Annotated in this window: 52 protein-coding genes (2 of these 52 only partly in view); 29 read left to right on the forward strand and 23 right to left on the reverse strand. The window is 56.9% G+C overall.

Annotation, left to right across the window (positions count from 1 at the left end):
- The 5 genes from rpoN to npr form a co-directional block, all read left to right on the forward strand.
- On the forward strand, window positions 1-196 hold the 3' end of the coding sequence (gene rpoN / locus AFK66_RS17415) for an RNA polymerase factor sigma-54 (RefSeq protein ID WP_007798365.1). The gene continues 1,244 nt to the left of window position 1, outside the view; only the last 196 of its 1,440 coding nucleotides appear in the window; its start codon lies off the left edge, out of view; it ends in the stop codon at window positions 194-196.
- Window positions 197-218: 22 nt separating this feature from the next.
- On the forward strand, window positions 219-506 hold the full coding sequence (hpf, locus tag AFK66_RS17420; RefSeq protein ID WP_007780413.1) for a ribosome hibernation promoting factor: 288 nt from the start codon (window positions 219-221) through the stop codon (window positions 504-506).
- Window positions 507-588: 82 nt separating this feature from the next.
- Window positions 589-1,074, forward strand: coding sequence for a PTS IIA-like nitrogen regulatory protein PtsN (gene ptsN, locus AFK66_RS17425; RefSeq protein WP_004385095.1), 486 nt, complete (start codon window positions 589-591; stop codon window positions 1,072-1,074).
- A 64-nt stretch (window positions 1,075-1,138) separates the two neighbouring features.
- Window positions 1,139-1,993 (forward strand): RNase adapter RapZ, encoded by an 855-nt coding sequence (rapZ, locus tag AFK66_RS17430; protein ID WP_004385096.1) that lies wholly within the window; start codon window positions 1,139-1,141, stop codon window positions 1,991-1,993.
- The gene (gene npr, locus AFK66_RS17435) at window positions 1,990-2,262 is read left to right on the forward strand and encodes a PTS phosphocarrier protein NPr (protein ID WP_007704900.1); all 273 of its coding nucleotides are present in this window, start codon (window positions 1,990-1,992) and stop codon (window positions 2,260-2,262) included. Before rapZ ends, npr begins: the two co-directional genes overlap by 4 nt.
- Before the next feature lie 11 nt (window positions 2,263-2,273).
- Here npr and mtgA read toward each other — a convergent pair whose 3' ends face one another.
- The 4 genes from mtgA to mnmL all read right to left on the reverse strand — a co-directional run bounded on the left by mtgA (window position 2,274) and on the right by mnmL (window position 7,272).
- The gene (mtgA, locus tag AFK66_RS17440) at window positions 2,274-2,999 is read right to left on the reverse strand and encodes a monofunctional biosynthetic peptidoglycan transglycosylase (protein ID WP_007780407.1); all 726 of its coding nucleotides are present in this window, start codon (window positions 2,997-2,999) and stop codon (window positions 2,274-2,276) included.
- Entirely contained in the window at window positions 2,996-3,649 is a 654-nt protein-coding gene (elbB, locus tag AFK66_RS17445; RefSeq protein WP_023899576.1) for an isoprenoid biosynthesis glyoxalase ElbB, read from the reverse strand. The genes mtgA and elbB overlap by 4 nt, the downstream gene beginning before the upstream one ends.
- 236 nt (window positions 3,650-3,885) lie before the next feature.
- Window positions 3,886-6,225: an aerobic respiration two-component sensor histidine kinase ArcB gene (arcB, locus tag AFK66_RS17450; protein WP_023899578.1), complete on the reverse strand. Its 2,340-nt coding sequence runs from the start codon at window positions 6,223-6,225 to the stop codon at window positions 3,886-3,888.
- 111 nt (window positions 6,226-6,336) lie between these two features.
- Complete coding sequence (gene mnmL, locus AFK66_RS17455; protein ID WP_007780402.1) at window positions 6,337-7,272, reverse strand: tRNA modification radical SAM protein MnmL/YtqA; 936 nt, start codon at window positions 7,270-7,272, stop codon at window positions 6,337-6,339.
- 182 nt (window positions 7,273-7,454) lie between these two features.
- Between mnmL and AFK66_RS22510 the strand changes: the two genes are divergently transcribed.
- From AFK66_RS22510 to AFK66_RS17475, 4 genes are all read left to right on the forward strand, one after another.
- Complete coding sequence (locus AFK66_RS22510) at window positions 7,455-7,685, forward strand: hypothetical protein (protein ID WP_131824108.1); 231 nt, start codon at window positions 7,455-7,457, stop codon at window positions 7,683-7,685.
- A gap of 269 nt (window positions 7,686-7,954) precedes the next feature.
- A complete protein-coding gene (gltB, locus tag AFK66_RS17465) occupies window positions 7,955-12,415 on the forward strand; it encodes a glutamate synthase large subunit (protein ID WP_085959988.1) in 4,461 nt (1,486 codons plus the stop codon).
- Between the two features lie 13 nt (window positions 12,416-12,428).
- A complete protein-coding gene (locus tag AFK66_RS17470) occupies window positions 12,429-13,847 on the forward strand; it encodes a glutamate synthase small subunit (RefSeq protein WP_023899580.1) in 1,419 nt (472 codons plus the stop codon).
- A gap of 413 nt (window positions 13,848-14,260) precedes the next feature.
- Entirely contained in the window at window positions 14,261-16,771 is a 2,511-nt protein-coding gene (locus AFK66_RS17475; protein ID WP_023899581.1) for an autotransporter family protein, read from the forward strand.
- A 92-nt stretch (window positions 16,772-16,863) separates the two neighbouring features.
- Here AFK66_RS17475 and sspB read toward each other — a convergent pair whose 3' ends face one another.
- The 5 genes from sspB to zapE all read right to left on the reverse strand — a co-directional run bounded on the left by sspB (window position 16,864) and on the right by zapE (window position 20,538).
- Window positions 16,864-17,355: a ClpXP protease specificity-enhancing factor gene (sspB, locus tag AFK66_RS17480; protein ID WP_007780391.1), complete on the reverse strand. Its 492-nt coding sequence runs from the start codon at window positions 17,353-17,355 to the stop codon at window positions 16,864-16,866.
- A gap of 5 nt (window positions 17,356-17,360) precedes the next feature.
- Window positions 17,361-18,002 (reverse strand): stringent starvation protein SspA, encoded by a 642-nt coding sequence (gene sspA, locus AFK66_RS17485; RefSeq protein ID WP_007780387.1) that lies wholly within the window; start codon window positions 18,000-18,002, stop codon window positions 17,361-17,363.
- Window positions 18,003-18,315: 313 nt separating this feature from the next.
- Complete coding sequence (gene rpsI / locus AFK66_RS17490) at window positions 18,316-18,708, reverse strand: 30S ribosomal protein S9 (protein ID WP_000829818.1); 393 nt, start codon at window positions 18,706-18,708, stop codon at window positions 18,316-18,318.
- A 14-nt stretch (window positions 18,709-18,722) separates the two neighbouring features.
- Window positions 18,723-19,151: a 50S ribosomal protein L13 gene (rplM, locus tag AFK66_RS17495; RefSeq protein WP_002437467.1), complete on the reverse strand. Its 429-nt coding sequence runs from the start codon at window positions 19,149-19,151 to the stop codon at window positions 18,723-18,725.
- Between the two features lie 250 nt (window positions 19,152-19,401).
- Window positions 19,402-20,538: a cell division protein ZapE gene (zapE, locus tag AFK66_RS17500; RefSeq protein WP_007780384.1), complete on the reverse strand. Its 1,137-nt coding sequence runs from the start codon at window positions 20,536-20,538 to the stop codon at window positions 19,402-19,404.
- A gap of 203 nt (window positions 20,539-20,741) precedes the next feature.
- Between zapE and zapG the strand changes: the two genes are divergently transcribed.
- From zapG to degS, 3 genes are all read left to right on the forward strand, one after another.
- Entirely contained in the window at window positions 20,742-21,140 is a 399-nt protein-coding gene (gene zapG / locus AFK66_RS17505) for a Z-ring associated protein ZapG (RefSeq protein ID WP_004385113.1), read from the forward strand.
- Window positions 21,141-21,315: 175 nt separating this feature from the next.
- Window positions 21,316-22,683 carry a serine endoprotease DegQ gene (gene degQ / locus AFK66_RS17510; RefSeq protein ID WP_007780372.1) on the forward strand — a complete coding sequence of 456 codons (1,368 nt, stop codon included), beginning with the start codon at window positions 21,316-21,318 and terminating at the stop codon, window positions 22,681-22,683.
- A 90-nt stretch (window positions 22,684-22,773) separates the two neighbouring features.
- Entirely contained in the window at window positions 22,774-23,841 is a 1,068-nt protein-coding gene (gene degS / locus AFK66_RS17515; protein WP_023899583.1) for an outer membrane-stress sensor serine endopeptidase DegS, read from the forward strand.
- A gap of 61 nt (window positions 23,842-23,902) precedes the next feature.
- On the opposite strand, the gene mdh is transcribed toward degS, so the two are convergent.
- Window positions 23,903-24,841: a malate dehydrogenase gene (gene mdh, locus AFK66_RS17520; RefSeq protein ID WP_004385118.1), complete on the reverse strand. Its 939-nt coding sequence runs from the start codon at window positions 24,839-24,841 to the stop codon at window positions 23,903-23,905.
- A gap of 436 nt (window positions 24,842-25,277) precedes the next feature.
- On the opposite strand from mdh, the gene argR reads away from it, so the two are divergent.
- From argR to yhcN (AFK66_RS17535), 3 genes are all read left to right on the forward strand, one after another.
- Complete coding sequence (argR, locus tag AFK66_RS17525) at window positions 25,278-25,748, forward strand: transcriptional regulator ArgR (protein WP_004385120.1); 471 nt, start codon at window positions 25,278-25,280, stop codon at window positions 25,746-25,748.
- Between the two features lie 364 nt (window positions 25,749-26,112).
- A complete protein-coding gene (gene yhcN, locus AFK66_RS17530; RefSeq protein WP_007780363.1) occupies window positions 26,113-26,376 on the forward strand; it encodes a peroxide/acid stress response protein YhcN in 264 nt (87 codons plus the stop codon).
- A 116-nt stretch (window positions 26,377-26,492) separates the two neighbouring features.
- Window positions 26,493-26,759 carry a peroxide/acid stress response protein YhcN gene (gene yhcN / locus AFK66_RS17535; protein WP_007780361.1) on the forward strand — a complete coding sequence of 89 codons (267 nt, stop codon included), beginning with the start codon at window positions 26,493-26,495 and terminating at the stop codon, window positions 26,757-26,759.
- A gap of 70 nt (window positions 26,760-26,829) precedes the next feature.
- Here yhcN (AFK66_RS17535) and AFK66_RS17540 read toward each other — a convergent pair whose 3' ends face one another.
- From AFK66_RS17540 to aaeX, 5 genes are all read right to left on the reverse strand, one after another.
- Window positions 26,830-27,102: a barstar family protein gene (locus AFK66_RS17540; protein ID WP_032968553.1), complete on the reverse strand. Its 273-nt coding sequence runs from the start codon at window positions 27,100-27,102 to the stop codon at window positions 26,830-26,832.
- A 45-nt stretch (window positions 27,103-27,147) separates the two neighbouring features.
- On the reverse strand, window positions 27,148-28,602 hold the full coding sequence (locus AFK66_RS17545) for an NAD-dependent succinate-semialdehyde dehydrogenase (RefSeq protein WP_023899585.1): 1,455 nt from the start codon (window positions 28,600-28,602) through the stop codon (window positions 27,148-27,150).
- An 83-nt stretch (window positions 28,603-28,685) separates the two neighbouring features.
- A complete protein-coding gene (gene aaeB / locus AFK66_RS17550; protein ID WP_032983028.1) occupies window positions 28,686-30,653 on the reverse strand; it encodes a p-hydroxybenzoic acid efflux pump subunit AaeB in 1,968 nt (655 codons plus the stop codon).
- Between the two features lie 5 nt (window positions 30,654-30,658).
- Complete coding sequence (gene aaeA, locus AFK66_RS17555) at window positions 30,659-31,591, reverse strand: p-hydroxybenzoic acid efflux pump subunit AaeA (protein ID WP_023899588.1); 933 nt, start codon at window positions 31,589-31,591, stop codon at window positions 30,659-30,661.
- A gap of 7 nt (window positions 31,592-31,598) precedes the next feature.
- Window positions 31,599-31,802, reverse strand: a complete 204-nt coding sequence (gene aaeX / locus AFK66_RS17560; protein WP_004385128.1) for a p-hydroxybenzoic acid efflux pump operon protein AaeX — start codon at window positions 31,800-31,802, stop codon at window positions 31,599-31,601.
- 174 nt (window positions 31,803-31,976) lie between these two features.
- Here aaeX and aaeR point away from each other — a divergent pair, with 174 nt between their 5' ends.
- A complete protein-coding gene (gene aaeR, locus AFK66_RS17565) occupies window positions 31,977-32,921 on the forward strand; it encodes an HTH-type transcriptional activator AaeR (protein WP_023899589.1) in 945 nt (314 codons plus the stop codon).
- Window positions 32,922-32,961: 40 nt separating this feature from the next.
- Here the strand turns inward: aaeR and tldD are convergent, their stop codons facing one another.
- The 8 genes from tldD to csrD all read right to left on the reverse strand — a co-directional run bounded on the left by tldD (window position 32,962) and on the right by csrD (window position 45,262).
- On the reverse strand, window positions 32,962-34,407 hold the full coding sequence (tldD, locus tag AFK66_RS17570; protein WP_023899591.1) for a metalloprotease TldD: 1,446 nt from the start codon (window positions 34,405-34,407) through the stop codon (window positions 32,962-32,964).
- 85 nt (window positions 34,408-34,492) lie between these two features.
- Window positions 34,493-38,293, reverse strand: coding sequence for an AsmA2 domain-containing protein YhdP (gene yhdP, locus AFK66_RS17575; RefSeq protein WP_007780343.1), 3,801 nt, complete (start codon window positions 38,291-38,293; stop codon window positions 34,493-34,495).
- A 60-nt stretch (window positions 38,294-38,353) separates the two neighbouring features.
- The gene (gene rng, locus AFK66_RS17580) at window positions 38,354-39,823 is read right to left on the reverse strand and encodes a ribonuclease G (protein WP_004385132.1); all 1,470 of its coding nucleotides are present in this window, start codon (window positions 39,821-39,823) and stop codon (window positions 38,354-38,356) included.
- A 5-nt stretch (window positions 39,824-39,828) separates the two neighbouring features.
- On the reverse strand, window positions 39,829-40,404 hold the full coding sequence (locus tag AFK66_RS17585) for a Maf family protein (protein ID WP_007780338.1): 576 nt from the start codon (window positions 40,402-40,404) through the stop codon (window positions 39,829-39,831).
- A gap of 9 nt (window positions 40,405-40,413) precedes the next feature.
- Complete coding sequence (gene mreD, locus AFK66_RS17590; RefSeq protein WP_004385134.1) at window positions 40,414-40,902, reverse strand: rod shape-determining protein MreD; 489 nt, start codon at window positions 40,900-40,902, stop codon at window positions 40,414-40,416.
- Window positions 40,902-41,909: a rod shape-determining protein MreC gene (mreC, locus tag AFK66_RS17595; RefSeq protein WP_007780334.1), complete on the reverse strand. Its 1,008-nt coding sequence runs from the start codon at window positions 41,907-41,909 to the stop codon at window positions 40,902-40,904. Before mreC ends, mreD begins: the two co-directional genes overlap by 1 nt.
- 61 nt (window positions 41,910-41,970) lie before the next feature.
- Window positions 41,971-43,014: a rod shape-determining protein MreB gene (gene mreB, locus AFK66_RS17600; RefSeq protein WP_004385136.1), complete on the reverse strand. Its 1,044-nt coding sequence runs from the start codon at window positions 43,012-43,014 to the stop codon at window positions 41,971-41,973.
- A gap of 307 nt (window positions 43,015-43,321) precedes the next feature.
- Complete coding sequence (gene csrD, locus AFK66_RS17605; RefSeq protein WP_007780328.1) at window positions 43,322-45,262, reverse strand: RNase E specificity factor CsrD; 1,941 nt, start codon at window positions 45,260-45,262, stop codon at window positions 43,322-43,324.
- Between the two features lie 233 nt (window positions 45,263-45,495).
- Between csrD and acuI the strand changes: the two genes are divergently transcribed.
- The 13 genes from acuI to AFK66_RS17675 form a co-directional block, all read left to right on the forward strand.
- Window positions 45,496-46,470 (forward strand): acrylyl-CoA reductase (NADPH), encoded by a 975-nt coding sequence (gene acuI, locus AFK66_RS17615; protein ID WP_032983024.1) that lies wholly within the window; start codon window positions 45,496-45,498, stop codon window positions 46,468-46,470.
- 103 nt (window positions 46,471-46,573) lie between these two features.
- On the forward strand, window positions 46,574-47,578 hold the full coding sequence (gene msrP, locus AFK66_RS17620) for a protein-methionine-sulfoxide reductase catalytic subunit MsrP (protein ID WP_007795362.1): 1,005 nt from the start codon (window positions 46,574-46,576) through the stop codon (window positions 47,576-47,578).
- Entirely contained in the window at window positions 47,579-48,181 is a 603-nt protein-coding gene (msrQ, locus tag AFK66_RS17625) for a protein-methionine-sulfoxide reductase heme-binding subunit MsrQ (protein ID WP_007780315.1), read from the forward strand. It begins immediately after the preceding gene.
- 231 nt (window positions 48,182-48,412) lie between these two features.
- Entirely contained in the window at window positions 48,413-48,865 is a 453-nt protein-coding gene (gene aroQ, locus AFK66_RS17630; protein WP_007780313.1) for a type II 3-dehydroquinate dehydratase, read from the forward strand.
- 21 nt (window positions 48,866-48,886) lie between these two features.
- Entirely contained in the window at window positions 48,887-49,363 is a 477-nt protein-coding gene (accB, locus tag AFK66_RS17635; RefSeq protein WP_004387841.1) for an acetyl-CoA carboxylase biotin carboxyl carrier protein, read from the forward strand.
- 10 nt (window positions 49,364-49,373) lie between these two features.
- Entirely contained in the window at window positions 49,374-50,723 is a 1,350-nt protein-coding gene (gene accC / locus AFK66_RS17640) for an acetyl-CoA carboxylase biotin carboxylase subunit (protein ID WP_007704799.1), read from the forward strand.
- A gap of 105 nt (window positions 50,724-50,828) precedes the next feature.
- Entirely contained in the window at window positions 50,829-51,071 is a 243-nt protein-coding gene (locus AFK66_RS17645; RefSeq protein ID WP_007780311.1) for a YhdT family protein, read from the forward strand.
- Complete coding sequence (gene panF, locus AFK66_RS17650) at window positions 51,061-52,515, forward strand: sodium/pantothenate symporter (protein WP_007780309.1); 1,455 nt, start codon at window positions 51,061-51,063, stop codon at window positions 52,513-52,515. Before AFK66_RS17645 ends, panF begins: the two co-directional genes overlap by 11 nt.
- An 8-nt stretch (window positions 52,516-52,523) precedes the next feature.
- Window positions 52,524-53,405 (forward strand): 50S ribosomal protein L11 methyltransferase, encoded by an 882-nt coding sequence (prmA, locus tag AFK66_RS17655; protein ID WP_007780306.1) that lies wholly within the window; start codon window positions 52,524-52,526, stop codon window positions 53,403-53,405.
- Window positions 53,406-53,585: 180 nt separating this feature from the next.
- The gene (locus tag AFK66_RS17660; RefSeq protein WP_032983025.1) at window positions 53,586-54,326 is read left to right on the forward strand and encodes a carbonic anhydrase; all 741 of its coding nucleotides are present in this window, start codon (window positions 53,586-53,588) and stop codon (window positions 54,324-54,326) included.
- A 373-nt stretch (window positions 54,327-54,699) separates the two neighbouring features.
- A complete protein-coding gene (dusB, locus tag AFK66_RS17665; RefSeq protein ID WP_032807645.1) occupies window positions 54,700-55,665 on the forward strand; it encodes a tRNA dihydrouridine synthase DusB in 966 nt (321 codons plus the stop codon).
- 25 nt (window positions 55,666-55,690) lie between these two features.
- Window positions 55,691-55,987 (forward strand): DNA-binding transcriptional regulator Fis, encoded by a 297-nt coding sequence (gene fis / locus AFK66_RS17670; protein ID WP_000462905.1) that lies wholly within the window; start codon window positions 55,691-55,693, stop codon window positions 55,985-55,987.
- A gap of 328 nt (window positions 55,988-56,315) precedes the next feature.
- Window positions 56,316-57,671, forward strand: the 5' portion of a protein-coding gene (locus AFK66_RS17675; RefSeq protein WP_007780298.1) for a putative bifunctional diguanylate cyclase/phosphodiesterase. The gene runs 747 nt beyond the window's last position; only the first 1,356 of its 2,103 coding nucleotides appear in the window; its start codon is at window positions 56,316-56,318; the stop codon falls past the right edge of the window.

Raw genomic sequence — 57,671 nt, forward strand, 5'->3', positions numbered from 1 at the left:
CGAAGCCTCGTCCACGGCCATCCGCGCGCTGGTGAAAAAGTTGATTGCAGCGGAAAACCCCGCGAAACCCTTAAGCGACAGCAAGCTAACGTCTATGCTGTCAGAACAGGGGATCATGGTGGCCCGCCGTACCGTTGCGAAGTATCGAGAATCTTTATCCATACCGCCGTCAAACCAGCGCAAACAGCTGGTCTGACTCAACCGATAAGGAAGACACTATGCAGCTCAACATCACAGGACATAACGTCGAAATCACTGAAGCGTTGCGCGAGTTCGTTAACACCAAGTTCGCCAAGCTGGAGCAGTATTTCGAAAGGATTAACCAGGTCTATATTGTGCTGAAGGTGGAAAAGGTGACGCAGGTCGCCGACGCCACCCTGCATGTGAACGGCGGGGAGCTGCATGCCAGTTCGGAAGGGCAGGATATGTACGCCGCTATTGACGGTTTGATTGATAAACTGGCGCGGCAGCTCACTAAACATAAAGATAAACTGAAACAACATTAATTGTCCGGGCGTTTCGCTGGGACATCGGCGGCTCGCGGCCCGTGCCGTGAGCCGTCGCACCAGAAAACGCTTAGGTGAAATTATGATGAATAATGATTCGGCTCTGCCATTGAGCAATGTTTTGAACCAGGAATGCACCCGCAGCGGCGTACACTGCCAGAGCAAAAAGCGCGCCCTGGAAATTATCAGCGAGCTGGCGGCAAAGCAGCTCAGCCTGCCGCCTCAGGTCGTTTTTGAAGCGATTCTCACCCGTGAGCGGATGGGCAGCACCGGTATCGGCAACGGCATCGCCATTCCTCACGGCAAGCTCGAAGAAGATACGCTGCGCGCCGTTGGCGTTTTCGTCCAGCTCGAAACGCCTATCCCTTTCGACGCCATTGATAACCAGCCCGTCGATCTACTCTTTGCGCTGCTGGTGCCGGCGGATCAAACCAAAACGCATCTGCATACGCTCTCTCTGGTGGCGAAGCGGCTGGCGGACAAAACGATTTGCCGCCGCCTGCGCGCCGCGCAAAGCGATGAGGAGCTTTACCAGATAATCACTGAAACCAGTGAAGAGAATGAATGACCGTGCCGACAGGCACAATCCAGGAGGCACCGGTTACCCGGTCTGAAGTGTGGAGAAACAGCAGATGGTTCTGATGATCGTCAGTGGACGTTCAGGGTCAGGGAAATCGGTCGCCCTGCGTGCACTGGAAGATATGGGGTTCTACTGCGTCGATAATCTGCCTGTCGTGCTGCTGCCAGAACTGGCGCGCACGCTTTCAGAAAGGCAGATATCCGCCGCGGTGAGCATTGATGTCCGTAATATGCCGGAATCCCCGGAGGTGTTTGAGCAGGCGATGAACAACCTGCCGGACGCGTTCTCTCCGCAACTGCTGTTCCTCGACGCCGATCGCAACACGCTTATCCGCCGCTACAGCGATACGCGTCGTCTGCATCCGCTCTCCAGCAAAAATTTGTCGCTGGAAAGCGCCATCGATGAAGAAAACGATCTGCTGGAGCCGCTGCGCTCGCGTGCGGATCTGATTGTCGATACCTCGGAAATGTCGGTGCATGAGCTGGCAGAGATGCTACGTACGCGCCTTCTTGGCAAGCGCGAGCGCGAACTCACAATGGTGTTTGAGTCGTTCGGTTTTAAACACGGTATTCCTATCGATGCCGATTACGTTTTCGACGTGCGTTTCCTGCCGAACCCGCACTGGGACCCGAAACTGCGCCCGATGACCGGCCTCGATAAGCCCGTCGCGGCATTTCTCGATCGCCATACCGAAGTGCATAACTTCATCTACCAGACCCGCAGCTACCTGGAACTCTGGCTGCCCATGCTGGAAACCAACAACCGCAGCTATCTGACCGTCGCGATTGGCTGCACCGGCGGTAAACACCGCTCTGTCTATATCGCCGAACAGCTGGCGGATTACTTCCGTTCGCGCGGCAAAAACGTTCAGTCCCGCCATCGCACGCTGGAAAAACGCAAATCATGACCGTAAAACAGACTGTTGAAATCACCAACAAGCTCGGGATGCACGCCCGCCCGGCCATGAAACTTTTTGAGCTGGTGCAGAGCTTTGATGCGGAAGTATTGCTGCGTAATGAAGCGGGCACGGAAGCGGAAGCCAGCAGCGTTATCGCCTTGCTGATGCTGGATTCCGCCCAGGGCGGGCATATTGAAATTGAAGCCACCGGCCCGCAGGAAAAAGAAGCGCTGGCGGCCGTCATCGCGCTGTTTAACGCAGGCTTTGACGAAGACTGACCGCCCTGCCCTCAGCGCAGCTTATGCTGCGCCATAAACGATTCTCCACCGAGCTGGCGCATCTGGCGCAAAATCCACTGCTGGCGCGCACGCACGTAGCCTGACGGCGCACTCGCCTTATAGCGTAGCGGATTTGGCAACACCGCCGCCAGCAGCGCCGCTTCGGATGCCGACAGACGGCTGGCGGGCTTGTTGAAATAGCGCTGTGACGCCTCTTCCACGCCAAACACGCCGTCGCCGAACTCCGCGATATTGAGATAGACCGTCAGTATACGGCGCTTGCTCCAGACGGTTTCGATACCGAGCGTTAAGCCCGCCTCCAGCCCTTTACGCAGCCAGCTGCGTCCGTCCCATAAAAACAGGTTTTTAGCCGTTTGCTGCGACAGCGTGGATGCCCCGCGGATGCGGCGGCTGTTCTCGTTATGCGCGACGGCTTGCTGAATCGCCGCCATGTCAAAGCCCCAGTGCTCCGGGAACGTCTGATCTTCCGCCGCGATCACCGCAAGCCCCATCCAGGGCGAAATCTCATCCATGCTCACCCAGTCGGAGTGCGCCACGTAGCCAAAATCGCCGCTAAACCACGCGGAGAACTGCCGTTCGACCATGACCGCCGAAAACGGCACCGGCATCACGCTGAACAGCAGAATGCCCGCGATCCAGACGCCGAGCACCGCCAGAACCGCGCGTAGCGCCAGCCGACGCAGGCGAACAAACAGCGAGCCGCGCGCTTTACTCATTCGCACATCGCCACCAGGCGCGCCACCAGCTTCTCAATGCCTGCCGCCGCTTCGTCGATGCTTTCCGCCAGCATATAAGCGGGCGTGGTCAGCACTTTGTTGTCTTCATCGACCACAATATCGTCCACCGGGCACGGCACATGTTCGCCCCCCATCTCTTCCACCAGTTCGGCGGTATCGATATCGGTGCCGATGGTCAGTCGCAGAGGCGCGGCGATAATTTTCGGCAGCATCGCGGGCGCGATACAGATAAAGCCGAGCGGTTTACCGGCTTCATGCATCGTGCGCGCCAGCGCCAGAAGCGCCGGGTCAACCGAACATTCGCTGCCGCGCGTGGCAAAATCGCACAGGTTTTTGGCCGCGCCAAATCCGCCAGGCACCACCAGCGCATCGAGTTCTTCCGCGCGCGCCTGTTCCAGCGGCGTTATTTTACCGCGGGCGATGCGGGCCGCCTCAACGAGCACATTACGCGTCTCGCCTGTCGGTTCACCCGTGACGTGATTAATCACGTCCGCTTGTGGTTTATCAGGCGCAAAGCAGACCGCCTGCGCGCCATTGCGGGCCAGCGCCAGCAGGGTAATTACCGCTTCATGAATTTCTGAACCGTCATAAACGCCGCAACCGCTTAAAACCACTCCGATTTTTTTCATGATTTATCCTTACGTTAAGCCGTTGAAACTTTGAGTAAAATGTTATTTAAACGTTATGCTTCACACATTTTACTGATTCACATAACAAATCATTTAAGATTTGCTATCTTATGTACGAGCGCCTTGATCACTCAGGCCGCGCCACGTAGTTAAAAAGATCAACATCACTAATCAATGGCGAGGCCACGATTTCCCTGGTGTTGGCGCAGTATTCGCGCACCCCGGTTTAGCCGGGGTCATTTTTTTCCGGCGCCGGCCACCCACGCTTTCAGCGCCCCGACGTCGTGTTGCCACTCCTGCTTCAGCTCTTCAATCCATTCACCTACGTTATCCCACCAGGCTGGCAGATCGGGCGACTGGATTTTTTGCGCCAGCTGCTGCAAATGACGCAGCCCGACCGCGCCGGCGGCGCCTTTGATTTTATGGCCCTCTTCGACAATCCCTTTTTGATCGCGCGCGGTGAGGTTAGATTCCAGCACGCTCAGATAGCCCGGCATCATTTTTTCAAACATCGCCAGACCGTCAGTGATGAGTTTAGGGCCAACCAGCTCTAAGTACTGCTCCAGCATCGGGAGATCGAGCAGCGTCTCCTGCTTGCCGTCATCGCGTGTCGTCACGTTTTGTTCCTCATCGTCAGCCTGCGTATCCCAGAATTTTTTGATGGTCGCGGTCAGCGCCGGCACCGCCAGCGGTTTGCTCAGCACGTCGTCCATGCCCGCCTCCAGATACTCTTTTTTATCTTTCAGCACGTTGGCCGTCAGCGCCACCAGCGGCGGTAGCGTGTCGCGGGTATAGCGGCGATGCAGTTCACGCGAAATATCCAGCCCGGTCATGTCCGGCAACTGAATATCCAGCAGCACCAGGTCAAACTCGCCGGGGCTGAACATCTCCAGCGCCGCTTTGCCGGTCATCGCCACCTCGACGCTGCAACCGAGTTTTTCCAGCACCGATGTCGCTACGATAACGTTGAGCTCAATATCTTCCACCAGCAGCACGTGCAGGGCGGGCAGCGGCATCTCGTCGTCGTTGAGCGTATCTTCCACTTCTTCCGCCACGCGCGGTGCCTGCACCGTCAGAACGAACGTCGAGCCCTGCCCTGGTTTGCTGGATACCGTAATATCGCCGCCCATGCTTTTCGCGAGACGGCGCGACACCGCAAGCCCAATCCCTGTGCCCGTCGCCGGTTTGCCGCCCTGGCTGTCTTTCACCTGGTAATACATGGCGAAAATCTTGTCCTGCTCCTCCTGTGGAATACCGATGCCGGAATCTTCCACTTCAAAGCGTAGCTGCTCGTTTTCGTTATAGCTGACGCGCACCGTCACCTGGCCCTGCTGGGTAAATTTCACCGCGTTGCTGATAAGGTTCCAGAGGATCTGCCGCAGGCGCGTGCCGTCGGTCAGCACTTTATGCGGCACCGGACGCACCGGCTCCATCACGAAGCGCAGCCCTTTCTGCTGCGCCTGCAGGCCGGAGAGGTTTTCGAGGTCCGCCAAGAAGCTGGTGAAATCGACGGGCTGATTATCAAGCTGCACTTTACGGCGCTCAATTTTATCCATGTCGATAATATCGTTAAAGATATTGCCAAGCGTCACGGCGGAGACGTGAATGGTCTTGAGGTATTTTTCCTGCTCGGCGCTGAGATCGGTATCCAGCAGAATGCGGCTCAAACCCACAATGCCGTTCAGCGGCGTGCGCAGCTCATGGCTGATGGTGGAGATAAAGGTCGTCTTATCGCGGCTCGCGCGCTCCAGCGCGTCCTGATAGCGCTTACGCTCGGTAATATCGCGCCCGAAGCCCATCAGTCCGTGCCGTTTGCCCACGCGGTCGTAATACGGCACTTTGCGGATCTCAAAACACGCTTTGCGGCCATCGGGGTAATCGAGCCACTGCTCGTAAGTCAGCGACACATTATGACGGAAGACTTTTTCATCGGTTTCCAGCACTTTTTCCGCCGCCTCGGACGCATAGACCTCGTGCGGCTTCAGCCCAATCAGCTGTTTTTCGCTTTTACCGGTAAGCAGCTCCATTGCCCGGTTGCAGCCGGAAAACTCTTTATCTTCATTGCGGTAGAACACCAGATCCGGCGAGGCGTCGAGAAACGAACGCAGAAAAGAGGATTGCTGCTCCAGCTGAATTTGCGTGACCTCGCGCTCTTTCATCTCCACTTTTAGCTGCTCCAGCATATTCTGGCGCTCGGCTTCCGCTTTTTCGCGGTCGGCGATTTCCTGGTTAAGCTGGGCAATGTTGTCTTTAAGCTGCACGTTGAGCTTAAGATCGCGCTCGCGCATCTCTTCAAGCTTATCCACCAGCTTTGAGAGCCGCTGGCGCGACTCCTCAAGCTGCTCCACCACCACCGACAGAAAGTAGACCGCCCAGGGCGTGATCAACAGGCCAAAGAAAATCGAGCGGATGACGTCGATGCTCTCGACCTGGCCATGCAGCACCATCGTCACGGCCATTTGCACCGCCATCGCCAGCACGACCAGCGCAAGGGCCAGCAGCAGCGAAAAACGCACCAGGCCAAGCTTTACCAGTAAATCAACGTAGTACTGCGCCAGCATGCGGATCTGTTTCATAAAGGATTCCTGTACTGATATTCCGTTCAATAATACCTAAATCCGCCCCTCTGGCGGGAATTCAGGCAAAAAAGTGCGGGGTGAGAAGGCGAGCGATCGAAAAAACAGCGTTTAAAGGGCGTCAGGCGCGCCGCGCCAGGGGCGACCGAGCGCCGATCCCTGCGCACCATACTGGTTAAGATAGCGGTCAATTTCCACCATGCCGGTCCAGCGGTTCTCGCACCACAGCGGCGCGAGTAAGGTCGGACGGCGGGCGCTGGCGGAAATACGATGGTAGATGATGTCCGGCGGCGTATGGCGGATCATCTCACCCGCCGTGACGGCATACTCATCCAGCGCGATGCCGTTAAGCCGCCCGGCCCGCCAGGCTTTCGCCATAATGCTGCCCTCGACGATATGCAGCGGATGCAGCTTAATGCCATCCACACCGGTCTCTACCACGCGCTCAAGCGAGAGCAGCGCGTCGCTACGTGTTTCGCCCGGCAGCCCGACGATAAGATGCGTACAAACCCGAAGCCCGCGAGCCCGCGCCCGACGCGTCGTCTCCTGGTAACAGGCGAAATCGTGCCCGCGGTTTATCCGGTGCAGGGTTTTATCCTTCGCGCTTTGCAGCCCCAGCTCCAGCCAGACTTCATAGCCTTGCTCATGGTAACCCGCGAGCAGATCCAGCACGCTCTCCGGCACGCAGTCGGGACGCGTGCCCACGCACAGCCCGACAATATCCGCCTGGCTTATCGCCTGCTGGTACATGGCGCGTAAAACGTTAACTTCCGCAAAGGTGCTGGTGTAGGCCTGAAAATAGGCAAGGTAACGGCGGGCGCGGTCGACGCGCGCGGCCTGCTGCGCCAGCTGTTGTTGAATGGAGAGATGCTGCTGGGTTTCATCGGCGAACGACGCGACATTACAGAAAGTGCAGCCACCGCGCCCCAGCGTGCCGTCGCGGTTCGGGCAACTGAAGCCGCCATGCAATGACAGCTTATGAACTTTCTGACCGTAGCGACGCGTCAGGTCGCCGCCAAACATATTGACTAATTTTTGTAACTGCATAATCTGAAAAGCCGCCCGGCGAAAGGGCGACAGCCTGCCATTTTTACTTCTTTACGGCGATGACCTGGATCAAGCGCCCCGCCCCGCCTTTATTTGATGAATAATCATTCAACATAAACGGTGTTTTAGTCACCAATACACTAATTACTTTTCCTTATGATCGTGCCGATTATTTAAGGAATATGACGGAGCGTAAAAAACAGAGCGTTTATGCGGCTTGCAGGCGCTTAGCAACAGATCGTGCTGCTTTAAAACCCAATAACAGTGCGGTATCCACTTCCAGCCGCTTTCTTATAGTGAGTCAGATCACACATCACCGGGGCTTATTACCCGGAAAACCTAATGTAAAAAAGGTTAAAAGTGTTTATTTATCAATGAAATGGTTGCGCTTTAGCACACTTTTGAATAAATAAGAATGACATTTGACCTGTGTGCGGATTCCCGATAAGTTGGAAATTCGCTGGAAGCTTTCTCGATGGGCGTTCTGCCCATCATATTTATGCAGTAAATGAGATTCCCTCTTAAGTAAGTCCTCAACGACGATGTACCGATGAAAAAGGATATCAGGAGGGCGACACGCAAGGTGTGCGTTTAACGCCATACCCTGTCGCCACACCCTTTTTGCGCCCGCGCGCCATCGGTTCAGGAGGAAATCCCGCAGAGCCTGGGGAGGTTCACTGATATGTTGTACGATAAATCTCTTGAGAGAGATAACTGTGGTTTCGGCCTGATCGCCCACATAGAAGGCGAACCTAGCCACAAGGTTGTGCGTACCGCGATCCACGCGCTGGCCCGTATGCAGCACCGTGGCGCTATCCTCGCGGATGGTAAAACCGGTGACGGCTGCGGCCTGCTGCTGCAAAAGCCGGATCGCTTTTTCCGCATGGTCGCCGAAGAACACGGCTGGCGCTTAGCCAAAAATTACGCCGTTGGCATGCTGTTCCTGAATCAGGATCCTGAAAAAGCCAGCGCCTCGCGTCGTATCGTTGAAGAAGAGCTGCAGCGGGAAACCCTGTCTATCGTGGGCTGGCGCGTGGTGCCAACCAACGAAGGCGTGCTGGGCGAAATCGCGCTCTCCTCAATGCCGCGCATCGAACAGATTTTTGTGAACGCCCCGGCAGGCTGGCGTCCGCGTGATATGGAGCGCCGCCTGTTTATCGCGCGTCGCCGCATTGAAAAACGTCTGGTTGACGATAAAGAATTCTACGTCTGTAGCCTCTCAAACCTGGTGAACATCTATAAGGGCCTGTGCATGCCGGCGGATCTGCCGCGCTTCTACCTGGACCTGGCGGACCTGCGTCTGGAATCGGCCATCTGCCTGTTCCATCAGCGCTTCTCCACCAACACCGTGCCGCGCTGGCCGCTGGCGCAGCCGTTCCGCTACCTGGCGCACAACGGTGAAATCAACACCATTACCGGCAACCGCCAGTGGGCCCGCGCGCGTACCTATAAATTCCAGACGCCGCTGATCCCCGATCTGCACGACGCCGCGCCGTTTGTTAACGAAACCGGCTCTGACTCCAGCTCTATGGATAACATGCTTGAGCTGCTGCTGGCAGGCGGGATGGATATCGTGCGCGCCATGCGTCTGCTGGTGCCGCCGGCCTGGCAGAACAACCCGGATATGGACCCGGAGCTGCGCGCGTTCTTTGACTTTAACTCTATGCATATGGAGCCGTGGGACGGCCCGGCGGGCATCGTAATGTCAGACGGTCGTTTCGCCGCCTGTAACCTTGACCGTAACGGCCTGCGCCCGGCGCGCTACGTCATCACCAAAGATAAGCTCATCACCTGCGCCTCCGAAGTGGGCATCTGGGATTACCAGCCGGATGAAGTCGTAGAAAAAGGCCGCGTAGGGCCAGGCGAGCTGATGGTTATCGACACCCGCGGCGGGCGCATCCTGCACTCGGCGGAAACCGATAACGATCTCAAGAGCCGCCACCCGTACAAAGAGTGGATGGAGAAAAACGTCCGCCGTCTGGTGCCGTTTGAAGATCTGCCTGACGATCAGGTAGGCACCCGTGAAATGGACGACGCCCTGCTCGAAAGCTACCAGAAGCAGTTCTTCTACAGCAACGAAGAGCTGGATTCCGTTATCCGCGTGCTGGGTGAAAACGGCCAGGAAGCGGTAGGCTCGATGGGCGATGATACGCCATTCGCTGTGCTCTCCAGCCAGCCGCGCATTATTTACGACTACTTCCGCCAGCAGTTCGCCCAAGTGACCAACCCGCCTATCGATCCGCTGCGTGAAGCGCATGTGATGTCGCTTGCGACAAGCATCGGCCGCGAGATGAACGTTTTCTGCGAAGCTGAAGGCCAGGCGCACCGCCTGAGCTTTAAGTCGCCGATTCTGCTCTACTCCGACTTTAAGCAGCTCACTACGCTTGAAGAAGAACACTACCGCGCCGATACGCTCGACATCACCTTCTCGCCCGCGCAGGCGACGCTGGAAGAGACCGTTAAAGCGCTGTGCGACAAAGCCGAACAGATGGTGCGCAACGGCACCGTGCTGCTGGTGCTCTCGGATCGCAACATCGCGAAAGACCGTCTCCCGGTTCCGGCGCCGATGGCCGTCGGGGCTATTCAGACGCGACTGGTGGAACAGAGCCTGCGCTGCGACGCCAACATTATTGTGGAAACCGCCAGTGCCCGCGACCCGCACCACTTTGCCGTGCTGCTGGGCTTCGGCGCCACCGCTATCTACCCGTATCTCGCCTACGAAACGCTGGCGAAACTGGTGGATACCGGCGCTATCGAAAAAGATTACCGCAGCGTGATGCTGAACTACCGCAACGGCATCAACAAAGGGCTTTACAAGATCATGTCCAAAATGGGCATCTCGACTATCGCCTCTTACCGCTGCTCCAAACTGTTTGAAGCCGTCGGCCTGCACCGCGACGTCTCCGAACTCTGCTTCCAGGGCGTGGTCAGCCGCATCGGCGGTGCGGGCTTCGCCGATTTCGAACAGGATCTGCTGAACCTGTCGAAGCGCGCCTGGCTTGCGCGTAAACCGCTCGTGCAGGGCGGCTTGCTGAAGTATGTTCACGGCGGCGAATACCACGCCTACAACCCGGATGTGGTGCGCACCCTCCAGCAGGCGGTACAGAGCGGCGACTACAGCGACTATCAGCAATACGCGAAGCTGGTTAACGAACGTCCGGCGGCGACGCTGCGCGATCTGCTGGCGCTGAACCCGCAGGCAGACGCGGTGCGCGTGGAAGATGTCGAACCGGCAAGCGAGCTGTTCAAACGCTTTGATACCGCGGCGATGTCCATCGGCGCGCTCAGCCCGGAAGCGCATGAGTCGCTGGCGGAGGCGATGAACAGCCTCGGCGGTTTCTCGAACTCCGGCGAAGGCGGCGAAGATCCGGCGCGTTACGGCACCAATAAAGTCTCGCGCATTAAGCAGGTGGCCTCCGGCCGCTTCGGCGTAACGCCTGCGTATCTGGTCAACGCCGATGTGATTCAGATTAAAGTGGCGCAGGGCGCGAAGCCGGGCGAAGGCGGCCAGCTGCCTGGCGATAAAGTCACCCCGTACATCGCGCGTCTGCGTTATTCGGTGCCGGGCGTGACGCTGATCTCGCCGCCGCCGCACCACGACATCTACTCGATTGAAGATCTGGCGCAGCTGATTTTCGACTTAAAACAGGTCAACCCGAAGGCGATGATCTCCGTGAAGCTGGTGTCTGAGCCGGGCGTGGGTACCATTGCCACCGGTGTGGCGAAAGCGTATGCGGATCTCATTACCATCGCAGGCTACGACGGCGGTACGGGCGCAAGCCCCCTCTCCTCCGTGAAATACGCGGGCTGCCCGTGGGAGCTGGGTCTGGTGGAGACGCAGCAGGCGCTGGTCGCCAACGGTCTGCGCCATAAGATCCGCCTGCAGGTGGACGGCGGCCTGAAAACCGGCCTTGATATTATCAAAGCGGCCATTCTTGGCGCGGAAAGCTTTGGCTTCGGCACCGGCCCGATGGTGGCGCTGGGCTGTAAATACCTGCGTATTTGCCATCTGAATAACTGCGCCACTGGCGTGGCGACCCAGGATGACAAACTGCGTAAAAACCACTACCACGGCCTGCCGTTCAAAGTGACCAACTACTTTGAGTTTATCGCCCGTGAAACGCGTGAAATCATGGCTCAGCTGGGCGTGACGCGTCTGGTGGATCTGATTGGCCGTACGGATCTTCTGAAAGAGCTGGAAGGCTTTACGGCGAAGCAGCAGAAACTGGACCTGGCGAAACTGCTGGAAACCGCCGAGCCGCATCCTGGCAAAGCGGTCTACTGCACCGAAAGCAACCCGCCGTTCGATAAAGGCGATCTGAACGCGCAGCTGCTGGCTCAGGCGAAACCGTATGTCGATAGCCGCCAGAGCAAAACCTTCTGGTTTGATATCCGCAACACTGACCGCTCGGTTGGGGCGCTGCTGTCAGGCTATATTGCGCAGTCGCATGGCGATCAGGGCCTGGCTTCTGATCCCATCAAAGCGTATTTCACCGGGACTGCCGGGCAGAGCTTCGGCGTCTGGAACGCGGGCGGCGTGGAACTACACCTGACGGGCGATGCCAACGACTATGTTGGTAAAGGCATGGCGGGCGGCTTGCTGGCGATTCGTCCACCGGTAGGGTCGTCGTTCAAGAGCTATGAAGCGAGCATTATCGGCAATACCTGCCTGTATGGCGCAACGGGCGGCCGTCTCTACGCCGCAGGCCGCGCGGGCGAGCGTTTCGCGGTGCGTAACTCGGGTGCCATCACCGTCGTGGAAGGCATCGGCGATAACGGCTGTGAATATATGACCGGCGGCATCGTCTGTATTCTCGGTAAAACCGGCGTGAACTTCGGTGCGGGCATGACGGGCGGCTTCGCCTACGTGCTGGACGAAGACGGCGAGTTCCGCAAACGCGTGAACCCGGAGCTGGTGGAAGTGCTGAATGTCGACGAGTTAGCGATTCACGAAGAACATCTGCGCGGGCTTATCACCGAGCATGTTCAACAGACTGGTTCACACCGCGGCGAAGAGATCCTGGCGAACTGGCCGGCGTTCTCGGCGAAATTCGCGCTGGTTAAACCGAAGTCCAGTGATGTAAAAGCATTGTTGGGTCACCGTAGTCGTTCCGCAGCCGAGCTGCGGGTGCAGGCGCAGTAAGAGGTCACGATTGATGAGTCAGAACGTTTACCAATTTATCGACTTACAGCGCGTTGATCCGCCGAAAAAGCCGCTTAAGATCCGTAAAATCGAGTTTGTGGAAATTTATGAGCCCTTCTCAGAAGGCCAGGCCAAAGCGCAGGCAGACCGCTGCCTGTCGTGCGGCAACCCTTACTGTGAATGGAAATGTCCGGTCCATAACTACATCCCTAACTGGCTGAAACTGGCCAACGAAGGGCGCATTTTCGAAGCCGCAGAGCTTTCTCACCAGACCAACACGCTGCCGGAAGTCTGCGGCCGCGTCTGCCCGCAGGATCGCCTGTGCGAAGGCTCCTGCACGCTGAATGATGAATTCGGCGCGGTGACTATCGGCAATATCGAGCGCTATATCAACGATAAAGCGTTCGAAATGGGCTGGCGCCCCGATCTTTCCGGCGTGAAGCCGACCGGCAAACGCGTCGCGATTGTCGGCGCGGGCCCGGCGGGCCTCGCGTGCGCCGACGTGCTGACGCGCAACGGCGTAAAAGCCGTTGTGTTTGACCGTAACCCGGAAATCGGCGGCCTGCTGACCTTCGGCATTCCGGCCTTTAAGCTCGAAAAAGAAGTGATGACGCGCCGTCGTGAAATCTTCACCGGCATGGGTATTGAGTTCCGTCTTAATACCGAAGTGGGCCGCGATGTCCAGATGAGCGATCTGCTGGGCGATTATGACGCCGTCTTTTTGGGCGTCGGCACCTATCAGTCGATGCGCGGCGGGTTGGAAAACGAAGACGCGCCGGGCGTGTATGAAGCGCTGCCGTTTCTTATCGCCAATACCCGTCAGATCATGGGCTTTGAAGAAGATGCGCAGCAGCCGTACATCAGTATGGAAGGCAAACGCGTGGTGGTGCTGGGCGGCGGCGATACCGCGATGGACTGTGTGCGTACCTCGGTGCGCCAGGGTGCGACTCACGTCATCTGCGCTTACCGTCGTGACGAAGAGAACATGCCGGGCTCCCGCCGCGAAGTGAAAAACGCGCGGGAAGAAGGCGTTGAGTTCCAGTTCAACGTGCAGCCGCTTGGCGTTGAAATTAACGCCAACGGCAAAGTGTGCGGCGTGAAAATGGCGCGCACGCAAATGGGCGAGCCGGATGAAAAAGGCCGTCGTCGCGCGGAGATCGTGCCGGGCTCCGAGCATGTGCTGCCTGCCGATGCCGTGGTAATGGCATTCGGCTTCCGTCCGCACAGCATGGAGTGGCTGGCGCAGCACAGCGTGGAGCTGGATTCGCAAGGCCGCGTGATCGCACCGGAAGGTAATGAAAACGCCTTCCAGACCAGCAACCCGAAAATCTTCGCGGGCGGCGATATCGTGCGTGGCTCCGATCTGGTGGTAACCGCAATTGCCGAAGGCCGTAAAGCGGCGGACGGCATCATGAACTACCTCGAAGTTTGATCGTTTAGTCTGACGTTATAAAGGGAAGCCTCGCGCTTCCCTTTTTTATTTCGCTTATCAATAAAGCAAGCATTTTTATTTCCAGAAAAAGACTTTTCCGTTTCCAGATTAATGTCCTGATTTACGCCGTTTATGTTCGAATGCTGAATCAGCAGAGTTTCAGAATCACGTCAAACGCCTTATATTTTGCCATATATTTACAAAACGTATTGATGCAAGCCTTGTATGAAATAAGACCGCCAAAATCATAATTATTTTATATTTATAAATTCTGTATCTTTCGGAAAGCATGTTATTGGCGTGATTAATGAAATAAGCTGCCGCGACGCCGACACTTAATTCAACGCATTATTATATTGGACGTAATTATGGATACTTCTAAAACATTCAGGAAAAACAGAATAGCAAAGATTATGGCTGGTGTATTCCCGACCGTGATCCTTTTGACACCTGCGCTCTCACACGCAGTCACCAATATCGATGAAGATACAGAAGACACCTATTTTTTCAGCGGTGACAAAGAATATGTTATTGCCGATGGCGTGACGATGTCGTCTTTAACCAGCGATCCTGCCGCCCTGGTAAAAGGTAAAAGCGTAACGTCGATTATTAATAACGGCACGATTAAAAATGATAATGGCGGCGCTGTCCTGATCGATATTTCAGGTCAGACATCTGACATGATGAAGCTGGAGAATAAAGGCGCCATTAATAGCACAGGCACAGCCATCGACGTTATTAACGGCAGTAACGTCACCATCATTAATACCGGCACTATTTCTGGCAGCGATAACGCGATTTCTTTTGAAAACGATGGTAATAATTCGCTGATTCTTAAAGCAGGCTCCAGCCTTGAAGGCAATGTAACCACTACAGGATCCGCCATCAGTACGATTACTCTGAATGATAGCGGTAACGAGAACAGCGATTTTATCGGCGTGAACGCAGGCGACGGTTTTAAATCGCTGACGATGGACGGCACCGACTGGACACTGACCGGCGATATCGATCTGACAGGTACAGGTGACAGCCTTATCGTCAAAACCGGCAACCTGACGCTCGGTGGCGACGTGAAAAACACCGGCTCATCATTAATTAACGATGCGGCCTCGCTGCAAATCGGCACGGGTAGCGGCGCTAACGCCTCGCTGGAAGGTAACGTCACCAACAACGGCACACTGATTTTCAACCAGGCAGAGGATTATAGCTTCGCGGGCGATATTTCCGGCACCGGTAACCTCGTGAAAGAAGACGCCAACACGCTAACGCTCACGGGTAACAACAGCTTTAGCGGTGACACCACCCTTAAAGCAGGCACGACGCTTTTGGCGGAAAACGCCACGATGGGGCCAGACGGCGGCACAGGCGTTATTAATATCAACAGTGGTGCCACGCTTGCTTCTGCTGGCACGGTAAACAGCAGCGTGGCGATAGCCGCGGGCGGCGTGCTGGCGTCCTGGAATGCGGTCAGCGGCAACGAGAACGCTTCCACACCGGTGACGGGCAATACCATCAATGGTGACGTGACCAACCAGGGCACGCTGCAAATCGCGGGCGGTAACAACGTCGGCAATGCATTTACCATTAACGGCAACTATACGGGCGATGAGAACAGCCGCATCGTCATGAACACCGAAGCGGGTACGGACGACTCTCTGACCGACCATCTGGCTATTACCGGCGACAGCGCGGGCAGCTCGGCGCTTGAAGTGGCAAACATCGGCGGTCAGGGCGCGCAGACCATCAACGGTATTGAGCTTATCAGCGTTGGCGGCGCGTCTGATGCGTCGTTCACGCTGGATAAACCCGTCGTGGCCGGGATGTGGGAATACGATCTGTATAAGCACGACGACGGCAACTGGTATCTGGAATCCAAAGCCAGCGATACGCCAGACCCAACGCCGGATCCGACACCAGACCCGGATGACAATGGCGGCGGCGATAATGGCGGCGGTGGCAATGGCGGCGGCGATACGCCACCAGCCCCGGAAGTTTACCGCCCGGAGGCTGGCGTCTATATGGCGAACTACCTGGCCGCCCAGCAGATGTTTATTCACAAGCGCGACGACCGCGATCAGCTGATGCTGCGCGACGCCGACGACCTGAATACCTGGATGTACGTTAAAGGCGAGTATAACGACGGCAACTTCGCGGACAGCAATCTTAAATATAAGATTCGCTCCGCCGTGGTGCAGTTGGGTAGCGACTTCCTGAGCAAAAATCTTTCCACCGGCACGCTGCACAGCGGCTTTATGCTGGGCGCGGGCTACAGCGACACCACCGCCGACGCACGTCACAATTCGCGCTCGGCAGATGGCCGTGTCAACGGTTATAACGTTGGCGTTTATGCGACCTGGCAGGAAGATCAGAAGCTGCGCCTTGGCAGCTATATCGACAGCTGGGCGTCTTACAGCTGGTATAACAGCCAGGTAAATGGCGACGATATGCCAGGCGAGAAGTATGACAGCCAGGGCTACGCCGCCTCGCTGGAAGTGGGCCATGCCTGGCTGGTGCCGTCAGAGAAAGCGCGGACCATGAAATTTGAGCCGCAGGGCCAGGTGGTATATAGCAATCTGGATCAGGATAACCACGTTGAATATAACGGCACGCGCGTTAACACGCCGGATAACGATGCCGTGCTGGGCCGTATCGGCCTCAAGGCAAGCTACGTGGATCAGAAAGTTATGGAGGCCTGGCAGCCTTACGGCGCGGTGAACTGGCTTATCGGTAATGGCATGAGCGATCTGAACTTTAACGGCGAGACGCTGGACTCAAACGTGCCGTCTAACCGCTTCCAGCTGGAAACCGGCGTCAGCGGTAAGGTGAATGACGCGACCACCGTTTCCTTCCGGGTCAGCAGCGAATGGGGCGATAACTCCTATAACGCCTATTCCGGCCATATGCTGGTGAACTATCGCTGGTAACAGGCAAGGACAAAAAAACCGCCTTTTCGGGGCGGTTTAATAAAAAAGCCGGGATGCGTCAGCATACCCGGCTTTATTTTAAGGCAGCGCGATTACTTAACCACGCGCAGCGCCGGACGTCCGCCACGCGGCGGTGGCTCGTCATCCGGCCCGTTATCATCCGCATCGTCAGGCTTATCGCCATCAATCACAGACATCACGGTTTCCGGCTCTTCTGCGCTGTTTTCGTCGTTCAGGCTCGCCATCTCTTCATCGTAAGCGGCTTCAGGCTCGAACATCGTACCGGCGCCGTTTTCACGGGCGTAGATAGCCAGCACGGCCGCCAGCGGCACCGTGACCTGACGCGGCACGCCGCCGAAACGGGCGTTGAAGCGAACTTCATCATTCGCCAGTTCCAGATTACCGACCGCGCGCGGAGCGATATTCAGAACAATTTGCCCGTCGCGCGCATACTCCAGCGGCACCAGCACGCCCGGCAGCGTCACATCCACGACCAGGTGCGGCGTCAGCTGGTTATCCAGCAGCCATTCATAAAAGGCACGCAGCAGATAGGGACGACGTGGAGAGAGCTGAGAGATATCCATAAGGTTTAGCCCCGGGTTTGCAGACGCATTTCGCGCTCGGCTTCCGTCAGCGAAGCCAGGAACGAATCACGCTCAAACACGCGAGTCATATAGCCTTTGAGTTCTTTAGCGCCCGCGCCGCTGAACTCAACGCCTAACTGCGGCAGACGCCACAGCAGCGGTGCGAGATAGCAATCCACCAGGCTGAACTCATCGCTCAGGAAATAAGGCTTCTGGCCAAATACCGGCGCGATAGCCAGCAGCTCTTCACGCAGCTGTTTACGCGCGTTATCGGCTTCCTGGGCGGAGCCGCTGACAATCACGTTCATCAGCGAGTACCAGTCTTTCTCGATACGGTGCATATACAGGCGGCTTTCACCGCGAGCCACCGGATACACCGGCATTAACGGCGGGTGAGGGAAACGCTCATCGAGATATTCCATAATGATGCGCGACTCCCACAGAGTCAGTTCACGGTCTACCAGCGTCGGCACGCTTTGATTTGGGTTGAGGTCAATCAGATCCTGCGGCAGGTTATCCGTTTCCACATGCTCAATTTCAAAGCTGACACCCTTTTCAGCCAGCACAATGCGGACCTGATGGCTGTAGATATCAGTAGGACCAGAAAACAGCGTCATTACCGAACGTTTGTTGGCAGCGACAGCCATGAAAACCTCCAGGTATATTCAGAAAGTTACTGCTACCAGCCGCAAACACGACTGGCCTTATTAATCACCCTTCCGTGCCGAACTTTCTTGCGTCTTTAAAACGAACAAAACGTGAACAGTTACCAGCATTTGGGCACAAAATTGGATGATAGTTTACCAGATTTTGCGCAGCTTGTGGTGAGAGGTTTTGTCCGATTGCCGTAAATGGGCGGGATTTCAGTAGATTAGCGACCAGATAAAAATTCCGGGCATAAAAAAACCCGGCATGGTGCCGGGTTTTTCGCCAATTCGATTCTGCCAAAGCAGAAAAGGATTAACGTTTGGAGAACTGCGGACGACGACGTGCTTTACGCAGACCGACTTTCTTACGTTCAACCTGACGAGCGTCACGAGTAACGAAGCCAGCTTTACGCAGTTCAGAGCGCAGAGACTCATCGTACTCCATCAGAGCGCGGGTGATACCGTGACGGATCGCACCAGCCTGACCGGAGATACCACCACCTTTAACGGTGATGTACAGATCCAGTTTCTCAACCATGTCGACCAGTTCCAGCGGCTGACGAACTACCATGCGGGCAGTTTCGCGACCGAAGTACTGTTCCAGAGAACGCTGGTTGATAACGATTTTACCGTTGCCCGGTTTGATAAACACACGAGCGGCGGAGCTTTTGCGGCGACCAGTGCCGTAGTATTGATTTTCAGCCATTGCCATAATCCCGATTAGATGTCCAGAACTTGCGGTTGCTGCGCCGCGTGGTTGTGCTCGTTGCCCGCGTAAACTTTCAGTTTACGGTACATAGCACGGCCCAGAGGGCCTTTCGGCAGCATGCCTTTAACCGCGATTTCAATTACGCGCTCAGGACGGCGGGCAATCATCTCTTCAAAGGTCGCTTCTTTGATACCACCGATGTGGCCAGTGTGGTGGTAGTACATTTTGTCAGAACGCTTGTTGCCGGTTACAGCAACTTTTTCTGCGTTCAGAACGATGATGTAATCACCGGTATCAACGTGCGGAGTGTATTCCGCTTTGTGCTTACCGCGCAGGCGACGAGCCAGTTCGGTAGCCAGACGGCCCAGAGTTTTACCGGTCGCGTCAACAACGTACCAGTCGCGTTTTACGGTTTCTGGTTTAGCTGTAAAAGTTTTCATTAAAAGCTTACCCAAATATAGAGTTACACGTTGGCGAACACCCAAACGCTTAAATTGAGTTGAGGTTCACACGACAAAGTCCGCAAACCTACCCCCTCGGATATGTTTTCGGCACATAAAAGTTTCGGGAAAAAAACTTTCTTGTAACGTGGGGTCGCAAGATTATAGAGAAGTCGAGTATAAAGATCGACCCCTTTTATCAGGAAAGTATCGGGATTCGCTCCCCTGCGCGCAGAGGAGCGGCCTGGCATCAGGCCAGGTGCGGCCGTTTGAGGTATTCCTCGCTCTGCATCTCCTGCAAACGCGACAAACAACGCTTAAATTCAAACTGCAGTTGCTCGCCCTGGTAGATGCTCTCCAGCGGCGCATCCGCCGAGACCACCAGCTTCACCTGGCGTTCGTAAAACTCATCCACCAGCGCGATAAAACGCCGCGCCGCGTTCTCGGTGGACGTCGTCATCACCGGCACATCAAACAACAACACAGTATGGAACTGGCGCGACAGCGCGATGTAGTCATGCTGGCTGCGCGCGTCCACGCATAAGGTGGCGAAGGACGCGGCCAGCGTCTGGTTTTCAACACCAAGCGTCGGCAGCGGGCGATGGTTAATCTCAAGCGACGGTGCCGCCGCCGCGTTACGCGGTGCGCCCGCCAGCGCCTGCCAAAGTTTGTCCATCTGGCGCGCCGTTTCCTCACTGCGCGGCGAGAGCCACAAATGCGCCTGGGTCAGCGTGCGCAGGCGGTAATCGATACCCGCGTCGACGTTCATCACATCGCAATGCGCTTTTATGGCCTCAATAGCTGGCAGAAAACGCGTACGTTGCAGGCCGTTGCGGTACAGCTCATCGGGCGGAATGTTTGACGTCGCGACAAGCGTAATACCGCGCGCGAACAGCGCCTGCATCAGTCCGCCAAGCAGCATGGCGTCGGTAATGTCAGAGACAAAAAATTCATCGAAGCAGATAACGTCCGCCTGCGCTTTAAAGCCATCGGCAACCACTTCCAGCGGATCGCTTTGCCCTTGCAGCGCGGCGAGCTCTTCATGCACGCGCAGCATAAACCGGTGAAAGTGCAGCCTGAGTTTGCGCTCACCCGGCAGGCTATGAAAGAACAGGTCCATCAGCCAGGTTTTACCTCGACCGACGCCACCCCACATATATAAGCCGCGAACCGGCGCTTCACTGAGCGCTTCTTCGCGTTTGCCAAACAGCTTGCCGACTTTGGTCAGCAGGCCGCCACGAGCAGGCGCTGGCGCGTCGGTTTTCTGCGAAAGGGCCTGCCAGATAAGATTCAGACGATTTACTGCTTCATGCTGGACGTCGTCCGGCTGATGGGTGCCCTCTTTCAGGGCCTGTTGGTAGCGCGATGTCGGAGAGATGCTCTGCATATATTATTCTTACTTCCTGAAAACGTTCGCCGCAGCGTTATTTTGGCCAAAAAAAGGCCGCTCTACACTACGCCATGCCGCTCCAGGATTCCACTTCTCCTGAATTAGCGGTTATAGTGGGTTTACCGGTCGACGGCACGCAGACGAGAAACCAAGCCTCGCCGTTACCACCCTACGGAATCACAAGACAACGGGAGATGTTCATGACCTGGGAATATGCGCTTATTGGGTTAGTCGTCGGCATCATTATCGGCGCCGTCGCTATGCGTTTCGGTAACCGCAAATTACGTCAACAGCAGGCTCTGCAGTACGAGCTTGAGAAAAATAAAGCGGAGCTTGACGACTACCGCGAAGAACTGGTCAGCCACTTCGCCCGCAGCGCCGAACTGCTGGATAACATGGCGCACGACTATCGTCAGCTTTATCAGCACATGGCGAAAAGCTCCAGTAGCCTGCTGCCGGAAATGTCCGCAGAGACCAACCCGTTCCGTAATCGCCTTGCGGAATCGGAAGCCAGCAACGATCAGGCGCCGGTCCAGATGCCGCGCGACTATTCGGACAGCGCGTCTGGTCTGCTGCGTACCGGCGCGAAGCGCAACTGATTCAGCTAAAAACTATCCTTACCGACGGGCGCATTTGCGCCCGCTTTTCTTTGGGTGCTGACTATGCTTATTCTGAGCGCTGCCGTCCCGATGACAGCATTGTTACGACATTGAGAATTCAATAATATCCGTGTTTTCAGGTGACTTTTATAACCAGGTTGCGAGAGCTGCGTTCATGAAAAAACAAACCCTGCTGTTAAGTGCGTTAGCGTTAAGTCTCGGTTTATCTCTGTCGGCGCCCGCGCCGGTGCTCGCTGCGCTGCCATCGCAGGTGCCAGGCCAGCCTGCGATCCCAAGCCTCGCGCCGATGCTGGAAAAAGTGCTGCCTGCGGTTGTCAGCGTGCGGGTGGAAGGCACTGCCGTGCAGGAACAGCGCGTACCGGAAGAGCTGAAAAAGTTTTTCGGCGAGTCGATGCCTGACCAGCAGGCGCAGCCGTTTGAAGGGCTCGGCTCGGGCGTTATTATCGACGCCGCGAAAGGCTATGTGCTCACCAATAACCACGTGATTAACCACGCTGAAAAAATCAGCGTTCAGCTCAATGACGGCCGCGAGTTCGACGCCAAACTGATTGGCGGCGACGACCAGAGCGATATCGCGCTGATCCAGTTACAAAACGCCAGCAACCTGACGCAAATCCAGGTGGCGGATTCCGATAAACTGCGCGTCGGCGATTTCGTGGTGGCCGTCGGCAACCCGTTCGGGCTCGGCCAGACGGCGACGTCCGGCATCGTTTCGGCGCTAGGCCGCAGCGGGCTCAATCTCGAAGGCTTTGAAAACTTTATCCAGACCGATGCGTCCATCAACCGCGGCAACTCCGGCGGCGCGCTGCTGAACCTGAACGGCGAGCTTATCGGCATCAACACCGCTATTCTCGCGCCAGGCGGCGGCAGCGTCGGTATCGGCTTTGCTATTCCGGCGAATATGGCCCAGACGCTCGCTAAACAGCTGATGCAATCAGGCGAGGTGAAACGCGGTCTGCTCGGCATTAAAGGCACCGAGATGAGCGCCGATATCGCCAAAGCGTTTAACCTGAACACCCAGCGCGGCGCGTTTGTCAGCGAAGTGCTGCCGAATTCAGGCTCCGCTAAAGCGGGCATTAAAGCGGGCGACGTGATTGTCAGCCTCAATGGCCGCCCGCTGAACAGCTTCGCCGAACTGCGCTCGCGCATCGCCACCACCGAGCCTGGCACGAAAGTGAAACTGGGCCTGCTGCGCGACGGTAAAGCCCAGGAAGTGGAGGTAACGCTCGATAAAAGCACGTCCTCTTCCGCCAGCGCCGACATCATCGCCCCGGCCTTGCAGGGCGCGACGTTAAGCGACGGCCAGCTTAAAGACGGCACCAAAGGCATTACCATCAACAGCGTCGAAAAAGGCAGCGCCGCCGCCCAGGCGGGCCTGCAGAAAGATGACGTGATCGTCGGCGTAAACCGCGCGCGCGTCAGCACCATCGCTGAAATGCGCAAGCTGCTGGAGAGTAAACCTGCCATTATCGCGCTACATGTCGTGCGCGGAAACGACAGCCTCTATTTACTGCTGCGTTAATAAACTGAGACAACGGACATCACGCCGCGTGTGATGTCCGTTTAACTCATGGTATGCTGCGCCCGTCCCCTGACTACTTATTCCATACACATGTTTCTGAAGCTTTTACGCTCGGTTATTGCGGGGTTAATTGTCGCCGCGTTGTTGCTGACGCTTGTGCCTTCCCTGCGCCCTTATAATCCGCTGTTGCAGCAAAAGCTCGACAGCGTCGATGAAACGCCCGTGAGTTATAACCGGGCGGTGCGCCGCGCTGCGCCTGCGGTCGTGAATGTCTATAACCGCAGCCTCGGCGGCAGCAATCGCAGCCAGCTGGAGATTCGCACGCTCGGCTCCGGCGTAATCATGGATCAGCGCGGCTATATTCTGACTAACAAACACGTCATCAACGACGCTGACCAGATTATTGTGGCGCTGCAGGATGGCCGCGTGTTTGAGGCGCTGCTGGTAGGTTCAGACAGCCTGACCGATCTGGCGGTACTGAAAATTAACGCAACCGCCCTGCCGGTTATTCCCATTAACCCGCAGCGAATGCCGCATATCGGCGATGTCGTCATGGCGATTGGCAACCCCTATAACCTTGGGCAGACCATCACCCAGGGGATTATCAGCGCCACCGGGCGAATCGGCCTGAACCCGTCCGGACGCCAGAATTTCCTGCAAACCGACGCCTCCATCAACCACGGCAACTCCGGCGGCGCACTGGTGAACTCGCTGGGCGAACTGATGGGTATTAACACGCTCTCTTTTGATAAAAGTAACGACGGCGAAACGCCGGAAGGCATCGGTTTTGCGATCCCAACACAGCTCGCCACGCGCATTATGGAAAAACTTATCCGCGACGGGCGCGTGATCCGCGGCTATATCGGCATCAGCGGGCGTGAAATTACGCCGATGCACACGCCGGCGGCGGGTATCGATCAGATTCAGGGGATTGTGGTGAACGATGTGGCGCAGGACGGCCCTGCCGCGCGCGCGGGCATCCAGGTCAATGACGTGATTGTGTCGGTGAATAAGAAGCCTGCTATCTCTGCGCTGGAAACCATGGATCAGGTAGCGGAAATCCGTCCTGGCTCGGTGATCCCGGTGGAAGTCATGCGTAACGACCGCAAGCTCACTATTCAGGTAACGATTCAGGAATACCCGGCGACACCGGAATAACGGAATCGCAGACATAAAAAAACCGGAACCTGCGTTCCGGTTTTTTTTCGCTCGTTAACGCTTATTTGTTAACAAACTCTTCGCCCAGGGCGATATCTTTTTTCAGCGTATCCAGCATGCCTTCCAGCGCTTGCTGTTCATAAGCGCTCAGCGTGCCGATCGGTTTACGCTCTTCAATGCCGTTTTTACCCAGCAGCAGCGGCTGTGAGAAGAAGCGAGCATATTCGCCGTCGCCTTCCACGTAGGCGCATTCCACAACGCCCTGCTCACCCTGCAGCGCACGCACCAGGGAGAGACCGAAACGCGCGGCCGCCTGGCCCATAGAGAGGGTTGCAGAGCCTCCGCCCGCTTTCGCTTCCACCACTTCGGTGCCCGCGTTCTGGATGCGTTTGGTCAGATCGGCCACTTCCTGGTCGGTGAAGTTGACGCCCGGGATCTGCGAGAGCAGCGGCAGAATGGTCACGCCAGAGTGGCCGCCGATCACCGGCACGTCCAGCTCAGCCGGTTTTTTACCTTTCAGTTCCGCCACAAAGGTGTTGGAGCGGATGATGTCCAGCGTGGTCACGCCAAACAGTTTGTTCTTGTCGTATACGCCTGCTTTTTTCAGCACTTCAGCCGCGATAGCGACCGTGGTGTTCACCGGGTTGGTGATAATGCCGATGCACGCTTTCGGGCAGGTGGTCGCCACCTGCTGAATCAGGTTTTTCACGATGCCCGCGTTCACGTTGAACAGGTCAGAGCGATCCATACCCGGTTTACGGGCAACGCCTGCGGAGATCAGCACCACATCAGCGCCTTCCAGCGCCGGTTTAGCATCTTCACCGGAGAAACCTTTGATTTTCACGTCGGTCGGGATATGACTCAAATCCACCGCAACCCCTGGGGTCACTGGCGCAATGTCATACAGAGAGAGTTCTGAACCTGAAGGCAGTTGGGTCTTGAGTAGAAGGGCAAGCGCCTGGCCGATACCGCCTGCCGCGCCGAGGACTGCAACTTTCATCCTAAACTCCTTATTATGGTTAGCAATTGTGTGCCGTTACTCCATGAGGTGGCGACCATAATCATCCTGGGAGGAAGTTATAGCACTCTTTTCGCCCGCAGTTTGCGATCGTAGCGCGGTTTAACTGAAAGCGATGCGGCCTTCTCGCCCGGGTGCAGATGACGCGAATACCGCCGGGTCACTACCGAAGCAACATCTCAACAGGCGGTTACATTACACCCTCTTTAAGCATCAAAACAACATCATTTTGATAACATTTAATTTACTTAAAGCCTTATTTGCGAGTCGTGATACAGGCATGTTCCTCGATAACGTAATTTGATAAAATTCGTCTCTTTCATAACATTATTTCAGCCCGCCGCAAGGCAGACCATTTGCATAAAAATTCATCTCAATGCATAATAATGTTGTTTATTGGCCTGTATACGGGTGATATATGCGTAGCTCCGCAAAACAAGAAGAATTAGTCAAAGCCTTCAAAGCGTTACTAAAAGAAGAGAAGTTCAGTTCCCAGGGTGAAATCGTCCAGGCGCTTCAGGATCAGGGTTTCGAGAACATCAACCAGTCCAAAGTCTCTCGCATGTTAACGAAATTTGGCGCCGTGCGTACCCGCAACGCCAAAATGGAGATGGTGTACTGCCTGCCGGTTGAGTTGGGCGTCCCGACGACGTCCAGCCCGCTGAAAAACCTGGTGCTGGATATCGACTATAACGACGCAGTGGTGGTGATTCACACCAGTCCCGGTGCCGCGCAGCTTATCGCGCGTCTGCTGGATTCACTCGGTAAAGCCGAAGGGATTCTGGGCACCATTGCTGGCGACGACACTATCTTTACCACGCCCGCGCGCGGCTTTACGGTGAAAGATCTCTACGAAGCCATTCTGGTACTGTTCGAGCAGGAGTTATAAGCCCTGCGCCGCCGTCGGTTCTGCCGGCGGCAGCTCTTTTCGCCTCGCATTTCCACTTGCTTTTATTACGCACGCAGCAGTATCTGCCTCTTTTTTACGGTTCCGCCTGTTTCGCGGCCTGAAGACCGCACAAATTGTCAAACTCACCCAATCCATTGATTTAATGAAATTTTGGTCAGAAAACGGACATTTTACCCCCATTTTTATAATGATCGGTAATAAAAAGCATGCCCGGACCGAACAAAGTTTCATAGTAAATAATTAGGATCGTATTAATTTTTCGGGTAACTAGTGTATACTTGTTTTTGTGATGAGGGTCACACAATAAGACCCCACCGATAACAATTACGACGAGGAAAAGAACATGAAAACCAAATCTACTGTAACAGCCCTGACACTTCTCTCCATGCTGTCCTTCGGCGCTTTCGCGGCGGATTCCATCAACGCAGAACAGGCGCAGAACCGTCAGCCTATCGGTACCGTTTCTGTTGACGCCGTAAACGCGGCTCCGATGGATCTGCGTGCGATGCTGAATGAAAAAGCAGAAGCGAAAGGCGCAACCGCGTATCGCGTGATTGAAGCCCGTACTGGCGACCACTGGCACGCCACTGCCGAGCTTTATAAATAAGCGATCTAACCGTCAGGCGCTCACGCGCAACTAATATGTAATACCTCTCAGCGGCCCGATAAAAATCGTACGCTAACCATTAAGGCCGCTGAACACACCTGCATGAGGAATGAATAATGAAAACGACATTTACCATCGCTGCTCTGGGCCTTGCATCCGTACTCTCTTTTGGTGCGAGCGCCGCAGTACAACAGGTCAACGCGCAACAGGCGCAAAATCTCCAGCCGATGGGCTCCGTCTCTGTGACGCAGCTGACCGGCTCGCCGATGGATGTTCGCCAGCAACTGGCCGCTAAAGCAGAAAAAGAAGGCGCAAGCAGCTATCGCATCACTGAGCTGACTCAGGGCGATCACTGGCACGCCACGGCAGAACTGTACAAATAAACCCTCGTCGTCTTCTCCGACGACTTTTGCCCCTGCTTCGCGGGGGCCTTTTTGAGGGTTTGCAGTATGGCTATTGCCGGATATTGAAGAGGAGCTGACCTTCCAGCTCCTCTTCTGCTTCATCAAACAGCAGAATCAGTGCGCCGAAGCGGCGTTTCACTTCCGCCGTCACATGCAGGAACACAATCTCCAGCGGTAATGGCAGCACGTCTTCCATCACCACCTTCCACAGACTATCCAGATCCGTTACGCGCGCGGCCCCGATGCCAAACGTGTCGGCAAATGCCCGATAGAAATCCTGTTGACTGGCAATCGTACTGAAATCAAAACTGTAGCTTTTCATTGTCGCCACCACGTTTAGCGGGCGGCTGCGATGCCGCCCTCACGCTTATAACCCGCCAAGATGCAGCGTTTTCACTTCCATAAACTCATCCAGCCCCAGCACAGACCCTTCGCGCCCAAGCCCTGACTCCTTCACGCCGCCAAACGGCGCGACTTCCGTTGACACCGCGCATTCGTTAACGCCAATCATGCCGCTTTCCAGCAGCTGTGAGACGCGGAACACGCGCTGAAGGTTCTGGGTGTAGAAGTAAGCGGCGAGCCCATAAGGCGTATTGTTGGCCCGCGCGATGACTTCCTCTTCGGTTTTAAAGCTAAAGCAGGCCGCCAGCGGGCCGAAGGTCTCTTCCTGCGCCAGCTTCATATCGTCGTTTGCATCAATCAGCACGGTCGGCTGCCAGAAATTGCCGCCGAGCGCATGCGGTTTGCCGCCGGTAAGCACTTTCGCGCCTTTCGCGACCGCGTCGTCCACATGTTCGCGCACTTTTTCGACCGCCGATGTCTCGATAAGCGGCCCGACGATAACGCCGTCTTCCATGCCGTTGCCCACTTTCAGCGCTTTTACCGCCTCCGCCAGTTGATTGACGAAACGATCATAAACGCCTTCCTGAATGTAGAAACGGTTAACGCTGACGCACACCTGGCCTGCGTTACGGAATTTATTGGCGACAGCACCTTTCACCGCCGCGTCGATGTCGGCATCGTCAAACACGATGTACGGCGCGTTGCCGCCAAGCTCCATCGAGACTTTTTTCATCGTTTCGGCGGCGTTGCGCATCAGCGTTTTGCCAACGGCGGTCGAGCCGGTGAAGGAGATTTTACGGACATCCGGGCTTGCCATAATGGCATCGCTGATTTCCGATGTACTGCCCGCCACCGCGTTCAGCACGCCGTCCGGCACGCCCGCCTCTTGCGCCAGCGCTACCAGCGCAAAGGCGCTGAGCGGCGTATTGTTGGCGGGTTTGATAACGCCGGTACAGCCTGCGGCCAGCGCCGGGCCAAGCTTGCGGGTCAGCATCGCCATCGGGAAGTTCCAGGGCGTGATCGCCGCCACCACGCCGACCGGCTCGCGGGTCGCCAGGATACGCGAGCCGGGCTTCACGGGCGGAATGATTTCACCATTGGCGCGTTTGGCCTGTTCGGCGAACCACTGGATAAAGCTCGCGGCATATTCCACTTCGCCTTCGGCTTCTTTCAGCGGCTTGCCCTGCTCACTCGTCATCAGCTCGCCAAGCGCGCGCTTGTTTTCAATGATGAGCTGATACCAGCGATAGAGAATTTCAGAACGTTCTTTCGCGGTTTTGGCGCGCCAGGCGGGGAACGCGCGGCTGGCGGCGGCGATAGCGGCCTCGGTCTCTTTTTTGCCCGCTTTCGCAACCTGCGCGATGACCTCGCCCGTCGCCGGGTTTAGCACATCAAAGGTCTCCTGCGCGCTGTGCCATTTCCCGTCAACAAAATAGCCGGTTTTAAAAAACGCATATTCTGCAAATGCTTGTGCGGTCATTGTCCCCTCCTGCACGTGAAATTCCGTGGATGGAGGTAAGTATAGACAGAAAAAAACCGACGCTTTGGGCGTCGGTTTTGGCATTACGTGTTGGTAAACGCCTGCTGATATTTATGAAGCATATCGGTCAGGCGCTTCACGGAATCAATCACCGACTGCGGCGCCGCCCAGACATGCAGCTTCTCCTGGTAGACCGCCAGCTCATCCAGCAACTGGCGGAACGTCGCGCGTCGTTTCTCATCGCTGGACGCGGAAATAACACGGTCCGCCGTGCGTCTCAACTGGCGGTGAAACGCCGAGAGATCGTCATTGACCGGCACCGGCGCTTCGCGCAGACGCTGGTGCGCGATGATGAGATTCAGCGCCAGGCGAAACTTCGCCACGTCGTCCGGGAATTTGCTCAGCAGCAAAAAGAGCTGCTGATAGAGCGCGGGCAGATGGTTCTCTTTGCGCCGCGCTTTGTTGGTGGTGAGCGAAGAAACTGCCGCCGAGACAAACTGGTTCAGCAACATGCGGCCCGTCTGCGCCTGTGAATTATCGCGGATCACCAGAATCACCATCATCGCCAGCACACAGCCCACCAGTTGCCCGAGCGCGCTGTCGAGGAACTGGCTGAAGTGGAAGGTCATAGGGTTATCCAGCACCAGAATATTGATGGTGCCCGCCAGCGCGCCCATAGAGCCGAGCCGCCGCTTTTGCACTTCGATGCCGATAAAAAAGCCGAGCAGCGCCAGGCTGATACACAGCAGCAACATGCTCTGCTGGGTCGAAGGTAGCACAACCAGAAAGTAAAATGCCCCAAGCGGCAGCGCGACGAGCATCCCGTAGAGGAAATCGAGCGATACCATGCGCGGGTTCGGCAGACGCATCGCCAGCGCCGTCACAACCGCAATCATGATCATCGCGCCGCTGCCGGAGGTCCAGCCGGTCCAGAGCCAGAAAAGCGTGCCCAGCAGGCAAGACACCGTCGTGCGCCAGAAATTGATCATGGCGTGGTGGCGCTCCGCCGACGGCGCTTTGACCACCACTTCGTCGGTCAATACGTCCTCTTCCACCGCGCTGATTTTCGCGTTCGTGATCACGCCACGCTTGAGCAGCAGATAACGCGTGGCCGCGCCCACCCAAGTGTAAATCGTCACCGGCGTGTCGTGCTCGCCGGTCCAGGAGAGCACGCGGCGGATGAATTTCAGGCGGCGGTGCACATCAGCGGCAGTCTCCACCGGCTCGACAAACAGCTCGCGGTATTCCGGCGCTATCGACTCCGGGCGAGTGTTCTGAATGAGATACGTCTCGCAGGCCTGGGTAATGAGCGTCAGCGAGAGCGTATTGAGCGCTTTCAGGCGGCGGTTCGCGCGCACCCAGCGCGACGACTCCATATTCAGGTTCACCCGCATGCCGTCGAGCGCGGCGGTGCGGCGCACCAGCGCGCCCCAGGCTTTATCCACCGCCTCACTGTCACCGTGGGCCATGCAGAGCTGCATCAGGCGAAACTGCTCAACCAGCAGCGCGTCCAGCTCGCGGTCGATCTCTTTCTTAATAGAGCGCGGGGAGAATAAAAGATCGGCGATAATCGCGCAGAAGATCCCGAGCACGATTTCACTGCAGCGCTCCAGCGCGAACTGCGGTGCCAGCAGCGGCTCGGTCTGGATCGTGATGACGATAATCAGCGCCGTATAACCCGCAAGCCCCCAGGCGTACGAGTTTTCGACTCTCACCAGCGATGAAATCCAGGTACAGAAACCGGCCCAGATACAGCAAAGGGTCAGCATCACGACCGGCGCGCGAATGGTGCCAATAATCATCACCAGCGCGGCGATGCAGCCAATAAACGTACCGATGATGCGGAGCATTCCGCGATAGCGGATAGCGCCGGACCACGGCTCGCCGCCTGCGGCAAACGCCGGCCCCGCCGCCACAATCGCGGCGGTCAGCACCGCCCAGCGCGGCGTCTCAAGCTGAAAGTGAAACCCGACAAACAGCGCCAGCACAATAGCGGTGGCGAGCTTTATCGCAAAGCGCAGGTGCCGGGGATCGATTGATAAAAATCCCATCATGATTAGCCGAATTCGCGCAGACGGTGCATCAGCTTGTTAAAGGCCGACTCCTGGCTGCGGTCGCGATCCCGCTCCCCCGTCACCACGACGGTCGCCGTCGTGCCGGACGGATAAAGGTTGCCAGGCTGTTTATCGAGGCGAATACGCACCGGCACGCGCTGCGCCAGGCGTACCCATTCGAGGTTAGAATCGACGGTCGCCATGCCTTTGTCGTCGCGCGTACTGCTGGCGTTCGTGACGCCCGCCGAGACGCTGTCGACGGTGCCGTGCAGCACGTTATTGCTGCCAAGCGGCGTAATCTCTACGCGAAAGCCGGGGCGCACGCCCTCAAGCTTGGTCTCTTCCATATAAGCCTGAACGTAGAAGCTGTTCTGTTTGACTAGCGCCACCGCCGTGGAGCCGCGCGTAATGAACTCGCCCGTATAGACGTTAAGGTTGGTTATCCAGCCGTCCGCCGGTGCGCGGATGACGGTGCGTTGCAGGTCGAGCTTCGCCAGATCGCGCGTCGCTTCGGCTTTCGCCAGCTGATGCAGCACGGTTTGCAGCACGTTGTTCGCCTGGTCTATCTCTTCACGCGACATCGCCTGAATGCCAAGCTTATTACGACGGCCCGCCTCGCGACGTTTTTCATTGGCCAGCGCCTGGTAGTACGCGACATCGGCTTCGGCTTCTTCCAGCGCCTTCTGGTAGCGCGGCTGGTCTATAGTGAAAAGCACCTGGTCTTTTTTCACCAGCTGGTTGTCATGCACGTCCACCGACGTGATAAGCCCGGCGACGTCGGGCGCAATGGCGACCACATCAGCGCTGAAGCGCGCATCGCGCGTCCAGGGCGATTCGGTATAAAAACTCCAGGCGCGAAAAATGGCGATGAAGGCGAGCACGACCAGCACCACGGTGATGGCTGTGCGGGTGATTTTTGTTGTTAGTAGTTTCACATCAACCTCAGACAAACAAGCGCGACAGCAGATAGAACAGACAGCAATAGAGCGCCGTGTTGAATAACGCCGGATGCCAGACGAAATCGTAGATCCCGGTCGGGATCAGCGCGCGGCGCACCAGCCAGAAAATCGCCAGCGACAGCAGAAGCTCAAAAAAGATCGGCGGAAAGGAAAGACCGAATATCACAATGACCGGAAAAAGACTCATGTTGACCTTGATTTGCGTGCAGGCGATTGATTTTTAAACTATATTCCGCAACGAGTGGCCTGGAATGGCCGGGCGAGAGTGCGGTGTAGTTATGTTGGAAATAATATATTAGCGTAACTGATAGTAAGTTATCTATGATATGTGATCTAAATCACTTTTAAGCCAGAGTGAATAATGGAACGACTAAAAAGAATGTCGGTGTTCGCCAAAGTGGTGGAGCTGGGCTCGTTTACCAGCGCCGCCAGGCAGCTTGAGATGAGCGTCTCCTCTATCAGTCAGACGGTATCGAAACTGGAAGATGAGTTGCAGGTCAAGCTGTTAAACCGCAGCACCCGCAGCATTGGCTTAACCGAGGCAGGCCGGATCTACTACCAGGGCTGTCGTCGTATGCTGCATGAAGTACAGGAAGTGCATGAACAGTTATACGCTTTTAATAATAGCCCTATCGGCACGCTGCGGATCGGCTGTTCTTCAACCATGGCGCAAAATGTGCTGGCGTCTCTGACTGCCGGAATGCTGCGCGACTATCCGGGGCTGTCGGTCAACCTGGTGACCGGTATTCCGGCTCCCGATCTCATCGCCGACGGGCTGGACGTGGTGATCCGCGTCGGCGCGCTGCAGGATTCCAGCCTGTTTTCGAAGCGCCTCGGCTCGATGCCGATGGTCGTCTGCGCGGCCAAAAGCTATCTCGCCCAGGCGGGCACGCCGGAAAAGCCCGCCGATCTCGCCAACCATTCATGGCTTGAATATAGCGTACGCCCGGACAATGAATTCGAGCTTATCGCGCCGGAAGGCATTTCTACCCGTCTGCTGCCGCAGGGGCGTTTTGTCACTAACGATCCGATGACCCTCTCACGCTGGCTGAAAGCGGGCGCTGGCATTGCGTATGTGCCGCTGATGTGGGTGATCGATGAGATCAACAGCGGGGAGCTGGAGATCCTGTTCCCGCGCTACCAGTCCGACCCGCGTCCGGTCTACGCGCTCTATACCGAAAAGGACAAACTACCGCTTAAGGTGCAGGTGTGTATCAACGCGCTTAATGACTATTTCGTGAAAGTGGCGCAGGTTTATCAGGAGATGCGGGGAAGAAACGGGAAGGGAAAAGAGAGCCGCGCCTGAGTGTCTCGCCCCTCGCCAACGGAGGGGCGAAACCACATGTTTACGCCGTACCGCCGACCGTGAGGTTATCGACCTTCAGCGTCGGCTGACCGACGCCCACCGGCAGGCTCTGGCCTTCTTTACCACAGACGCCTACCCCGTTATCCAGCTTCACGTCGTTACCCACCATTGAAATCTGCTGCATCGCCTCGATGCCGGAGCCGATAAGCGTCGCGCCTTTCACTGGCTTCGTCACTTTACCGTTTTCGATGAGATACGCTTCCGACGTCGAGAAGACGAACTTACCGGAAGTTATGTCCACCTGGCCGCCGCCGAAGTTTGGCGCGAAGATGCCGTAATCCACCGATTCGATAATCTCCTGCGGCGTGGATTTCCCGGCCAGCATATAGGTGTTGGTCATGCGCGGCATCGGCAGGTGCGCGTAAGATTCGCGACGGCCGTTACCGGTCGGCGCGACGCCCATCAGGCGCGCGTTGAGCTTATCCTGCATATAACCTTTCAGGATGCCGTTCTCGATCAGCACGTTGTACTGGCCCGGCACGCCTTCGTCATCAATCGCGAGAGAACCACGGCGATTGGCAAGCGTGCCATCGTCCACCACGGTACAGAGCTCAGACGCCACAAGCTCGCCCATCTGACCACTGAAGACCGACGTGCCGCGACGGTTGAAGTCGCCTTCCAGGCCGTGACCAACCGCTTCATGGAGCAGCACGCCCGGCCAGCCCGCGCCGAGCACGACCGGCAGCGTGCCGGCAGGTGCCGCCACCGCGCTGAGGTTTACCAGCGCCATACGCACCGCTTCTCTCGCCCAGGCTTCTGCACGTATTTCGCCGTCGGTATTCTCCATAAACCACTGGTAGCCGAAACGGCCGCCGCCGCCGCTGGAGCCACGCTCGCGCTTGCCGTCTTCTTCCACCTGTACGCTTACGGAAAGGCGCACCAGCGGACGCACGTCAGCCGCCAGCGTACCGTCAGTGGCGGCCACCAGAATCAGTTCATAAACGCCGGTCAGGCTCGCGCTCACTTCCTGGACGCGCTTGTCCGCGGCGCGCGCGGCGTTATCGACGCGGCGCAAAATATCGAGCTTCTCTTCACGGCTCATGCTTTGCAGCGGATCGAGCGTGGTGTAGAGCGGCGAGTAGTTCACGGAGCTCAGGGTTTTGATGCGCCCTTCGCCTTGCTCGCGCACGATGCTGCGCGCGGCCTGCGCGCTCTGCTCCAGCGCCAGCAGGCTAATCTGATCGGCATACGCGAAGCCGGTTTTCTCACCGCTGATGGCGCGCACGCCGACACCCTGGTCGATATTGTAAGAGCCGTCTTTAATGATGCGGTCTTCTAAAACCCAGGATTCGTGATAACTGGACTGAAAGTAAAGATCGCCGTAATCCAGGCGGCGCTCATAAAGCTGGCCCAGGATGGAGAAGAGATCCTGATGGCTCAGGCCATTGGCAGACAGTAGCTGCTCACTTACCAGGTTCAGACTCATTATTTGCTACTCTCTTGGTCCTGCCCGCACGGGCAATGAAAAAGGTTATCAGGCGAGCTTGCGGTAATTCCGCCGCGGCGTCAAATCATTGCGCCGCTTGCGCACGCGGCTGGCGCATCACTTCGTTGATTTGCGGCTTATCGATTGGCCCGGTGATGTGATAGCGCAGTACGGAGATTTTATTCCACAGCGGGCCAAGCACTTTGCTGGCGGCAAACACCGCCGCGCCGACAATCGGGTTGACGGCGAACGCCGCCGCCACGCCGACCGTCGCGGAGATTTCCGGTGCCACGACCGCTTCCATATCCAGCGTCCGGGCGGGCAGGTTAACGGAGCCTTTCATGGCGATATCCGCTTCCAGGCCATCCACCAGCGTATCTTCGGTGTGCATGATGCCGTCTTTGATCCAGACCGTACTGCGAATCGAATCGTAATAAAAACCTTCGCCGAAGGTATCGCTGAAGTCAAAGCGCAGCTTGCGCAGCAGCGCATCGAAGCTCAACAGGCGCAGCAGCTGCCCCGCATGGCCGGTGCCGAGATCGGCGATTTGTCCTTTGCCGAGGCGGGTATGCAGCACGCCATTCAATGAAGCTTCATCCGGTTTCCACGGCGCGTCGCGCCAGTGGAGATCGTAATCAACATTAAACGACGACCCCTGAAGCGGCGTTTTCACACCGAAGAAACTGGTCGCCGCATCCAGCTGTTTACCTTTCAGAACGCCTTTTACCGAGGTGCGCATGGCATCCTGGCGGTTAACCCATTCGCCTTCCATGGTCAGGCGCGCAAAGCCGGTATCCAGCAGGCCGTTCGCGAGCGACAACGTATCGCCGTTAATGGTGAAATCGCCGTCGATGCGGCCATATTTCTGGCCCCACAGCCAGCACTCGGCGCAGCGCAGCGCCAGATTTGGCCAGTGGCTGAAGTCCACGGCCTGCGTTTTTTGCCCGGCGGTAGTGGTCAACACCGTGGTCGCTTCATCCGCGTGGCTTGGGTTGTAATAGAGATAGTCGATATTCGCAAGCCACGGCGCGCCGTCGCGCATCAGCAGGCGACCGTTGATTTCACGGCCCTGGGCGGAAACTTCCGTACCGCCTGTCTGCGGCTTCGTCATGATGCTGAGGTTATTCCAGCGCTGTCCGCCAAAGGTCAGCGCCGGGGTGCGCAGCGTTATCGCTTCCGGGAACAGCGTCGTGCTACTGACCTTCTCGGCCGCGCCCTGGTTAAAGAGCGCCAGCCACTGCGCGCCATCCATCGCAGGCAGATTCAGCTCAACACCGCGGTTTTCCGGCAGCGGCGGTGTGGTGCGGCTGTCAGAGGCCCAAATAGCCCTGTCCAGCGTCAGCTTGCGCCCGAGCAGCCAGCGGCTGTTGAAATGGTTTTCCGCCCCGGCGTTGCCGGTCACATCAAAGCTTTTGAGGTCGCCTTTCGCGCGCACTTTAAACGGCAGCGCTTTACCTGCGGGCTTTTCAACTGGCTCAGGTAAGTGACTGCTTACATTTTTCAGATCGCCGGTGATATCGACCTGATAATTTACGCCAGCATGATAAGGCAGCGAAATCGCCACTTTGCCGTTCCAGGGAATGCTGCCGCTAAGCGCATCGTTCATCGGCTTCGGCAGAAGGCCTGTGTGGGTAGGCTGCCAGTCGCCATTCATGTTCACTTCCACCTGATAAGCTTTCGGCTCTTCACGGGTCGAGAAGTCGATATTCAGCGGCTGGTTAAACCAGGTGGCCGTTAACGGTTCGCTCTGCAGATTGCCGTTCACGAAGCTGAATTTGCCGTTCAGGTTATGCAGCGTGCTGTTGAGCGGCTTCACAAACAGCGCGTTATTGCGCAGCCAGACGTCGCCTTTCGCGGTCGTCATGGTGCCATCCAGCGGAATGTCGAGATGTAAGCGAGCATTCACATCGCCGTCGAGCCGGAGCTCGTCCAGCGTCGTACCCAGAGAATCTGCAAGCGGCGTCTCTTTAAAGTAAGGCCCGACCGCTTTACCCGGCCCGGCGATATCGGCATCGATAAATAGTTTTTCCTGCGAGTAGTCCGGGATAACGGCCGTCAGGTTTTTTCCGATGACGCCGCCAAGCATGACCTGCGGCACCGCCATCCAGAGCCCGTCGTTGCGGAAATCGAGATTAATGGCGAAATCTTTCAGCGCGGGCCAGTCCGGCTGGAACGCGTAGGTGGCGTTATGCAGCGGCACATAGACTTCAAACTGACCGTCGTTTTGTTTATACGGGAAATGCTGTGGGTTGCCGACATAGACCAGCGTGGCGTTCTCCACCTGGCCGCCCTGAATCGCGCCGCTCAGGTAATCGACGAGATCTTTGCCCATCAAGTTTTCCGGAAAGTAGCGCCAGGCCTGAGCGGCATCGGAGGTCTGGATGCCTGCCAGTATTTCCAGCCAGGGCTGACCGTCCTTCGGCTGCTGGTAACGAAAATCGCCTCGCGCCCACAGGGAATGCGCCTGTACGTCAAGATTTTTACCCGCCAGCGTGAAGCCTTCCGCGTTCTTGCGCCAGTCCAGCGTCGCCGCGCCGCGCGCAATCTCCAGCGGCGCGCGGAACACGCTCTGATACGGCATCCGGGCGTCAGTCATATTGACCGTCGCCTGACCATGCTCCAGCGTGCCGGAGACCGAGCCGGAGAAATGCTCTGCGCCCGGCAGAAGTTTCCATTGCTGCCAGGAGAGATCGCGCCAGCGAGCCAGAAAACGGGTTTTGTCGGTCGCCTGAAGCGGGATATCAAGCGCCAGCGCGTCGATTTTCCCTTTCGGGCGCGTGCTGCCCCATACGTCGCCAAGCGACGGTGCAAGCTTTGTTGCGAGCGGTAAAAACCCTTCCAGTCCGCTCAGTTCAAGGTTGCTGGCGCGTACGCGCAGTTCGTCGCTGCGCCGTACTTTGTCGCCGTCGACCGGTTGGCCGGCAAGCCAGGCGAGATTCAGCGAACCCGCGGGCCAGGGCTTGTCATCCACGGTCACGCGCGTCTGCGGAATGGCGACCTGCCAGGCGTCATCGGCGCGGCTGATATGCGCGGTCAGATTATCTACCGAAAGACGGTGGCTGCGATCCTCGCCGCGCCAGGTGGTGCCGCCCTGCTTGAGCCAGATATCGCCGCCTTCCACCTCGCCGTCGCGCAGCGTCATCCACGCTTCGAGGCTGAACTGCGCGCTGGTCAGATCGACGTTGTCCTTCATCCACTGGCCAAGCCAGGGCTTAACATCCACATCATCCGCCTGCATCCAGACCGTACCGCGATTCAGCAGGCCGTTGTCGTCACGCAGATCCATTCTCACCTGCATCACGCCATGCTGGCCGGTGAGGCTGGAGAGACTCACCTGACCTTCGGCGCGGTGGCGGTTTTTCCCGTTAAGCCAGGTTAACTGGGGGACGGCGAGTTCGGCGCGCTGGCCGGAGATCGTGATGAAGCTGAGCGTGCTGTCGCGCAGATCGAAGTGATCGAACTGGCGGAAGAAGAGATCGCTGAGTTTGTTGCCTTCCAGCGGGTTGCCGCCTTCGCTCTGTTTGATTGGCGTGTTGGTACGCACCTGAAGCTGGTAAAAGGTGAGATCGCGAAACTGCCAGCGAAAATGGAGCAGGCTTTGCCAGACATCCAGCGCGACCGTGACGCGCCTGACGGAAACGTTGCCGCCGTCGCTGAGCTGCGCGCGGATATCACGCACGTCGAGCGTCGGGCCGAATGTCTGCCAGGCGGCGTCAACATGGCTCGCCTGTACGGGAACGCCGGTCGCGCTGGAGATTTTCTCCAGCAGCGCAGGGCGCCAGGTGTTGAGATGTGGCAGCGCGAGGCGCAGTCCACTCACCATCAGTGCGACGATAACAATTAGCGTTGCGCCTGTGAGTAGCAAAATGCCCGGCAGTCGCCTCACCCTTCTCTCCTTGTCAGCCGCCGCGGCGGTACCTTCACTCACACAGACGACCGCTGTGCGCTACATCATGACCACGTCGAACTGCTCCTGGTTATAGAGCGGTTCGATTTGCACCTTAACCTGCTTACCGACAAAAATCTCCACTTCGGCCAGCGCATGGGATTCATCGCTTTTCAGCGCTTCCGCCACGGCAGGCGACGCGTAGACCAGGAAGCGGTCAGAGTCGTAAGCGTGATGCACGCGCACGATTTCGCGCATGATTTCATAGCAGACGGTTTCTACCGTTTTCACGGTGCCGCGACCATGACAGGTTGGACAGTCATTACACAGCACATGTTCAATACTTTCGCGGGTGCGTTTGCGGGTCATTTCCACCAGGCCGAGCTGCGAGAAGCCGTTGATGCTGGTCTTCACGCGATCCTTGCTCAGCGCCTGCTCAAGCGAGTGCAGCACGCGGCGGCGGTGATCTTCATTACTCATATCGATAAAGTCGATAATGATAATGCCGCCGAGGTTGCGCAGGCGCAGTTGGCGGGCAATCGCCTGTGTCGCTTCAATATTGGTGTTGAAAATGGTGTCGTCGAGATTGCGATGGCCGACAAAAGCGCCGGTGTTGATATCAATCGTCGTCATCGCTTCGGTCTGATCGATGATCAAATACCCGCCGGATTTCAGCTCCACTTTACGCTCCAGCGCGCGCTGGATTTCATTCTCAACATCATAGAGATCGAAAATCGGCTGACGGCCGCTGTAGTGCTCAAGCTTGCTGGTCATCTCCGGCATATACTCCGCCGTAAATTCGAGCAGCATTTCATAGGTCAGACGGGAATCGACGCGGATGCGGTCAAGCTGGGCGACCGCGAAATCGCGCAGTACACGCTGGGCCAGCGCCAGTTCGCCGTAGAGCTGATAGCGCGTCTGGTGGCGCTTTTTACGCTCCATCACTTTGGTCCAGACGCGTTTCAGATAGGCGGCATCAGACGCCAAATCTTCTTCGCAGACGCCTTCGGCGGCGGTACGAATAATAAAGCCGCCCTGCTCGTCGCAGTAATCTGCCACGATGCGTTTCAGGCGCTCGCGCTCGGTTTCGCTCTCAATACGCTGGGAGACGCCGACGTGCGACGCGCCCGGCATAAAAACCAGATAGCGCGACGGCAGCGTGATGTCGGTAGTTAGACGCGCGCCTTTGGTGCCGAGCGGATCTTTCACCACCTGCACCATAAGATCCTGCCCCTGGCGCACAAGCTCGGAGATATCGCGAACGGTGAAGTTTTTCTGTTCGTCGCCCGCCACGCATTCGGTGTGCGGCATGATGTCGGAGGCGTGAAGAAACGCGGCTTTATCGAGGCCAATATCTACAAATGCCGCCTGCATTCCTGGAAGAACGCGACTGACCCGACCTTTGTAGATATTGCCTACTATCCCGCGGCGCGCTTCACGCTCAATGTGAATTTCCTGCAAAATCCCGCCATCAATGTACGCCACCCGGGTTTCCGACGGGGTAACGTTAACCAACAATTCAGCCGTCATCTTGTTTATCCCTCACGCAGTGAGTTGAATTCGCTCAGCAATTCCCAGGTTTCTACCAGCGGAAGCCCTACCACCGCGTGGTAGCTTCCCTCAATACGTCTGACAAAACAGCCACCCAGCCCCTGAATGCCGTACGCGCCCGCTTTGTCCATCGGCTCGCCGCTTTCGACATAGGCCGCAATGTCCTGCGCCGTCAACACCCGGAACGTCACGCGGGTAGTAACCAGACGCTCACACACGCGCTGTTTATCAGCCAGCGCGACGGCGGTCATCACGTCATGCGTTTGCCCGGATAGCCTGCGCAGCATCTCTGCCGCATGGGCGGCGTCGCGCGGTTTTTCCAGCACGTCGCCATCCAGCACGACGATAGTATCGGCGCCAAGCACAGGAAGATCGCGTGCGGCCAGCGCCACGCCAGCGCGGGCTTTGTCGCGGGCCAGACGGGTGACATAATCCTGCGGCGCTTCCTGCTCGGCGCGCCGCTCCTCCACACCCGGTACCAGACGTTCAAACGTAACGCCCAGCATTCCCAGCAGCTCCTGACGACGCGGCGAGCCCGAGGCGAGATAAAGATCTGTCATATCTGTCCTTTATTGTACAGCAAACTGTTGGCGGACTTTGCGCATCAGCAGGAATATCCACGGCCAGAGCACGCCATTCACGACGCTACTCCAGAAGACTTCCGGCCGGAAAGCGACATCGATAACCAGGAATTCCGCCCAGAAAACGATAATATCCGCCGCCAGCGACAACAGCATCACGACCAGCGCCTGTTGCCAGAGCGCCAGGTTGCGGAAAAGCTGAAATTTCAGCGCGACCAGATAGGCGATGATACTCAGTGAAAGGGCGCGAACCCCCAGCGTAGAGCCGCTGATAAGATCCAGTATGGCACCCATCACAAAACCCGTGCCAACATTTACGCGATGCGGCAACGCGAGGATCCAGTAGAGCAGGATCAGCAGCACCCAGTTAGGCCGGAAGACGATAATCGCATCCGGCCAGGGCATGATCTGCAACAGCAGCGCGATTAAAAAGGAGAGCCAGATTACCCAGCGCCCCTGACTACGGTAGCTCGCCACTACTGTCCTCCCTGTACGGGAGATGCGCCGCCAGATGGCGTCGCGTTGGAGGTGTTTGCGCCTGGCGCAGCAGGCGCTGGCGGCCCCATCGCATCCGGCGATGGCAATACCTGCGGCATCATCTGCATCAGGCGTTCGTTCGCCACGCGGTGTACTTCCTCCGGCGTCATCGGATTTTTACCTTCGCGATCGGCACCCCACAGCAGCAGCAGATAGCGCAGACGCTGCAGACCGGCCGTCGGACGCGCCTGAATCACGGTATACGCGCGCTGGGTATCGAGCTTCACGGATGAAACCACGCCAACCGGATACCCTTCCGGGAAACGGCCACCGAGACCGGACGTCACCAGCACATCGCCGACGCGAATATCGGTATTGGCAGGCAGATGTTCCAGTTGTAAATCGTCGGTACAACCGCTACCGGCCGCGATCACGCGGATGTCATTACGCAGCACCTGAACAGGCAGCGCGTGGGTAGCGTCGCAGATAAGCAGCACGCGGCTGGTGAGTTTCGCTACCGCGACCACCTGGCCGACCACGCCTTTATCGCTGATGACCGGCTGGCCTTCATAAACGCCGTTGACGCTACCTTTATCAATCACGACCTGATCGCTGTAAGGATCGTTGACGGTCGAGATGACCTGCGTCACCATTTTCTGTTCATCCTGACGCAGCGGCGAGCCGAGCAGTTCGCGCAGGCGCGCGTTTTCCTGCTTGTACTGGCCAAGCATCAGAATTTCACTGTTCTTCAGCAGCAGCTCCTGGCGCAGCGCCCGGTTTTCCAGCTCAAGCTGGTCGCGGGACGCCAGCGTTTGCGAGACGCTGTCGAGTAATTCACGTGGACCGTTGGAGATAAAGTAGAAAGGACTGACGGCGGTATCCATGTACGTCCGAATCTGACTGAACGTACCGAGGCGGCTGTCGGCGATGATGACACCAAGCGCCACCAGCACCGCCAGAATAAGGCGAATCTGTAGCGACGGGCCACGGCTAAAAATTGGCTTCATAGGCTATGCGTATTCCCAAACCAACAAGAAGGGCAACCTGAGTTGCCCTTTCCTGCGGCTGTTACTCTTCGCTGAACAGGTCGCCGCCGTGCATGTCGATCATTTCCAGCGCCTTGCCGCCGCCTCGGGCCACGCAAGTGAGCGGATCTTCCGCCACCACGACCGGAATGCCGGTCTCTTCCATCAGCAAACGGTCAAGGTTACGCAGCAGCGCGCCGCCGCCGGTCAGTACCATGCCGCGCTCGGAGATGTCGGAAGCCAGTTCAGGCGGGCACTGTTCCAGCGCGACCATAACGGCGCTGACGATGCCGGTCAGCGGTTCCTGCAGCGCTTCGAGAATTTCGTTGGAGTTCAGGGTGAAACCGCGCGGAACGCCTTCTGCCAGGTTACGGCCGCGAACTTCGATTTCGCGAACTTCGTCGCCCGGGTAGGCGGAGCCGATTTCATGTTTAATACGCTCAGCGGTGGCTTCACCGATAAGCGAGCCGTAGTTACGGCGTACATAATTAATGATAGCTTCGTCAAAGCGGTCGCCGCCGATACGCACGGAGGAGGAATACACCACGCCGTTCAGGGAGATAACCGCGACTTCAGTCGTACCACCACCGATATCCACCACCATAGAACCGGTCGCTTCAGACACCGGCAGACCCGCGCCAATCGCGGCCGCCATCGGCTCTTCAATCAGGAATACTTCGCGGGCGCCTGCGCCCTGCGCGGATTCGCGGATAGCGCGGCGTTCAACCTGGGTGGCGCCAACCGGCACACACACCAGTACGCGCGGGCTCGGGCGCATAAAGCTGTTGCTGTGCACTTGCTTAATGAAGTGCTGAAGCATTTTTTCCGTGACAAAGAAATCGGCGATCACGCCATCTTTCATCGGGCGGATAGCGGCGATATTGCCCGGCGTACGGCCAAGCATCTGCTTCGCTTCATGACCTACGGCCGCGACGCTCTTCGGCGAGCCGGCACGATCCTGGCGAATGGCGACCACGGAAGGCTCATTCAGTACGATGCCTTGCCCTTTTACATAGATAAGGGTATTCGCGGTACCCAGGTCAATGGACAGGTCATTGGAAAACATGCCACGAAATTTTTTAAACATACTAAGGGATAATCCTGAAAGCTGGGGCGGAAAACAAAATCCGCTTACTTTACCAACCACACGAAGCAGCGACAAGGCGCAAAAAATGTTCTGCAACGGTGAAAAATAGTGCGGCTTTTCTTCTGTTAACCCGTCGTCGCCCCGGCCTTTCCGGCTGACGATTTCGTGAGCGTTGCTGACCCGACGACGTCTTATACGTGAAGAATGAAAGCCTGCGTTAATATGCTGCGACACTCTGGCCGGCAGGCGTGCGCCCCCTTAAGATGCAGCGCGCGTTATTCTACGTGAAAACAAGTTAAACGGCAGGTCAAACCGAGTATCTTTGCGAATATTTTTTCACATTAGTATCGAGAGGTTGCGAGGCAGCAAAAAAATCGCCCTGACCTCCCGTCACGCCACGCTCGACCAGCGTCTGCCATTCACTTTTGGTTCTGACGCCGGCGGCAAAAACCCGCGCCTGCGTTCCGTTGCACGCCTCCACCAGACTCTGTACAAAAAGCTGGTTTTCGGTGCGCTTGTTGATATCCCGCACCAGCCCCGGATGCAGCTTGATGATTTCCACATCCAGCGTTTTAATCCAGGCCGTGCCGACCACCGTTAATCCCGCCTGAACCACCGCGATGCGAAGCCCAAGCGCCCTGATTAAACGCACAACCGGTTGTAAACGGCTGAGATGTTGACAAACATCTGCCTCGGCAAGTTCAAAAAGAATGCGTTTTCGATGCGATTTTTCGCACTGCATCAGCGTATCGCGCAGCCAGCGCTGGAATGGCGGGCGGATCAGCGACTCGACCGTGACCGGCAGCGCCAGCGTTTCATCGGGCCAGAAGCGCAGGAAAGGCAGAACGCGGGTAATCAACTGGCGATCGTACTGCTCGGCCAGGCCAAACTGCTGCACCATTGGCATATACTCCGCCGCCAGCACTTCTTCTTCGCCGTCAAAAATACGGCACATCAGTTCACGGTGGTGCACATAGCCGTCGCGCAGCACTGCAGGCTTTTGGTAGAAACGCGGGCCGCCGCGTTGCAGCGCGTTTTCAATCAGCGTACGCCAGCGCACATTGCCGCGCCCTTTTTCTGGCAGCGTGCTGTCATAGACCGCCCAGCCGTTGCCGCCCTGCAATACCGCGTTACGGGCTGCCACTTCGGCGTGTTCCATCACCTGTTCTGTCGTCTGCCCGCTACGCCAGGCGCAGATGCCGATATGCAGCATGTCGCTGCTGTCCAGCATCCGGGTCGGCGGCAGCGCGCCCACGGCTTTCAGCAACTGGCTGGCGATGCTGTCGGCCTCTTTGAGCGTGCGGTGCGGCAGCAATACCGCAAAATCGCTGCGGAAATAGCGGGCCAGCAGCGCGCCGGGGTAGCGCATAATAAAAGTAGAAAGCATGTTGATAAGCGTGAAGAGATACTCTTCAACGGCAGTTCTGCCCCAGCTCTCGCGCAGCATGTCGAAATCCGGCAGGCGAATCATCATGACTACGCCATGCGTGCCGACCTTCTCCTGATCTTCCAGCAGCGTCGCCAGTTGGTTATCAAAGAAGATGCGGTTACTTAGCCCGGTCTTGGCATCCTGGGCGGCGAAGGCGCGGATCAACGTATCCATGCGGCTGCGCTGTTCTCCGGCACGCTGTAATTCGGTCAGCAAGACATCCAGCGCGCTGCTGGCGTGAGTGGGCCATTCATGAATGTTGCCCCGCGCATTGGCCCCGCGTTCACCGTTGAGAATACGTACCGCCCGGCCTTCCAGCAGTTCCTGCCCTGCGAGCTGACGTTTGATCCAGCGTACGGAGATATAAATGATGACGACCATCAGGGCAAAAGCCAGCGTCAGCGGCGCGGTGGTCAACAGGGAGCGATAATAATTGGCCAGCGGATCCTGCCAGGTTAAACGCAGCGTCATGCCGGGGTGTTTAATCAGGGGAACTGCGAGTTCGCGAGCGCGGGTCTGAAAGGGCGATTCCCGGTAGCTTTCGGGTCTCGTATGGCTGAAAACGACTTTATCACCCATTTCAAATTCGATTCGCACGATATCCAGCGGCACCATGATCTCATCAAGGCGGTGCTGCATCATCTGCGGCGACTGAAAAACCAGTTCATTGTCCACCACGGACGCCACCGACGCGACGCGCTGCGTCACTTTATGCTGAATGGCGTTAAAAAAGCTCAGAGAGCAGCCAAGCAGCGTCACCAGCATCGCCAGACCGACCAGCAGCGTGACAAAGGCGGAGAATTTCGTCGTTAAGCGCATCCTTGTGTTAACTCCGTGGTTAGGTGTCACGCGGGGGAACCGCCTCTCGGTTCTTCACGCTAATGGACAGGTTGAAAGTGAGTGCTAACTTTGAATATCGAACCGCGCATACTACCAGAAATGGTGGCGCGGCTATGCAGTTTTCTTGCGGCAAATCGGCATAACGTTTCAATATGCGAGTATAGTCCTCAGGAATGATTTTCCCACTTAAGTCGTTTTTAAGGAGCGTTAACATGAAGGCGTTACTTCTTGAACAGCAGGACGGCAAAACGCTGGCCTGCGTGAAACCCGTCGAAGAAGCGATGCTGCCGCAGGCAGAAGTGACAGTCGATATCGACTGGTCAAGCCTTAACTATAAAGACGCCCTGGCCATCACCGGCAAAGGCAAAATCATTCGTGAATTTCCGATGGTGCCGGGTATCGATTTCGCAGGCGCCGTGCGCGACAGCGCGGATGCGCGTTTTACGCCCGGCCAGCACGTGCTGCTGACCGGCTGGGGCGTGGGCGAAAACCACTGGGGTGGTCTTGCTGAAACGGCGCGGGTAAAAGCCGACTGGCTGGTGCCGCTGCCGCAGGGGTTGGATGGCCGCCAGGCGATGATCATCGGCACGGCGGGCTTTACCGCAATGCTGTGCGTGATGGCGCTGGAAGAAGCAGGCGTGCGACCGGAAAGCGGCGAGGTGCTTGTCACCGGCGCGAGCGGCGGCGTGGGCAGCACGGCGGTGGCGTTGCTGCATAACCTCGGATATCAGGTCGTGGCGGTTTCCGGGCGTGAAAGCACGCACGATTATCTGAAAAGCCTGGGTGCCAGCCGGATTGTCAGCCGTGACGAGTTCGCTGAAAGCCGCCCGCTGGAGAAACAGCTCTGGGCAGGCGCGGTAGACACCGTTGGCGATAAAGTTCTGGCGAAAGTGCTGGCGCAGACGAATTACGGCGGCTGCGTGGCGGCCTGCGGTCTGGCGGGCGGTTTTGCGCTGCCCACCACGGTGATGCCTTTTATCCTGCGCAACGTGCGCCTCCAGGGCGTTGATTCCGTAATGACGCCAGCGCCGCGCCGCCTCGAAGCGTGGCAGCGCCTGGTGCGCGATCTGCCCGCCTCGTTTTATCAGCAGAGCGCGACCGAAATCACGCTCGATCAGGCGGCTGAATTTGCCGAAGCCATTATCAGCAACCGCGCGCAGGGCCGGACGCTGGTAAAAATTCGCTAAGCTAAAATTTATTTACAGATAATTAACCTCTTCACTCGCAGGCTGACTTGTGCCCTGTCATGATTAAGCAGTAGCGTTACGTATCGTTTTTGCGGAGCCGGTCATGAAAAAAGTCAGCCGTTTAACCGAAGCCGATGTCACCGCCGAGTCGGCTTTCTTTATGCAGCGCCGTCAGGTGCTCAAAGCCCTGGGTATCACTACCGCAGCGCTCTCGCTGCCCACCGCAGCCCACGCGGATGTGCTCTCCTGGTTTAAAGGAAACGACCGGCCTAAAGCGCCCGCCGGTGCGCCGCTCGATTTCACGCGGCCTGCGCAATACCAGGCGAAGCTTGACCTGACGCCGGAAGATAAAGTCACCGGTTATAACAACTTCTATGAATTTGGGCTGGATAAGGCCGACCCGGCCGCTAACGCCGGTAGCCTGAAAACCAACCCCTGGACGCTGAAAATCGGCGGAGAAGTGGCGAAACCGCTGACGCTGGATCACGACGACCTCACCAAAAAGTTTCCGCTGGAGGAGCGCATCTACCGGATGCGCTGCGTTGAAGCCTGGTCGATGGTGGTGCCGTGGATAGGTTTCCCGCTGCATAAATTGCTCGCGCTGGTGGAGCCCACCAGCAACGCGAAATATGTCGCGTTTAAAACCCTCTACGCGCCCGACATTATGCCTGGCCAGAAAGACCGCTTTATCGGCGGCGGGCTGGAGTATCCGTATGTCGAGGCGCTGCGCCTTGATGAAGCGATGCACCCGCTCACGATGCTGACGACCGGCGTCTACGGTAAAGCCCTGCCGCCGCAAAACGGCGCGCCGGTGCGTCTCACCGTACCGTGGAAATATGGCTTTAAAGGCATTAAATCGATCGTCAGCATTACGCTGACCCGCGAGCGCCCGCCAACGACGTGGAATATGGCGGCACCGGATGAATATGGTTTTTACGCCAACGTGAATCCGCATGTCGATCATCCGCGCTGGTCGCAAGCCAGCGAGCGCGTTATTGGCGCAGGCGGCGTGCTGGATGTGAAGCGCCAGCCGACATTACTTTTTAACGGCTACGCCGATGAGGTGGCGTCGCTCTATAAAGGACTCGATCTGCGGGAGAACTTCTGAGTGCGTTTAACGGCAAAACAGATTATCTGGCTGAAAGTGGCGCTGCATCTCGCCGCATCTTTACCGCTGGTATGGCTTTTCTATGCGGCAAGCCAGGGCTTGTTCAGCGCCGATCCGGCGAAAGATATTCAGCATTTTACCGGCAGAATGGCGCTAAAACTGCTGCTCGCCACACTTCTCGTAACGCCGCTTACGCGCCTTCTCAAGCAGCCGCTGCTTATCCGCACCCGGCGTCTGCTGGGCTTATGGTGTTTTGCGTGGGCGACGCTGCATCTGGTGAGCTATTCGCTGCTGGAGCTGGGGCTTAGCAATCTGTCGCTACTTGGCAGCGAGCTGGTTTCGCGCCCTTACCTGACGCTGGGTGTCATCAGCTGGTTTATTCTGCTGGCGCTGGCGCTCACTTCTTTCCAGGCGGCGCAGCGAAAACTGGGCCGCCGGTGGCAAACATTGCATAACTTCATCTATCTGGTTGCGATCCTCGCCCCGATTCACTACCTGTGGTCAGTAAAGATTCTGTCGCCACAACCTGTCCTCTATGCGCTGGGCGCGATCGTTCTGCTGGCATGGCGCTATAAAAAGCTGCGCCAATGGTGGCGAACGTGACGCGTTTATGTGCGTTTTCCCGCACTTCTGTTATTACCCGATAACGTTTTCCTGAGGGTGGTTGATAATCTTCCCTGATAAGACCAGTATTTAGCTGCCAAATGCTACGAAATCGTTATAATGTGCGACTTTGGTTTTTCACCCGCGGCTTTTTGCACGCTGACGGGTGACAACCAGACGATGAAGGTATATTTTGACATTTACCGGAAGATGGCAGGAGATAGCGCCAGGATGACCGAGAAATTTCACATTTTGCTTTTAAACGGCCCGAACCTTAACATGCTGGGCACGCGTGAGCCGGAGAAGTACGGCACGCAAACGCTTGAACAAATTGTTAACGATCTCGCCGCTGTTGCAGAGCAGTTGAATGTCTCGCTCGACCACCTGCAATCCAACGCTGAATATGCGCTTATCGACCGAATTCATCAGGCTAAAGACAAGATTGACTATATCCTGATCAATCCGGCCGCGTTTACGCATACCAGCGTGGCGCTGCGCGACGCGCTGCTGTCGGTGAATATCCCGTTTATCGAGATCCACCTGAGCAATGTGCACGCCCGGGAGCCTTTCCGGCATCATTCATACCTTTCGGATATTGCCGCCGGCGTCATCTGCGGATTAGGTGCCGATGGCTATACCTATGCGTTACAGACGGCGGTCAAACGCCTGTCACAATCACACTAAACAAGAGTACGGAACCCACTCATGGATATTCGTAAGATTAAAAAACTGATCGAGCTGGTTGAAGAATCAGGCATCGCTGAACTGGAAATTTCTGAAGGCGAAGAGTCTGTACGTATCAGCCGCTCCCCGGCCAATACAGGCTTCCCGGTGATGCAGCAGGCGTATGCCGCGCCGATGATGCAGCAGCAGCCGCAAGCCCTGTCCAACGCTGTTGCTCCTGCCGCCGCTCCGGCAGCAGAAGCGCCGGCTGCCGCAGAAGTCAGTGGTCACATCGTACGTTCCCCGATGGTTGGTACCTTCTATCGTACCCCGAGCCCGGATGCGAAAGCGTTTGTGGAAGTAGGTCAGAAAGTCAACGTGGGCGACACCCTGTGCATCGTTGAAGCGATGAAAATGATGAACCAGATCGAATCCGACAAAGCGGGCGTCGTGAAAGCGATCCTGGTGGAAAGCGGTCAGCCAGTAGAATTTGACGAGCCGCTGGTTGTCATCGAATAACGAGGCGAACATGCTGGATAAAATTGTCATCGCTAACCGCGGCGAAATTGCACTGCGTATTCTTCGTGCCTGTAAAGAACTGGGCATCAAGACCGTCGCTGTGCATTCCACCGCGGACCGCGATCTGAAACACGTACTGCTGGCTGACGAGACCGTATGTATCGGTCCGGCGCCGTCAGTCAAAAGTTACCTGAACATCCCGGCAATTATCGCCGCCGCTGAAATTACCGGCGCTGTGGCGATTCACCCGGGCTATGGCTTCCTCTCTGAGAACGCCAACTTCGCCGAGCAGGTTGAGCAATCCGGCTTTATCTTCATTGGCCCGAAAGCCGACACGATTCGCCTGATGGGCGATAAAGTGTCTGCGATCACCGCCATGAAGAAAGCGGGCGTACCGACCGTACCAGGGTCCGACGGCCCGCTGGGCGATGATATGGATAAGAACCGCGCCCATGCGAAACGCATCGGCTACCCGGTCATTATCAAAGCCTCCGGCGGCGGCGGCGGTCGCGGTATGCGCGTTGTGCGCAGCGATGCTGAACTGGCGCAGTCTATCTCCATGACCAAAGCGGAAGCGAAAGCCGCTTTCAACAACGATATGGTCTACATGGAGAAGTACCTGGAAAACCCACGCCACATCGAAATTCAGGTGCTGGCAGACGGTCAGGGCAACGCTATCTATCTGGCGGAACGCGACTGCTCCATGCAGCGTCGTCACCAGAAAGTCGTCGAAGAAGCGCCAGCGCCGGGCATTACCCCGGAACTGCGTCGCTACATCGGCGAGCGCTGCGCGAAGGCGTGTGTCGATATCGGCTACCGCGGCGCGGGTACGTTCGAGTTCCTGTTTGAAAACGGCGAGTTCTACTTCATCGAGATGAACACCCGTATTCAGGTAGAGCATCCGGTAACCGAGATGATCACAGGCGTTGACCTGATCAAAGAGCAGCTGCGTATCGCTGCCGGTCAGCCGCTCTCTATCAAACAGGAAGAAGTTGTGGTTAAAGGCCATGCGGTCGAGTGCCGTATCAACGCCGAAGACCCGAACACCTTCCTGCCAAGCCCGGGTAAAATTACGCGCTTCCATGCGCCGGGCGGCTTTGGCGTTCGTTGGGAATCGCATATCTACGCCGGTTATACCGTACCGCCGTATTACGATTCCATGATCGGCAAGCTCATCTGCTATGGCGAAAACCGCGACGTGGCGCTGGCCCGTATGCGTAACGCCCTGCAGGAGCTGATCATTGATGGCATCAAGACCAACGTTGATCTGCAAACCCGCATCATGAACGATGAAAACTTCCAGCACGGTGGCACGAACATCCACTATCTGGAGAAGAAACTGGGTCTGCAAGAGAAATAAGCCCCGTTTCCCTGCACAAGGCCAGCTCTGCTGGCCTTTATTTTTTGTGCCTCCCCGAAAGTGCCAGGGTACAATCGCCGCTTTCTTCACTGACAGGGTATGACAATGGACAAACGTTTTGTTCAGGCCCATAAAGAAGCGCGCTGGGCGCTGTGGCTGACCCTCCTCTATCTCGCCGCTTGGTTAGTGGCCGCTTACTTATCTGATTCGCAACAGGGCTTCACCGGCCTGCCGCACTGGTTTGAGATGGCCTGCCTGCTGGTGCCGCTACTGTTTATTTTGCTTTGCTGGCTAATGGTGCGCACGATTTTCCGCGACATTCCTCTGGAGGATAACGATGCAGCATGAAGTCATAGTGCCGCTTGTCGCCTATTTGCTGGTGGTGTTTGGCCTGTCGCTGTATGCGATGAAGCGTCGCGGCAGCGGCAATTTTCTGAACGAATATTTCCTCGGCAGCCGCTCGATGGGCGGCGTGGTGTTGGCGATGACGCTGACCGCGACCTATATCAGCGCCAGCTCGTTTATCGGCGGGCCGGGAGCGGCGTATAAATATGGGCTTGGCTGGGTACTGCTGGCGATGATTCAGTTGCCCGCTGTCTGGCTGTCGCTTGGCATTCTTGGCAAGAAATTCGCTATTCTCGCGCGGCGTTATAACGCCGTGACGCTTAACGATATGCTCTACGCGCGCTTTCAGAGCCGCCTGCTGGTATGGCTGGCGAGCCTGAGCCTGCTGGTCGCTTTTATCGGCGCCATGACGGTGCAATTTATCGGCGGCGCACGCCTGCTGGAGACGGCGGCGGGGATCCCTTACGAAACCGGCCTGCTGATTTTCGGCATCAGTATCGCGCTCTACACCGCGTTCGGCGGCTTTCGCGCGAGCGTCCTTAATGACACGCTTCAGGGGCTGGTGATGCTTATCGGCACTGTCGTCCTGCTGGTGGGCGTGGTGCATGCGGCGGGCGGCCTGCACAGCGCAGTCGATAAACTTCAGCATATCGACCCGAAGCTGGTGTCGCCGCAGGGCGCGGACGATATTCTGTCGCCAACGTTTATGACCTCGTTCTGGGTGCTGGTCTGCTTTGGGGTGATTGGCCTGCCGCATACGGCGGTGCGCTGTATCTCGTATAAAGACAGCAAAGCGGTGCATCGCGGCATTATTCTCGGCACGATTGTCGTGGCGATACTGATGTTAGGAATGCACCTTGCCGGCGCGCTGGGCCGCGCGGTACTCCCCGATTTACACGTGCCGGATCTGGTTATCCCGACGCTGATGGTGACCGTGCTGCCGCCTTTCGCCGCCGGGATCTTTCTCGCCGCGCCGATGGCCGCGATCATGTCGACGATCAACGCACAACTGTTGCAGTCCTCCGCAACGATCGTCAAAGATCTGTGGCTGAACCTGCGCCCGGCGGAGATCCACAACGAGAAACGCCTCAAGCGGATGTCCTCGCTGATTACGCTAATCCTGAGCGTCCTGCTGTTGCTGGCCGCATGGCGTCCCCCGGAGATGATTATCTGGCTCAACCTGCTGGCTTTTGGCGGGCTGGAAGCCGTTTTCCTCTGGCCGCTGGTGCTGGGCCTCTACTGGGAGCGCGCCAACGCGGCAGGCGCGCTGTCAGGTATGATTGTCGGCGGCGTGCTTTACGCGCTGCTCGCCACGTTTAAAATACAGCTGTTCGGCTTTCATCCGATTGTGCCGTCCCTGCTGCTGAGTCTGCTGGCTTTTGTGGTGGGCAACCTTTTTGGTCGCCCGGTTCCGCAGGCCGCGCCTGTTTCCTCTGTTAATGAATGAGTAATGCCATGCCCTGGATCCAACTGAAAATAAACACTACTGGCGCTAACGCCGAAGAAATTAGCGATGCGCTGATGGAAAGCGGCGCGGTCTCCGTGACCTTCCAGGACACCCACGACACGCCGGTGTTCGAGCCGCTGCCGGGTGAAACGCGCCTGTGGGGCGATACGGACGTGATCGGCCTTTTTGACGCGGAAACGGACATGCAGGACGTGGTCGCCATGCTGGAAAACGCCCCGCTCCTCGGTGCGGGCTTCGCCCATAAAATCGAGCAGTTGGAAGATAAAGACTGGGAGCGCGAATGGATGGACAATTTCCACCCGATGCGCTTCGGCGAGCGTCTGTGGATCTGCCCGAGCTGGCGTGACGTGCCGGATGAAAACGCCGTTAACGTGATGCTCGACCCGGGCCTGGCGTTCGGCACCGGCACACACCCGACAACCTCCCTTTGCCTCCAGTGGCTGGACGGGCTGGATCTCACCGGTAAAACCGTTATCGATTTCGGCTGCGGCTCCGGCATTCTGGCGATTGCCGCGCTGAAGCTTGGCGCGGCGAAAGCGATCGGTGTGGATATCGATCCGCAGGCGATTCAGGCGAGCCGCGATAATGCCGAGCGCAACGGCGTCTCGGAGCGTCTGGAACTGTATCTGCCGGAAAACCAGCCTGCCGATATGCAGGCTGACGTCGTGGTCGCCAACATTCTCGCAGGCCCGCTGCGCGAGCTGGCACCGCTGATTAGCGTGCTGCCGGTTAAGGGCGGGCAACTGGGGCTTTCCGGTATTCTGGCAAGCCAGGCAGAGAGCGTATGCGAGGCGTATGAAGCGCTGTTCACGCTCGATCCGGTGGTGGAAAAAGAAGAGTGGTGCCGCATTACTGGCGTGAAGCGCTAAAATTTAAAGCACTTTCCTGAATTATTATTAATGATAAAAAAGCGTGGAAATATCTGCGCTTTTTATTTTTTTATACACTGTTTTGATTTTTGGCCGCTCCGCCATAACCGTATAATAACTGTGTGAAATATATATTTCGCGAATAAGAATGCATACATTATTCACACAGAGAATTTGTTTATGGCTACGAAAATTGCTCGTTCCGTTCTGGTCGCGCTGAGTCTGTTCCCCGCGCTCGCGATGGCGTCACACTGGAGCTATGAAGGCGAAGGCGCTCCTGAACACTGGGGAGAACTGGAGCCGGATTTCAGCCTGTGCCAGAAAGGCATGAACCAGTCCCCCATTGATATCGACCACACGTTAAAAGCCCATGTGGTGCCGCTGAATACGCACTATATCGATGGCCCGTCACTGATCCTCAATAACGGTCACACCATTCAGGCCACACTGCCGGAAACCACGCAGGATAGCGTTATGATTGATGGCGCAGCGTATCGTCTCCAGCAGTTCCATTTCCATGCGCCGAGTGAAAACACGCTGCACGGCAAACATTACGATCTGGAAATGCACCTGGTGCATAAAAACGCGGCGGGCGAGATTGCAGTCGTCGCGGTGATGTTTAAAACCGGTGCCGAAAACGCTGAGCTTGCGAAGCTCTGGCAGGCGCTGCCTGACCATGCCGACGCCAGCCAGCCACTGAAGGCCGCTATTGATATCAATAAACTGCTGCCGAAAGATAAGACCTACTATCGCTTTAGCGGCTCGCTGACCACGCCGCCCTGCAGCGAAGGGGTCTCCTGGCTTGTGCTGAAACACCTGCTGACGCTTTCGGCAGAGCAACTCAACCAATTCAAACAGGTTATGCATCACGATAATAATCGCCCGGTACAGCCGCTTCACGGGCGCGTAGTTGTAGAATAATTCACTACGGGCGGAAATCTCCGCCCGCCTTTTAACCAGCATTTCCGCCCTTCTTCGCAGGATCTACCAGCAGCATAACGAGACCCAGATCGCATTTTATCGCTTAATTCGCACAATTTATCGCCGTTTATCCCGCCTCATCGCCTGCCGTTTCGTTAAAAAAAGAACGATTTTCGGGATTTTTTTCGCGTATGTTTTTTCAGCGATTTTGTTTAACGTCATGATTGTTAAGTTTAATTTATTAGGGGAATCGGTACAGATGCCGATTCATTGATCTGTCGCATCGGATTGTTCAAAGTTTGGCCTTTCATCTCGTGCAAAAAATGCGTAATATACGCCGCCTTGCAGGCACAGTATGGTCATTTCTTCACTCATGCGTATCGGACACTACCAGCTCAGAAATCGCCTGATCGCAGCCCCGATGGCTGGCATTACAGACAGACCGTTTCGGACGCTGTGCTACGAGATGGGAGCAGGATTAACCGTTTCAGAGATGATGTCCTCCAACCCGGAAGTCTGGGCGAGCGACAAATCCCGGTTGCGGATGGTACATGTGGATGAACCGGGTATTCGCACCGTGCAAATCGCCGGCAGCGTGCCCGAAGAGATGGCGGAAGCCGCGCGTATCAACGTGGATAACGGCGCCCAGATTATTGATATCAATATGGGTTGCCCGGCTAAAAAAGTGAATCGCAAGCTGGCAGGTTCAGCCCTTCTGCAATACCCGGAACTGGTGAAGTCTATCCTGACCGCGGTAGTTAACGCAGTGGACGTTCCCGTGACGCTGAAGATTCGCACCGGCTGGGATCCGGCTAACCGTAACTGTGTAGAAATTGCCCAATTGGCTGAAGAATGTGGTATTCAGGCGCTGACGATTCATGGCCGCACGCGCGCCTGTTTGTTTCAGGGCAACGCAGAATACGACAGCATTCGGACAGTTAAGCAGAAGGTTTCCATTCCAGTTATTGCGAATGGCGACATTACTTCCCCGCATAAAGCCAGGGCTGTGCTCGACTATACAGGGGCTGATGCTCTGATGATAGGTCGCGCGGCTCAGGGAAGACCCTGGATCTTCCGGGAAATCCAGCACTATCTGGACACTGGGGAGTTGCTGCCCCCTCTGCCTCTGGCAGAGGTTAAGCGTTTGCTTTGCGCGCACGTTCGGGAATTGCATGACTTTTACGGCCAGGCAAAGGGGTACCGAATCGCGCGTAAACATGTGGCCTGGTATCTCCAGGAACATGCTCCAGATGACCAGTTTCGGCGCACATTCAACGCCATTGAGGATGCCAGCGAACAGCTGGAGGCGTTGGAGGCATACTTCGAAAATTTTGCGTAAACAGAAATAAAGAGCTGACAGAACTATGTTCGAACAACGCGTAAATTCTGACGTACTGACCGTTTCTACCGTTAACTCCCAGGACCAGGTGACTCAAAAGCCCCTGCGTGACTCGGTAAAACAGGCACTGAAGAACTATTTTGCTCAACTGAATGGTCAGGATGTTAATGATCTGTATGAGCTGGTACTGGCTGAAGTAGAACAGCCCCTGTTGGACATGGTGATGCAATACACCCGCGGCAACCAGACCCGCGCTGCGCTGATGATGGGTATCAACCGCGGTACGCTGCGTAAGAAACTGAAAAAATACGGCATGAACTAAGTTCGCTTAGTTAAGCTGATTAAAAAGGCGCGAACCGGCATGGGGAAGCGCCTTTTTTGTTCTCCATGCTCTGCCCTGCCGCCGTTCTCCCGCCTGGCCTGACAAATAGCCGCCCCGCGCTACACTAATGACAGTATCGTGCCAGAAATATCGGCGCCGTAGCGACATTGCTGAACACGGTTATACCTGTCAAATCCATTGCTATTAAAGGGTCTTAAATCGCTTTCGCCGGGTTTTCGGCAGTGATAATGTTCAGCGCTCCCTCTCTACCCCGCAGGCCCGCCAGGCAAGGCCTGAGGATGTACGACCCTATTTTGGATGAGACGCCATGCTGGTTAGTCAGTACGACCATATTCTTGTTGTGACCTCTTTTATTGTGGCCATTCTGGCCTCAAGCACCGCGCTGAATATGGCGGGTCGCGTGACCACCAGCAGCGGCAATGTCGCGCGCATCTGGCTTTTGGGCGGCAGCGTCGCAATGGGAATTGGTATCTGGGCGATGCATTTTATTGGCATGCTGGCGATGAGCCTGCCCGTCACGCTGAGCTATGACCCTCTTATTACCGCAGCATCATTACTTATCGCCATTGGCTCCGCGCTGTTTGCGCTGTGGCTCGTGTGCGGTGCTGAACTGAAAGTGTCGCGCCTTATTCCCGGCTCCCTGGTGCTGGGCTGCGGCATCGCGGCGATGCACTATACCGGCATGGCGGCACTACTGGTGGAGCCTGGTATTGTCTGGGCCTGGGGATGGGTGGCGCTGTCGGTGGTGATTGCGTTGCTCGCCTCGGTGGCCGCGCTGTGGCTGACGTTCCGGCTGCGTCAGGATGTCGGCCACGTTGCGCTGATGCGCGCGGGTGCCGCCATTATTATGGGTATTGCGATAGCAGGTATGCACTATACCGGCATGATGGCCGCTAATTTCCCGAGCCACACCCATGCCACGCATATGGGCGTGAATACCCGCTGGCTGGCGCTGGTCGTGACGCTGGTCACGCTCGCGATCCTCGGCATCTCGCTGCTGGTCTCAATGTTCGACGCGCGCTTGCAGGCGCGCACGTCGCTGCTCGCCTCTTCGCTTGCAGAAGCCAATAAAGAACTCGCCCAGCTCGCGCTGCACGATACGCTCACGCGTTTGCCAAACCGTATTCTGCTGGAGGATCGTCTCGATCAGGCCATTCGTAAAGCCGATCGCGAAGAGAGCCGCTTCGCGCTGATGTTTATGGATCTCGACGGTTTTAAAGCCGTGAATGACGCCTACGGGCATAACACGGGCGACCGGCTGTTAGTCGCCGTGACCGAACGTCTGAAAGAACAGTTGAGAGGGCAGTTTACGCTGGCGCGCATCGGCGGCGATGAATTTGTCCTGCTCGCGGAAACCGACCAGCCTGATGACGCAGCGGCGCTCGCCAACGCGCTCGTTCACGCGTTTGATAATCCTTTTGCCGTTGAGCCTTATGAACTGGTGGTAACGCTAAGCGTCGGCATCGCATCCTATCCGCACGACGGTAAAAACGGCCGCGAGCTGCTGTTCAACGCCGACGCCGCGATGTACCACACTAAACACACCGGCCGTAACGGTTACAGCTTTTTCCAGCCTTCGATGAACACCCAGGCGCAGACACAGCTTCAGCTGATGAACGATCTCTGGCTGGCGCGCGAGCGTAAAGAACTCCGCCTGGTGTAT

The organism is Cronobacter malonaticus LMG 23826, from assembly GCF_001277215.2.
Lineage (GTDB): Bacteria > Pseudomonadota > Gammaproteobacteria > Enterobacterales > Enterobacteriaceae > Cronobacter > Cronobacter malonaticus.

Coding starts and splice junctions, on each gene's coding strand:
- sspA (WP_007780387.1), bottom strand. CDS start 18,002: ATGGCTGTCGCTGCCAACAAACGTTCGGTAATGACGCTGTTTTCTGGT.
- dusB (WP_032807645.1), top strand. CDS start 54,700: ATGCGTATCGGACACTACCAGCTCAGAAATCGCCTGATCGCAGCCCCG.
- AFK66_RS17645 (WP_007780311.1), top strand. CDS start 50,829: ATGGACAAACGTTTTGTTCAGGCCCATAAAGAAGCGCGCTGGGCGCTG.
- rplM (WP_002437467.1), bottom strand. CDS start 19,151: ATGAAAACTTTTACAGCTAAACCAGAAACCGTAAAACGCGACTGGTAC.
- yhcN (WP_007780361.1), top strand. CDS start 26,493: ATGAAAACGACATTTACCATCGCTGCTCTGGGCCTTGCATCCGTACTC.
- mreC (WP_007780334.1), bottom strand. CDS start 41,909: ATGAAGCCAATTTTTAGCCGTGGCCCGTCGCTACAGATTCGCCTTATT.
- AFK66_RS17585 (WP_007780338.1), bottom strand. CDS start 40,404: ATGACAGATCTTTATCTCGCCTCGGGCTCGCCGCGTCGTCAGGAGCTG.
- accC (WP_007704799.1), top strand. CDS start 49,374: ATGCTGGATAAAATTGTCATCGCTAACCGCGGCGAAATTGCACTGCGT.
- aaeB (WP_032983028.1), bottom strand. CDS start 30,653: ATGGGATTTTTATCAATCGATCCCCGGCACCTGCGCTTTGCGATAAAG.
- rng (WP_004385132.1), bottom strand. CDS start 39,823: ATGACGGCTGAATTGTTGGTTAACGTTACCCCGTCGGAAACCCGGGTG.
- degS (WP_023899583.1), top strand. CDS start 22,774: ATGTTTCTGAAGCTTTTACGCTCGGTTATTGCGGGGTTAATTGTCGCC.
- rapZ (WP_004385096.1), top strand. CDS start 1,139: ATGGTTCTGATGATCGTCAGTGGACGTTCAGGGTCAGGGAAATCGGTC.
- arcB (WP_023899578.1), bottom strand. CDS start 6,225: ATGAAACAGATCCGCATGCTGGCGCAGTACTACGTTGATTTACTGGTA.
- msrP (WP_007795362.1), top strand. CDS start 46,574: ATGAAAAAAGTCAGCCGTTTAACCGAAGCCGATGTCACCGCCGAGTCG.
- npr (WP_007704900.1), top strand. CDS start 1,990: ATGACCGTAAAACAGACTGTTGAAATCACCAACAAGCTCGGGATGCAC.
- acuI (WP_032983024.1), top strand. CDS start 45,496: ATGAAGGCGTTACTTCTTGAACAGCAGGACGGCAAAACGCTGGCCTGC.
- prmA (WP_007780306.1), top strand. CDS start 52,524: ATGCCCTGGATCCAACTGAAAATAAACACTACTGGCGCTAACGCCGAA.
- csrD (WP_007780328.1), bottom strand. CDS start 45,262: ATGCGCTTAACGACGAAATTCTCCGCCTTTGTCACGCTGCTGGTCGGT.
- fis (WP_000462905.1), top strand. CDS start 55,691: ATGTTCGAACAACGCGTAAATTCTGACGTACTGACCGTTTCTACCGTT.
- yhcN (WP_007780363.1), top strand. CDS start 26,113: ATGAAAACCAAATCTACTGTAACAGCCCTGACACTTCTCTCCATGCTG.
- argR (WP_004385120.1), top strand. CDS start 25,278: ATGCGTAGCTCCGCAAAACAAGAAGAATTAGTCAAAGCCTTCAAAGCG.
- zapE (WP_007780384.1), bottom strand. CDS start 20,538: ATGCAGAGCATCTCTCCGACATCGCGCTACCAACAGGCCCTGAAAGAG.
- elbB (WP_023899576.1), bottom strand. CDS start 3,649: ATGAAAAAAATCGGAGTGGTTTTAAGCGGTTGCGGCGTTTATGACGGT.
- accB (WP_004387841.1), top strand. CDS start 48,887: ATGGATATTCGTAAGATTAAAAAACTGATCGAGCTGGTTGAAGAATCA.
- mnmL (WP_007780402.1), bottom strand. CDS start 7,272: ATGCAGTTACAAAAATTAGTCAATATGTTTGGCGGCGACCTGACGCGT.
- rpsI (WP_000829818.1), bottom strand. CDS start 18,708: ATGGCTGAAAATCAATACTACGGCACTGGTCGCCGCAAAAGCTCCGCC.
- aaeX (WP_004385128.1), bottom strand. CDS start 31,802: ATGAGTCTTTTTCCGGTCATTGTGATATTCGGTCTTTCCTTTCCGCCG.
- tldD (WP_023899591.1), bottom strand. CDS start 34,407: ATGAGTCTGAACCTGGTAAGTGAGCAGCTACTGTCTGCCAATGGCCTG.
- zapG (WP_004385113.1), top strand. CDS start 20,742: ATGACCTGGGAATATGCGCTTATTGGGTTAGTCGTCGGCATCATTATC.
- AFK66_RS17545 (WP_023899585.1), bottom strand. CDS start 28,602: ATGACCGCACAAGCATTTGCAGAATATGCGTTTTTTAAAACCGGCTAT.
- hpf (WP_007780413.1), top strand. CDS start 219: ATGCAGCTCAACATCACAGGACATAACGTCGAAATCACTGAAGCGTTG.
- aaeR (WP_023899589.1), top strand. CDS start 31,977: ATGGAACGACTAAAAAGAATGTCGGTGTTCGCCAAAGTGGTGGAGCTG.
- AFK66_RS22510 (WP_131824108.1), top strand. CDS start 7,455: ATGACGGAGCGTAAAAAACAGAGCGTTTATGCGGCTTGCAGGCGCTTA.
- mdh (WP_004385118.1), bottom strand. CDS start 24,841: ATGAAAGTTGCAGTCCTCGGCGCGGCAGGCGGTATCGGCCAGGCGCTT.
- gltB (WP_085959988.1), top strand. CDS start 7,955: ATGTTGTACGATAAATCTCTTGAGAGAGATAACTGTGGTTTCGGCCTG.
- AFK66_RS17540 (WP_032968553.1), bottom strand. CDS start 27,102: ATGAAAAGCTACAGTTTTGATTTCAGTACGATTGCCAGTCAACAGGAT.
- aroQ (WP_007780313.1), top strand. CDS start 48,413: ATGACCGAGAAATTTCACATTTTGCTTTTAAACGGCCCGAACCTTAAC.
- mtgA (WP_007780407.1), bottom strand. CDS start 2,999: ATGAGTAAAGCGCGCGGCTCGCTGTTTGTTCGCCTGCGTCGGCTGGCG.
- panF (WP_007780309.1), top strand. CDS start 51,061: ATGCAGCATGAAGTCATAGTGCCGCTTGTCGCCTATTTGCTGGTGGTG.
- degQ (WP_007780372.1), top strand. CDS start 21,316: ATGAAAAAACAAACCCTGCTGTTAAGTGCGTTAGCGTTAAGTCTCGGT.
- mreB (WP_004385136.1), bottom strand. CDS start 43,014: ATGTTTAAAAAATTTCGTGGCATGTTTTCCAATGACCTGTCCATTGAC.
- ptsN (WP_004385095.1), top strand. CDS start 589: ATGATGAATAATGATTCGGCTCTGCCATTGAGCAATGTTTTGAACCAG.
- AFK66_RS17470 (WP_023899580.1), top strand. CDS start 12,429: ATGAGTCAGAACGTTTACCAATTTATCGACTTACAGCGCGTTGATCCG.
- AFK66_RS17660 (WP_032983025.1), top strand. CDS start 53,586: ATGGCTACGAAAATTGCTCGTTCCGTTCTGGTCGCGCTGAGTCTGTTC.
- AFK66_RS17475 (WP_023899581.1), top strand. CDS start 14,261: ATGGCTGGTGTATTCCCGACCGTGATCCTTTTGACACCTGCGCTCTCA.
- sspB (WP_007780391.1), bottom strand. CDS start 17,355: ATGGATATCTCTCAGCTCTCTCCACGTCGTCCCTATCTGCTGCGTGCC.